The 57671-nt window shown below is 49.4% G+C and carries 52 protein-coding genes, 1 tRNA gene and 1 rRNA gene (1 of these 54 running past the window's edge); 36 read left to right on the plus strand and 18 right to left on the minus strand.

Annotation, left to right across the window (positions count from 1 at the left end):
* The 3 genes from DFP94_RS21715 to gyrA form a co-directional block, all read right to left on the minus strand.
* A 16S ribosomal RNA gene (locus DFP94_RS21715) occupies positions 1 to 299 on the minus strand; the annotation flags it as partial.
* Positions 300 to 558: 259 nt separating this feature from the next.
* Positions 559 to 1668, minus strand: coding sequence for an HD-GYP domain-containing protein (locus tag DFP94_RS21720; RefSeq protein ID WP_114498578.1), 1110 nt, complete (start codon positions 1666 to 1668; stop codon positions 559 to 561).
* Positions 1669 to 1851: 183 nt separating this feature from the next.
* Positions 1852 to 4395 (minus strand): DNA gyrase subunit A, encoded by a 2544-nt coding sequence (gene gyrA / locus DFP94_RS21725; protein WP_114498579.1) that lies wholly within the window; start codon positions 4393 to 4395, stop codon positions 1852 to 1854.
* A gap of 371 nt (positions 4396 to 4766) precedes the next feature.
* Here gyrA and DFP94_RS21730 point away from each other — a divergent pair, with 371 nt between their 5' ends.
* On the plus strand, positions 4767 to 5540 hold the full coding sequence (locus DFP94_RS21730; RefSeq protein ID WP_245955056.1) for a YheC/YheD family protein: 774 nt from the start codon (positions 4767 to 4769) through the stop codon (positions 5538 to 5540).
* A gap of 78 nt (positions 5541 to 5618) precedes the next feature.
* Here the strand turns inward: DFP94_RS21730 and gyrB are convergent, their stop codons facing one another.
* From gyrB to gnd, 10 genes are all read right to left on the minus strand, one after another.
* On the minus strand, positions 5619 to 7523 hold the full coding sequence (gene gyrB, locus DFP94_RS21735; protein ID WP_181873258.1) for a DNA topoisomerase (ATP-hydrolyzing) subunit B: 1905 nt from the start codon (positions 7521 to 7523) through the stop codon (positions 5619 to 5621).
* A 43-nt stretch (positions 7524 to 7566) separates the two neighbouring features.
* Positions 7567 to 7815 (minus strand): extracellular matrix regulator RemB, encoded by a 249-nt coding sequence (gene remB, locus DFP94_RS21740; protein ID WP_114498582.1) that lies wholly within the window; start codon positions 7813 to 7815, stop codon positions 7567 to 7569.
* Positions 7816 to 7830: 15 nt separating this feature from the next.
* Positions 7831 to 8943, minus strand: a complete 1113-nt coding sequence (gene recF / locus DFP94_RS21745) for a DNA replication/repair protein RecF (protein ID WP_114498583.1) — start codon at positions 8941 to 8943, stop codon at positions 7831 to 7833.
* Positions 8944 to 8995: 52 nt separating this feature from the next.
* On the minus strand, positions 8996 to 9217 hold the full coding sequence (gene yaaA / locus DFP94_RS21750; RefSeq protein ID WP_114498584.1) for a S4 domain-containing protein YaaA: 222 nt from the start codon (positions 9215 to 9217) through the stop codon (positions 8996 to 8998).
* A 13-nt stretch (positions 9218 to 9230) separates the two neighbouring features.
* The gene (dnaN, locus tag DFP94_RS21755) at positions 9231 to 10373 is read right to left on the minus strand and encodes a DNA polymerase III subunit beta (RefSeq protein ID WP_114498585.1); all 1143 of its coding nucleotides are present in this window, start codon (positions 10371 to 10373) and stop codon (positions 9231 to 9233) included.
* Positions 10374 to 10751: 378 nt separating this feature from the next.
* Entirely contained in the window at positions 10752 to 12098 is a 1347-nt protein-coding gene (dnaA, locus tag DFP94_RS21760) for a chromosomal replication initiator protein DnaA (RefSeq protein ID WP_114498586.1), read from the minus strand.
* Between the two features lie 487 nt (positions 12099 to 12585).
* Positions 12586 to 14133 (minus strand): gluconokinase, encoded by a 1548-nt coding sequence (gene gntK / locus DFP94_RS21765; RefSeq protein WP_114498587.1) that lies wholly within the window; start codon positions 14131 to 14133, stop codon positions 12586 to 12588.
* A gap of 36 nt (positions 14134 to 14169) precedes the next feature.
* Positions 14170 to 15528: a GntP family permease gene (locus DFP94_RS21770; protein ID WP_114498588.1), complete on the minus strand. Its 1359-nt coding sequence runs from the start codon at positions 15526 to 15528 to the stop codon at positions 14170 to 14172.
* A gap of 114 nt (positions 15529 to 15642) precedes the next feature.
* Positions 15643 to 16332: a GntR family transcriptional regulator gene (locus tag DFP94_RS21775; RefSeq protein ID WP_114498589.1), complete on the minus strand. Its 690-nt coding sequence runs from the start codon at positions 16330 to 16332 to the stop codon at positions 15643 to 15645.
* Positions 16333 to 16352: 20 nt separating this feature from the next.
* Positions 16353 to 17252: a phosphogluconate dehydrogenase (NAD(+)-dependent, decarboxylating) gene (gene gnd, locus DFP94_RS21780; RefSeq protein ID WP_114498590.1), complete on the minus strand. Its 900-nt coding sequence runs from the start codon at positions 17250 to 17252 to the stop codon at positions 16353 to 16355.
* Between the two features lie 360 nt (positions 17253 to 17612).
* On the opposite strand from gnd, the gene rpmH reads away from it, so the two are divergent.
* The 12 genes from rpmH (at position 17613) to DFP94_RS21840 (ending at position 29712) form a co-directional block, all read left to right on the plus strand.
* Complete coding sequence (gene rpmH / locus DFP94_RS21785) at positions 17613 to 17747, plus strand: 50S ribosomal protein L34 (protein ID WP_044481584.1); 135 nt, start codon at positions 17613 to 17615, stop codon at positions 17745 to 17747.
* A 216-nt stretch (positions 17748 to 17963) separates the two neighbouring features.
* Entirely contained in the window at positions 17964 to 18314 is a 351-nt protein-coding gene (rnpA, locus tag DFP94_RS21790; protein WP_114498591.1) for a ribonuclease P protein component, read from the plus strand.
* Positions 18315 to 18389: 75 nt separating this feature from the next.
* Complete coding sequence (locus DFP94_RS21795) at positions 18390 to 19277, plus strand: YidC/Oxa1 family membrane protein insertase (RefSeq protein WP_181873259.1); 888 nt, start codon at positions 18390 to 18392, stop codon at positions 19275 to 19277.
* Positions 19274 to 19996 (plus strand): RNA-binding cell elongation regulator Jag/EloR, encoded by a 723-nt coding sequence (gene jag / locus DFP94_RS21800; protein WP_114498592.1) that lies wholly within the window; start codon positions 19274 to 19276, stop codon positions 19994 to 19996. Before DFP94_RS21795 ends, jag begins: the two co-directional genes overlap by 4 nt.
* A 734-nt stretch (positions 19997 to 20730) precedes the next feature.
* The gene (gene mnmE / locus DFP94_RS21805; RefSeq protein WP_114498593.1) at positions 20731 to 22110 is read left to right on the plus strand and encodes a tRNA uridine-5-carboxymethylaminomethyl(34) synthesis GTPase MnmE; all 1380 of its coding nucleotides are present in this window, start codon (positions 20731 to 20733) and stop codon (positions 22108 to 22110) included.
* Between the two features lie 189 nt (positions 22111 to 22299).
* A complete protein-coding gene (gene mnmG, locus DFP94_RS21810; RefSeq protein ID WP_114498594.1) occupies positions 22300 to 24186 on the plus strand; it encodes a tRNA uridine-5-carboxymethylaminomethyl(34) synthesis enzyme MnmG in 1887 nt (628 codons plus the stop codon).
* 6 nt (positions 24187 to 24192) lie between these two features.
* A complete protein-coding gene (gene rsmG, locus DFP94_RS21815) occupies positions 24193 to 24915 on the plus strand; it encodes a 16S rRNA (guanine(527)-N(7))-methyltransferase RsmG (protein WP_114498595.1) in 723 nt (240 codons plus the stop codon).
* A 406-nt stretch (positions 24916 to 25321) separates the two neighbouring features.
* Complete coding sequence (noc, locus tag DFP94_RS21820; RefSeq protein ID WP_114498596.1) at positions 25322 to 26140, plus strand: nucleoid occlusion protein; 819 nt, start codon at positions 25322 to 25324, stop codon at positions 26138 to 26140.
* 172 nt (positions 26141 to 26312) lie between these two features.
* On the plus strand, positions 26313 to 27074 hold the full coding sequence (locus tag DFP94_RS21825; protein ID WP_114498597.1) for a ParA family protein: 762 nt from the start codon (positions 26313 to 26315) through the stop codon (positions 27072 to 27074).
* Complete coding sequence (locus DFP94_RS21830) at positions 27067 to 27906, plus strand: ParB/RepB/Spo0J family partition protein (protein WP_114498598.1); 840 nt, start codon at positions 27067 to 27069, stop codon at positions 27904 to 27906. Before DFP94_RS21825 ends, DFP94_RS21830 begins: the two co-directional genes overlap by 8 nt.
* Before the next feature lie 131 nt (positions 27907 to 28037).
* Complete coding sequence (locus DFP94_RS21835; protein WP_114498599.1) at positions 28038 to 29192, plus strand: aminotransferase class V-fold PLP-dependent enzyme; 1155 nt, start codon at positions 28038 to 28040, stop codon at positions 29190 to 29192.
* A 19-nt stretch (positions 29193 to 29211) separates the two neighbouring features.
* Positions 29212 to 29712 carry a DUF4446 family protein gene (locus DFP94_RS21840; protein WP_114498600.1) on the plus strand — a complete coding sequence of 167 codons (501 nt, stop codon included), beginning with the start codon at positions 29212 to 29214 and terminating at the stop codon, positions 29710 to 29712.
* On the opposite strand, the gene yyaC is transcribed toward DFP94_RS21840, so the two are convergent.
* Entirely contained in the window at positions 29684 to 30298 is a 615-nt protein-coding gene (yyaC, locus tag DFP94_RS21845) for a spore protease YyaC (protein WP_114498601.1), read from the minus strand. The genes DFP94_RS21840 and yyaC overlap by 29 nt on opposite strands.
* A gap of 134 nt (positions 30299 to 30432) precedes the next feature.
* Between yyaC and DFP94_RS21850 the strand changes: the two genes are divergently transcribed.
* The 4 genes from DFP94_RS21850 to DFP94_RS21865 all read left to right on the plus strand — a co-directional run bounded on the left by DFP94_RS21850 (position 30433) and on the right by DFP94_RS21865 (position 32083).
* Positions 30433 to 30699 (plus strand): putative Se/S carrier protein, encoded by a 267-nt coding sequence (locus tag DFP94_RS21850; RefSeq protein ID WP_114498602.1) that lies wholly within the window; start codon positions 30433 to 30435, stop codon positions 30697 to 30699.
* A complete protein-coding gene (locus DFP94_RS21855) occupies positions 30696 to 31601 on the plus strand; it encodes a mechanosensitive ion channel family protein (protein ID WP_114498603.1) in 906 nt (301 codons plus the stop codon). Before DFP94_RS21850 ends, DFP94_RS21855 begins: the two co-directional genes overlap by 4 nt.
* A 17-nt stretch (positions 31602 to 31618) precedes the next feature.
* Positions 31619 to 31855: a DUF951 domain-containing protein gene (locus DFP94_RS21860; RefSeq protein WP_114498604.1), complete on the plus strand. Its 237-nt coding sequence runs from the start codon at positions 31619 to 31621 to the stop codon at positions 31853 to 31855.
* Between the two features lie 137 nt (positions 31856 to 31992).
* Positions 31993 to 32083: transfer RNA gene (locus DFP94_RS21865), tRNA-Ser, on the plus strand.
* 375 nt (positions 32084 to 32458) lie between these two features.
* Here DFP94_RS21865 and DFP94_RS21870 read toward each other — a convergent pair.
* Positions 32459 to 32656, minus strand: a complete 198-nt coding sequence (locus DFP94_RS21870; protein ID WP_114498605.1) for a YjzC family protein — start codon at positions 32654 to 32656, stop codon at positions 32459 to 32461.
* Between the two features lie 128 nt (positions 32657 to 32784).
* On the opposite strand from DFP94_RS21870, the gene DFP94_RS21875 reads away from it, so the two are divergent.
* From DFP94_RS21875 to DFP94_RS21920, 10 genes are all read left to right on the plus strand, one after another.
* A complete protein-coding gene (locus DFP94_RS21875) occupies positions 32785 to 34296 on the plus strand; it encodes an RCC1 domain-containing protein (RefSeq protein ID WP_114498606.1) in 1512 nt (503 codons plus the stop codon).
* A 143-nt stretch (positions 34297 to 34439) separates the two neighbouring features.
* A complete protein-coding gene (gene rpsF / locus DFP94_RS21880; RefSeq protein WP_114498607.1) occupies positions 34440 to 34724 on the plus strand; it encodes a 30S ribosomal protein S6 in 285 nt (94 codons plus the stop codon).
* 44 nt (positions 34725 to 34768) lie between these two features.
* Complete coding sequence (gene ssb / locus DFP94_RS21885) at positions 34769 to 35257, plus strand: single-stranded DNA-binding protein (RefSeq protein WP_114498608.1); 489 nt, start codon at positions 34769 to 34771, stop codon at positions 35255 to 35257.
* A gap of 21 nt (positions 35258 to 35278) precedes the next feature.
* Positions 35279 to 35548, plus strand: a complete 270-nt coding sequence (rpsR, locus tag DFP94_RS21890; protein WP_114498609.1) for a 30S ribosomal protein S18 — start codon at positions 35279 to 35281, stop codon at positions 35546 to 35548.
* A gap of 709 nt (positions 35549 to 36257) precedes the next feature.
* A complete protein-coding gene (locus DFP94_RS21895) occupies positions 36258 to 37997 on the plus strand; it encodes an ABC transporter substrate-binding protein (protein ID WP_114498610.1) in 1740 nt (579 codons plus the stop codon).
* Between the two features lie 117 nt (positions 37998 to 38114).
* Entirely contained in the window at positions 38115 to 39086 is a 972-nt protein-coding gene (locus DFP94_RS21900; protein ID WP_114498611.1) for an ABC transporter permease, read from the plus strand.
* Between the two features lie 5 nt (positions 39087 to 39091).
* The gene (locus DFP94_RS21905; protein ID WP_425459275.1) at positions 39092 to 40102 is read left to right on the plus strand and encodes an ABC transporter permease; all 1011 of its coding nucleotides are present in this window, start codon (positions 39092 to 39094) and stop codon (positions 40100 to 40102) included.
* Complete coding sequence (locus DFP94_RS21910) at positions 40069 to 41097, plus strand: ABC transporter ATP-binding protein (RefSeq protein ID WP_114498613.1); 1029 nt, start codon at positions 40069 to 40071, stop codon at positions 41095 to 41097. The genes DFP94_RS21905 and DFP94_RS21910 overlap by 34 nt, the downstream gene beginning before the upstream one ends.
* A complete protein-coding gene (locus tag DFP94_RS21915) occupies positions 41094 to 42128 on the plus strand; it encodes an ABC transporter ATP-binding protein (RefSeq protein ID WP_114498614.1) in 1035 nt (344 codons plus the stop codon). The genes DFP94_RS21910 and DFP94_RS21915 overlap by 4 nt, the downstream gene beginning before the upstream one ends.
* A 275-nt stretch (positions 42129 to 42403) precedes the next feature.
* A complete protein-coding gene (locus DFP94_RS21920; RefSeq protein ID WP_114498615.1) occupies positions 42404 to 43495 on the plus strand; it encodes an LCP family protein in 1092 nt (363 codons plus the stop codon).
* A 43-nt stretch (positions 43496 to 43538) separates the two neighbouring features.
* On the opposite strand, the gene DFP94_RS26340 is transcribed toward DFP94_RS21920, so the two are convergent.
* Positions 43539 to 43664 carry a hypothetical protein gene (locus tag DFP94_RS26340; RefSeq protein ID WP_281269522.1) on the minus strand — a complete coding sequence of 42 codons (126 nt, stop codon included), beginning with the start codon at positions 43662 to 43664 and terminating at the stop codon, positions 43539 to 43541.
* Positions 43665 to 43720: 56 nt separating this feature from the next.
* On the opposite strand from DFP94_RS26340, the gene DFP94_RS21925 reads away from it, so the two are divergent.
* From DFP94_RS21925 to DFP94_RS21965, 9 genes are all read left to right on the plus strand, one after another.
* Positions 43721 to 44149 (plus strand): CBS domain-containing protein, encoded by a 429-nt coding sequence (locus tag DFP94_RS21925; RefSeq protein ID WP_114498616.1) that lies wholly within the window; start codon positions 43721 to 43723, stop codon positions 44147 to 44149.
* A 138-nt stretch (positions 44150 to 44287) separates the two neighbouring features.
* Positions 44288 to 44590, plus strand: a complete 303-nt coding sequence (locus DFP94_RS21930; RefSeq protein WP_181873260.1) for a MazG-like family protein — start codon at positions 44288 to 44290, stop codon at positions 44588 to 44590.
* Between the two features lie 6 nt (positions 44591 to 44596).
* Positions 44597 to 45517: a DUF2232 domain-containing protein gene (locus DFP94_RS21935; RefSeq protein WP_114498618.1), complete on the plus strand. Its 921-nt coding sequence runs from the start codon at positions 44597 to 44599 to the stop codon at positions 45515 to 45517.
* 11 nt (positions 45518 to 45528) lie between these two features.
* Positions 45529 to 47508, plus strand: a complete 1980-nt coding sequence (locus tag DFP94_RS21940; protein ID WP_114498619.1) for a DHH family phosphoesterase — start codon at positions 45529 to 45531, stop codon at positions 47506 to 47508.
* Entirely contained in the window at positions 47505 to 47948 is a 444-nt protein-coding gene (rplI, locus tag DFP94_RS21945; RefSeq protein ID WP_114498620.1) for a 50S ribosomal protein L9, read from the plus strand. Before DFP94_RS21940 ends, rplI begins: the two co-directional genes overlap by 4 nt.
* Before the next feature lies 1 nt (position 47949).
* The gene (dnaB, locus tag DFP94_RS21950) at positions 47950 to 49311 is read left to right on the plus strand and encodes a replicative DNA helicase (RefSeq protein WP_114498621.1); all 1362 of its coding nucleotides are present in this window, start codon (positions 47950 to 47952) and stop codon (positions 49309 to 49311) included.
* A gap of 311 nt (positions 49312 to 49622) precedes the next feature.
* Entirely contained in the window at positions 49623 to 50909 is a 1287-nt protein-coding gene (locus DFP94_RS21955; RefSeq protein WP_114498622.1) for an adenylosuccinate synthase, read from the plus strand.
* Positions 50910 to 51133: 224 nt separating this feature from the next.
* Complete coding sequence (locus tag DFP94_RS21960) at positions 51134 to 51931, plus strand: hypothetical protein (RefSeq protein ID WP_114498623.1); 798 nt, start codon at positions 51134 to 51136, stop codon at positions 51929 to 51931.
* Positions 51932 to 52170: 239 nt separating this feature from the next.
* Positions 52171 to 53742: a M23 family metallopeptidase gene (locus DFP94_RS21965; RefSeq protein ID WP_114498624.1), complete on the plus strand. Its 1572-nt coding sequence runs from the start codon at positions 52171 to 52173 to the stop codon at positions 53740 to 53742.
* A 66-nt stretch (positions 53743 to 53808) separates the two neighbouring features.
* Here DFP94_RS21965 and DFP94_RS21970 read toward each other — a convergent pair whose 3' ends face one another.
* Entirely contained in the window at positions 53809 to 54864 is a 1056-nt protein-coding gene (locus tag DFP94_RS21970) for an efflux RND transporter periplasmic adaptor subunit (protein ID WP_114498625.1), read from the minus strand.
* On the minus strand, positions 54857 to 57671 hold the 3' portion of the coding sequence (locus DFP94_RS21975) for an efflux RND transporter permease subunit (protein ID WP_114498626.1). It continues 299 nt past the right edge of the window; only the last 2815 of its 3114 coding nucleotides appear in the window; its start codon lies beyond the right edge, outside the window; the stop codon is at positions 54857 to 54859. Before DFP94_RS21975 ends, DFP94_RS21970 begins: the two co-directional genes overlap by 8 nt.

The raw sequence follows: 57671 nt of genomic DNA on the forward strand, positions 1-57671 counted from the left end.
CTACGCATCGTCGCCTTGGTGAGCCGTTACCCCACCAACTAGCTAATGCGCCGCAGGCCCATCCGTAAGTGACAGATTGCTCCGTCTTTCATTATTTCTCCATGCGAAGAAATAAATTATCCGGTATTAGCTACCGTTTCCGGTAGTTATCCCAGTCTTACAGGCAGGTTGCCTACGTGTTACTCACCCGTCCGCCGCTAACTATCCGGAGAGCAAGCTCTCCATCAAGTCCGCTCGACTTGCATGTATTAGGCACGCCGCCAGCGTTCGTCCTGAGCCAGGATCAAACTCTCCAATAAAGTGTTTGACTTGCTCATTTAGAAAAACTGACGAGAAAATTAATTCTCATTTTAATACTCACTCGTTGTTCAGTTTTCAAAGATCAACTTCGTTTTTTGTTGTTATCGTTTTTTCAGCGGCAACTCTTATAATATATCACTTACTGCGGAAACTCGCAAGTATTTTTTTCAAAAACTTTTTTATCAAGATTCAAAATCCCGATCTGCCTTCCGCAGCAGCGAATATTAATATACCTCATAACCAACCTAAAAAGCAACCCTAAGAAAGAACTTCCTCAATATACAGATGTCTTGCCTGCACGAGATTGACGATTTCTCCCTGTACAGAGACCATTGGCCGCGTTGGATGCTGACGGTCGGAAAAGACGATTTCTCCCACGCTATCATTACTAAGGCGCACCCGCATGCCATTGTGAAACTGAGTCACTTTTTCCACAAACATCTGGACGATCCCTGGATCAAGCTTGCCGAAGGCTTCCGATTTGATTTGCTCCAGAACCAGATAAGGGGACTGTGCCTTACGGTATCTCCGGTTTAACGTCATTGCATGAAAAATATCGGCAACTGCCACGATTTTAGCATAGGTATGAATTTTGTCTCCGCTTAGGCGGAATGGGTAGCCCGTTCCGTCCATTTTTTCATGATGCTGCAGTGCCGTAAGTCTCACGCCCTCATTAATGGCTGAAGTTTTACGGAGTTGCTGATAACCGTAAGTGGTATGCATCCGCATTTCTTCCGACTCATCATCTGTCAAATGACCCGGTTTGTAGAGAATTCCCGGATCTATTTTTGTATTGCCTATATCGTGAAGCAAGCCCGCAAACGCTACCTGCATCCAGTCTTTTTGCGGCAGGCCGCACCACTTTGCAATCTGATAGGAAGTTAGTGAAGATAAAATGGCATTGTGGAACAAATAATCATATTCATTCATATTACGTGGAACGAAAGTGAGTATATTAAAGTGTTTCAACTGCTTGATCAATGCCTCTAATTGGTGACGTAGTTCATAGATCGGAAGTTCGGAAGCCAGAACGGATTGAAATGCGCTTTTCGTCAAATGCAGCATCCGATCATATTCTTTGTAAAGAGGGCCGGATGGTGATTGTTCGCTTTCATATTGAATAATACCCGCAGCCGCATTAACGCCTCGTCCTGACTTTCCGGACTCGAGAGCATCCACGAATTCCTCCTGTCCTTTGGCTTGCGCCTCCTCGATTTCTACCTGCTGGACCATAAATGCGCGTAATATATCCAAATCTCTGGGCAGAAGCACTTTTCCTTTATGCAGCAAAAGGCTGCCCAAGGGAGTATGTACATGATTCACAATTTTTAATCCGGGTTTAAGTTCCAATACAGGGACACTAGCCATATTCACTTTCGCTCCTCAATCTTCCAATGTTTAGGGTAGGTGCCCTATCTAGTGAAATAGTACTACATAATGTCATTATATTACGAGACTCCCTGCCCAACAATCCTTTTTGCAACCTATAATATATTGAATTTTTAAAAAAACCGGACCTCCTAAAAGGAAGCCCGGTTTAATCGTCTGTACTTATTCTTCTGAATCCTCAAGTCCTTGTTCTGGTGCCTCTTGCGCATCCGTATCACTGTCCTCGGAGGAGGCTTGTACAACCTCTCCGTCTCCATCCAGAGATTCTTCGTCCGGTTCTTCCTCCGTCTTATCTGAGCGGCAAACCGTAGCTACAGAATCATCTTCGCGGATATTAATCAATTTTACGCCCTGCGTGTTCCGGCCCATGGTCGAAATACCCTCCATGCTCGTCCGGATCAGGGTACCGCTAGAGGTAATAATCATGAGATCCTCTTCGTCTTTAACGACTTTCAGACCGACAACAGGACCATTCTTTTCCGTCACATTGATCGTCTTAATCCCTTTACCGCCCCGGCTTTGGATCCGGTATTCCGAGGCCGGTGTCCGCTTGCCGTAACCGTTGGTCGTAACAATGAGAATATCCTGTTCAGGTACAATAACATCCATACTGATCAATTGATCCTCTTCGCCCAGCGTAATGCCCTTGACCCCGGTAGCCGCTCTACCCATGGAGCGTACATCGCTCTCAGGGAAGCGGATGGACATGCCTTGAGCCGTACCCATAATCATCTCTTGATGGCCATCCGTGAGTTTGACATCAATCAGAATATCATCCTCGCGCAGGTTTACGGCGATCAGCCCGCCTTTGCGGATATTGATATAGTCTTCGATCGGCGTTTTCTTCACGACTCCTGAACGAGTAGCGAAGAACAGATATTTATCTTCATCGAAACGCTCGACAGGAATGACTGCATTAACGGTTTCCCCTTGCTCGATCTGAATCAGATTGATAATCGGGGTTCCCCGCGCCGTCCGGCCAAGCTCCGGAATCTCATACGCTTTCAGGCGGTAGGCTTTACCACGGTCGGTAAAGAACATCAGATAGTGGTGCGAGTTCGTTACGAACAGATGCTCCACAAAATCATTGTCCTTGGTATCCATCCCGATAACGCCCCGGCCCCCGCGTTTTTGACTGCGGTAAGTGGTCAAAGGCAAGCGCTTGATGTATCCGGTATGAGTGATCGTAATAACGACCTCTTCCTGCGGAATCAAGTCTTCGTCCAGAATGGCTTCTTCCCCGACCATAATTTCGGTCCGACGCTCATCGGAGAAGCGGTCGCGGATCTCTTGAAGTTCCTCGCTGATGATTTGCAGAACGAGTGCTTCATTAGCCAAAATCTCACGGTATTCCGCGATCTTTTGCATCAGCTCCTGATACTCGTTCTCAATCTTCTCACGTTCCAAACCGGTCAGACGTTGCAGACGCATATCCAGAATCGCCTGGGCTTGCTCTTGGCTGAGCCCGAAGCGCTCCATCAGCCCGGTCCGGGCGCTGTCCGTGGTTTGCGATCCGCGAATAAGCGCGATTACTTCATCCAGATGATCGAGGGCAATACGCAACCCTTCCAGGATGTGAGCACGGGCTTCCGCTTTTTTCAGCTCAAATTCCGTCCGGCGACGAATAACCTCAACCTGGTGCTGCAAATAATGATGAAGAACTTCCTTGATCGTCAAAATCTTCGGCTCATTATTGACGATTGCCAACATATTGATACCGAACGTGCTTTGCAGCGCCGTATGCTTGAACAAATTATTCAGCACGATGTTCGGGTTCACGTCACGGCGCAGTTCGATCACTACGCGCATACCGTTCCGGTCGGATTCGTCGCGCAAATCCGTAATGCCGTCGATTCTTTTCTCGCGGACCAGTTCGGCGATCTTCTCCACCAAACGCGCTTTGTTAACCTGATAAGGGAGCTCGTCCACAATAATCCGGGCTTTGTTATTATTCTCCTCGATCGTCGTTTTTGCGCGCATCGTAATGGAGCCGCGCCCTGTCGTATAAGCTTGACGTATTCCCGAACGTCCGATGATATAACCCGCCGTAGGGAAGTCCGGGCCCTTGATATATTCCATCAAATCCAGCGAATCCAGATCAGGATTGGCAATCAACGCCTGAACCCCGTCGATGACTTCGCCTAAATTATGCGGAGGAATATTGGTCGCCATTCCGACGGCGATCCCCGAAACCCCGTTGACCAGCAAGTTAGGATAACGTGCCGGAAGTACGACCGGTTCCTTCTCTTCCCCGTCGTAGTTCGGCATAAAATCTACCGTCTCTTTATTGATATCGCGCAGCATCTCCATTGCCATCTTGGAAAGGCGTGCTTCCGTATAACGCATCGCCGCGGCAAAATCGCCGTCAATCGACCCGAAATTACCATGACCGTCGACAAGCATATAACGCATGGAAAAATCCTGTGCCATCCGCACCATCGTTTCATAAACCGCGGAATCACCATGAGGGTGATACTTACCGATGACTTCGCCGACAATTCTCGCCGATTTCTTAAACGGCTTATCAGGATGCATGCCAAGCTCGTTCATAGCGTACAAAATACGCCGATGCACCGGCTTCAGTCCATCCCTTACGTCCGGCAAAGCACGGCTGACAATAATGCTCATGGCATAATCCATAAAGGATTCGCGCATTTCCACATTAATGTCCCGGTCTATAATTTGCGAAAATTTTTCTTCCGCCATGCTGGACCTCCTTCAATAATCTATCCAAGTGCCTATGTAAACGGGATAGAATTCTGAAAAATCAAGTTGAATCCCCGAAAAACCGCTATGATTCATTATATTACTTTCACAAATCATGCACAATTAAACCTGTGGGTTCCGGTCCCTATTTACAGCAGGCACAAAATAAAATGGGGATGTGTCCATTCCCATTGCATCCACTCTTCATACACTACAAATATAGGCATTTTGAGAGGTTGTTCCAAAAAACATTCAAAAAACTAATAAAATCCCCATATCTTATAATTATACCATTGTTTATCTCTTCTGTCCTATGTTTTTCATACCTGAAGCCATAGCAGCCCGGGGTGATGGAAAGGAAGGATTCTCAGTTGGCGATTCAGCGCATTGCGAGCAAATGGGAAAAAACGATCATTCTAAGACAAAAGGAGTTGATCCGTGCCTACATTCCAGAAACGCGGAAATATACGTTCGAGCATCTAAAAGAGATGATTGATATTCACGGACTGGTCTACGTCAAGCCGGACCGGGGAACCTACGGTAATGGGGTCATGAGCATTGAGCCTTGGTGCGATGAATTGGAGCCGGAAAGCCCTGTTCAATATAAGCTCCGTTTCGGAATTCAAAGTGAGCTGTATCCTGCGTTAGAAGAGCTGCACGCGGCCGTGTCCGAGAGGATCGACAAGAAATTTTATCTGATCCAAAAAGGAATTACTCTACTGACCTTTCGCCGCCGCAAGTTTGATATTCGTGCGCTTGTACAAAAGACACCGCAAAAAACTTGGGAAACGACCGGCTTTATCGGGCGTGTGGCCGCGCAGCAAAAAATTATTACCAACTATCACGGCGGCGGCTCTGTCATGCCGATTGAAGAACTTCTAAGCCCGTATCTTGAGGCTAAAGAATATTTACAGTTGTATAAAGAAATGAAACAGGTAGGCATCCTTGCAGCGGCCCAATTAACCCGAAAGTTTCCCAATCTTAAGGAAATCGGCCTGGATATCGCCATAGACGAGCAGTTTAAAATCTGGATTTTGGAAGTGAACACCCTTCCCGCGCTTTTTCCCTTTAAGAAACTGCAAAACAAAGATATCTATAAAAAAATCCACCGTTACGCGGTCGCCTACGGCAGATTAAAAAAATAGACGGAGAAGGCCGTTTCATTCACGAATCAAAAAAACCCCGCCATTCGGATTCGGCGAGGTTTTTGTCTAGTCTTTGATCTAGATGTCCAGATTTTTTACGGTTCTGGCATGTTCATGAATAAAGTCGCGCCGCGGCTCAACATTATCCCCCATCAACGTATCGAAAATCGCATCCGCCTGAATGGCGTCGGAAATCGATACCTGCTGCATGGTCCGGCTTTCAGGATCCATCGTAGTCTCCCATAGCTGATCGGGATTCATTTCTCCGAGACCTTTATACCGCTGTACGTTAAATTTGGCATTTTCTCCGAATTCGGCGATAATTTCGTCGCGTTCTTTCTCGGAACCGGCGTAACGAACCACCTTATTCCGCTCCACTTTAAAGAGTGGCGGTTGTGCGATGTAGATGTATCCAACTTCGATAATCTTCCTCATGTAGCGGAAGAAGAACGTCAGCAGCAAAGTACGGATATGCGCACCGTCGACGTCGGCATCGGTCATAATAATAACCTTGTGATAACGGGCTTTGGAAATGTCGAACTCTTCTCCGATCCCGGTACCAAGCGCGGTAACGATCGCCCGGATTTCCGCGTTGCCGAGAATTCGGTCCAAACGCGCTTTTTCCACGTTCAGGATTTTCCCCCGCAGCGGCAAAATCGCCTGGAAGTGACGATCCCGGCCCTGTTTGGCCGATCCGCCTGCGGAGTCGCCTTCGACGATGTACAGCTCACTGATGGATGCATCCTTCGAGGAGCAATCCGCCAGCTTGCCTGGCAATGCGCTGACTTCCAGCGCGCTCTTACGCCGAGTCAACTCGCGTGCTTTACGCGCCGCTTCCCGCGCACGGGAGGCTTGCAGCCCTTTTTCCAATACCCGCCGGGCTACCGAAGGATTTTCCTCCATGAATTCCTGGAGCTTCTCCGCGAATAAGGACTCCACGATCCCGCGCACTTCACTGTTGCCTAGCTTCGTCTTCGTCTGTCCTTCAAATTGCGGCTCGGGAATTTTGACGGAAATGATCGCGGTCAAGCCTTCGCGCACATCATCACCGGTTAGGTTAGAGTCGTTTTCTTTAATCATGCCGTTCTTGCGTGCATAATCGTTGATGATCCGCGTCAATGCGCTCTTAAAGCCGGACTCATGGGAGCCGCCTTCATGCGTATTTATGTTATTCGCAAACGAAAAAATATTTTCCGTATAGCTGTCGTTATATTGCAGCGCAATTTCAACCTGAATCATTTCACGTGAGCCTTCCACATAGATCGGCGTTTCATGAAGAACTTCCTTGTTCTGATTCAGAAATTTGACGTATTCCATAATGCCGCCCTCGTAATGAAACGAGTCGGAAGCGCCTGTCCGTTCATCGGTCAACGATATATTAATCCCCTTGTTCAAAAACGCCAATTCGCGAATCCGGGTCAACAGGATATTGTAATCAAAAACGGTCGTCTCCGTAAAAATTTCCGGATCCGGATGAAAGGTCGTCTTTGTTCCGGTGATGTCGGAATCGCCTACTTGCTTAACATCATATTGCGGAGCCCCGCGATGGTACTCTTGCTGATAGGTATGGCCATCCCGATTAACTTGAACGACGACTTTTTCGGAGAGTGCATTCACAACCGATACGCCTACTCCGTGCAAACCGCCGGACACTTTATATCCGCCACCGCCGAATTTCCCCCCGGCATGAAGCACGGTCATAACTACTTCCAGGGTCGATTTTTTTAGTTTCGTATTTTCACCGACCGGAATTCCCCGTCCGTTATCGATAACGGTAACGCTGTTATCTTCATGGACGAAGACATCGATTTTGTTCGCATAGCCGGCCAAAGCTTCGTCAATACTGTTGTCGACGACTTCCCAGACCAAATGGTGCAGACCCCGGGCACTGGTGGAACCGATGTACATCCCGGGGCGTTTGCGAACCGCCTCTAGACCTTCCAGTACCTGTATCTGACTCTCATCATACGATTGCTCGTTCATAGACAATGCCTTCACCTACTTCTATAGATTCTATGACAATGGATTACACCATAGATTGAATGTTTGTCTTCTTCTTCAGCGTGGCGGAGGAAATCGGCGAATAGTACACCGTATTCTTGGTCACTACAATCGATTTCGGCTCTTCTTCTCCGATCCGCATCACTTGCTTTTCTTTAATAGCGTGACTTACGAATTGTTTGGAAATTTTGGACGATTTCTCAATCGAAATATCGAAGATCGCCACAAGTTCCGAAGAGAGAATCACCTTTTCCCCGCCCAAATGAACGTACATCGCCTTCCCCCGTTTCTACTTCTGGACTCGTCCCTCTTGAACATGAAAAATGCTGGCGTCCTGAAGACGGCTGGCATTAATACTTTCAATCCCCGTAGCCGTGATGAACGTCTGCACTTTGCTTTGAAACGTCTCGATCAATTGAGTCTGGCGGTACGGATCCAACTCGGACAATACGTCATCAAGGAGCAGAATGGGATATTCCCCAATCTCCTCGTGGATCAGCTCGATTTCCGCCAGTTTAAGTGATAACGCCGTTGTCCGCTGCTGGCCCTGGGAACCGAAACTTTGCGCTTCATTCCCGTTGATATGAAAAGCCAAATCATCGCGATGAGGGCCCGAAAGGGTCATCCCGCGGCGGATTTCCTGATCTTTCGTTTGTGATAACTTTATCATAAATTGCTCCAATAAGACAGCTTCATCTTCTTCGTCGGCCTCGCCGAAGGACGGAAGATAGGATAATTTCAGGTTTTCGCCGCCTCCGGTGATACCTTCATGGATCTGCTGGGCCCATTTTTGCAGTTTTCTTATAAATTGTTTCCTTTTCTTGATGATTTTAACACCGTGCTCTACGAGTTGCGCATTCCAGACCTCCAGCATCGTCCCGCTGTCCTTGCTTGAGCCCCAAGCCTGTTTGAGCAGGTTGTTGCGCTGAATCAGCACCTTTTGATACTGCTGAAGGTGAAAAAGGTAACTGGGCTGCACCTGGCCGATTTCCATATCCAGAAAACGCCGCCGGACTCCCGGGGTGCCTTTGACGATCTCCAGATCCTCAGGCGCGAACATAACGGCATTCAGCCCCCCGACAAAATCGCTCAACTTCCGCTGCTCCAGCCCGTTCAGCTTCGCCCGTTTCCCTTGGTGGGAAAAACGCAGCTCAAGACCGACCGACCCGTACTTTCGCTCCACCTCTGCGGCCACCGTGGCATGATCGCTGCCGAATGAAATCAATTCCTTATCTTTCGACGTACGGTGAGACTTCGTAAGCGCAAGCACCAGTAGTGCTTCGAGCAAATTCGTCTTGCCTTGGGCGTTGCGCCCGATCATCAAATTAACGCTCCCGAAGGAATCCAGCGACAGTGTCTCGTAATTCCGGTAGTTCATGAGTGATAATGATTTAACAAACACGTTATCCCAGGCCCTCCTCGGTTCCCCCCGTCGTCCAGGTTCAGGGAGCCCTTTACTCCTCGCCGCGCACTACTTGAAATGAACCGCAATCGGCCACTTCAATCAAGTCTCCGGGATACAGCTTCCGCCCCCGGCGTTCTTCCGGCTCCTGATTGACCTTTACGGCTCCCTCTTGCAGCAGAGCTTTGGCCATGCCTCCCGTAGAAACGCAATCAGCCAGCTTTAAAAATTGGTCCAGCTTGATATATTCACTGGAAATTGTAACGATTTTCATAGAACTACCTCGCTTAGTTAGTTGTTCTGTAAGGCAGAATCAGGTAGAGGCTTTGCGTGTCGTCGATCGGTTTTATGATAATCGGGCTCATTGCTCCGGTAAAACCGATATGCAGTTGTTCGCTCTCCACCACTTTTAATACATCGAGCATATATTTTGAGTTGAACGAAATCCGCAGCGGATCGCCCGTATACTGAGCCAGTTCCAGCTGCTCGGTTACTTTCCCCAGATCGGACGAGCTGGATGAAATTTCGATCGTTCCGTCTTCCATGGTTTGCAAACGCACAATATTCGTCTTTTCCTCACGGGAGAGCAAATAAGCGCGGTCAATCGATTCGCTTAATTTTTTCGTGTCCAAAACAAGTTCTGTTTTGTAGCTTGTCGGAATAATCTTGGAAGTATCCGGATAAGTTCCGTCCAAAATCCGGGAATAGAACAGCACCCGATCAATTTTAAACAGCACCTGATTATCCGCAACGACGATATCCACACGGGTGTTTTGGTCAGGAATGATTTTGCTCAGCTCGTTCAGCGTTTTGCCGGAAATGACTATATTGCTGAAGCGTACGTCTTCGGCATCGTCAAGCTCAGCTATACGGCTTGCCAGACGATGGCGGTCGGTGGCGACAAATTTGAATTGATTGTCGTTCAAGTTCCACAATACCCCGGTCAAGATAGGCGAGCTTTCGTTGGAGGAAATGGAGAATGCTGTTTGTTTTATCATATTTTTCAGTAAATCGCCGGGAATGGAGATGACCTGGTTCTCTTCAATGCTTGGAAGCACAGGAAATTCTTCCGGATCCAACCCGACCATCTGAATATCGGTAGAGCCGGAACGGATTTGTGTCTTGAACCCGTCCAATACTTCCATTTCGATTTCGTTGGAAGGGAGCTTTTTGATAATTTCCACAAAGAATTTCGCCGGAAGCACAACGCTACCAGGGCGTTCTACTTGCACGATTTGTTTATTTTGATCCTCAGCAGGAATAAACGCTTGAATGGAAATGTCGGTATCGCTGGCGGCCAGCGTCATCCCCTGAAAATTAACCTCCAGCTTAATCCCCGTCAAAATAGGGATGGTAGTCCGGCTGGAAATGGCTTTAGCCACATACTGGATGGATTCGTTCAAATCATGCTTTAAAACGCGGATTTTCATAAATTCAACTCCTAAAAATTTTATGAGGCATAGCCTCTATGCTTGTTTATAAAGCTTAGCTTCTTAATATCTCTTTCCCAAATAATCTTACTTCGAAAAATGTCATAATTCATCTCAAACTGCATAAACTTGATTTTAGCAACCAAATGCATTCGGGTGTTCCTCGTACCCTATCTATTGTAACCGCAAATGAACCGTTAAGCATGCCCTGAATTTCGATTTTTTTCCAAGGCGGCATAGCCGTTATTTAGGATGATGTATATCTTTAAAATATATAGAAGAAGTAGTAGGGGCCCTGAATATGTGGATAACGCACTGTAATATATGAAATGAAGCCTATCCACATGTGAATATCATGTGCATAGGCTTATAGCTTATTCAGGATGAGTTTTTAATTTTCTCAGAAATATTGTTGATAACTTTATAGAGATCTTGGTCTACCTTGAGTAGCTGGGTTATTTTTTCGTGAGCGTGAATGACTGTCGTATGATCACGGCCTCCGAAGGCATCTCCGATCTTGGGCAGCGAGAAATCGGTCAGTTCCCGCGATAAATACATGGCGATTTGGCGGGGAAAGGCGATGGCCTTCGTGCGTTTGCGCGCTTTGAAATCTTCCAGCCTCAGATTATAGTACTCTCCGACCTTTTGCTGAATGTCCTGAATGGTGATCATCTTAGGACGGCTGGAAGGAATGATGTCCTTCAGCGCTTCGGCGGCCAGATGCGTCGTAATATCCTGGTTAATGAGGGAAGAGTAAGCGACGACACGGATAAGGGCGCCCTCAAGCTCCCGGATGTTAGTATCGATTTGATTGGCGATATACATCATCGCTTCATTCGGGATGTCCAGGTTCTCCGCTTTGGCCTTCTTACGGAGGATGGCGATCCGGGTCTCCAGATCCGGCGGCTGAATGTCCGTGATCAAGCCCCACTCAAACCTCGACCTGAGCCGTTCCTCCAGCGTCGGTATTTCTTTCGGCGGCCGGTCACTGGAAATAATGATTTGTTTGCGCTCTTCATGAAGCGCGTTGAACGTATGGAAAAATTCTTCCTGGGTCGACTCCTTGCCGGCGATAAACTGGATATCGTCGATCAGCAGGATGTCGATGTTCCGGTATTTGTTGCGGAAGCTTTCCGCCCGGTTATCCCGGATCGAATTGATGAATTCGTTCGTGAATTTCTCGGAAGAAATATAGACGACCTTGCTGCTGGGGCTATGTTCCAGGATGTAATGGCCGATGGCGTGCATCAAGTGCGTTTTGCCGAGACCGACGCCTCCGTACAGGAATAACGGATTATAGGCCCGGGCCGGCGCTTCAGCTACAGCGAGTGAGGCCGCGTGAGCAAATCGGTTGCCTGAGCCGATAACGAACGTATCGAATGTATATTTCGGGTTAAGCATATTGGAAACGCTTTCCTCTGCTTGGACAGGTGCAGGGGGCTCCTTATATACCTGAGTCTGTTCAGGCGCGGAGGATTCCTCAATCACGAAGGAAACGTCGACATGCTTGCCAAGATACTCATACACGGTGGTGGCGACCAATTTCGTATAACGGCTTTCCAGCCATTCCACGGCAAACGTGGTCGGAGCGGAAATGACGATCGAACGATCGTTTAACGAGACGATTTTGGTTGCTTTAAACCAGGTATCGAAGCTGGGTTTGCTGAGTTTGGTGTTGATGATGGATAAAATATGCTGCCATATATCGGAGGTATGGCTATCCACAGCGGTCACTCCTTTTAAATCTTCCAATTGTGGCATGAGCCATGCAGAAAGGGGTCGAAAAAACATAAATAATGGGGAAATTTATCCCCATAGGTCAGAAAAGTGGAATCATTATAAACATGAATAAATTCGAATTGTTCACAATGTTATCCACAGGCTGTTAATAATTTTGATGTTAAATTTAGATATTCACAACAAAAGCAATATAATCATAGCAAAAGAAGCCTTGTTTTTCAATGCACTGCTTGATTTTATCCACAAATTCAATAACTTGTGTATAATTTTAACTCACACCACTACATATTGTTTATAATATGTTTAAAATTCGACAGGATCTGAGATTTTCATAAAAAATTATGCACAGGATGTTCTATATCCAAAAGTTGGTTTGCGGAGATTTATGAATTTCGAAAAAGAGAAGGCTGCCTAAGTTAAGCAACTATATTGCTTATAGGCAGCCTTCTTCATATAGAAGATTTATATGCGATTACTCCGCGGGCAAATTCCGCTGGAATTTGGCAATCGCTTCATAGTCTTCCTCCAGCTTGCGGGAGATGCGAATATAAATGGGGAGGAGTTCTTTATAAATGGCAGCGTGCTCTTTGATGGGGGTATGTTCAAACGTGCCGCCGACCATGCTTGAAACCACGTCAAAGGAGTCGATTTTGCCGAGCGCATATAATCCGAGCACTACGGCGCCGAGACAGGAACTTTCGAAACTTTCGGGAATCACGACCTCTTGATCGAAAATGTCCGCGAGCATCTGCCGCCAAAGCGGAGAACGCGCGAATCCGCCTGTGGCCTGAATTTTTTGAGGTCGGCCGATCTGTTCCTCCATGGCAAGCAGTACGGTATATAAGTTATAAATGACGCCTTCTAGCACGGAGCGGATCATGTGCTCTTTCTGATGATGCAGGGTCAAGCCGAAAAAGGAGCCGCGGGCGTTCGGATTCCACAACGGAGCCCGCTCTCCGGTCAAATAAGGGTGAAATAAGAGTCCGTCCGAACCGGGGCGTACCCTTTCACCAATTTTGGTCAAAACGTCGTAGGGGCTAATCCCGAGACGTTTGGCGGTTTCAACTTCGGAAGCAGCGAATTCATCGCGGACCCACCGGAAAATAACACCGCCATTGTTGACAGGACCGCCGATGACCCAATGCTTCTCCGTCAGCGCGTAGCAGAAGATACGGCCTTTCGGGTCGGTTTTCGGCCGGTCGACCACGGTGCGGATCGCTCCGCTCGTTCCGATCGTGACCGCCACGACCCCCGGATCAATGGCGTTGACGCCAAGATTGGAAAGTACGCCGTCGCTGGCGCCGATGACGAACGGGATGGAGTCATGAAGCCCCATTTGGTCCGCATATCTGCCGGCTAGTCCCTTCATAATATGCGTTGTCGGCACAAGGGTGGATAACTGGTCCGGTGTAATGCCGGCGATCTTCAATGCTTCTTCGTCCCAGTCTAGGCGCTCCAGGTTCATCAGGCCGGTACAAGAAGCGATGGAATGATCCACGACGTATTCTCCGAACAGCTTGGCAAAGACGTATTCTTTAATAGAAATAAACATGTTCGCGTTATTAAAAATTTCCGGCTTATCATGGCGCAGCCAGAGCAGCTTGGACAGGGGGGACATCGGGTGGATTGGGGTGCCGGTGCGCAAATAAATTTCATGGCCGCCCAGCTCGGATTTTAATTTTTCCGACCATTCCACACTTCGATTGTCCGCCCAGGTGAGACACCGCATCAAAGGCTTCCCGTCCCGATCGATAGGGATGACGCTATGCATTGCCGTACTGAAGGAGACGAGCATGATTTGGTCCGGAGCAACCTTGCTCTGATCCATCACGTGGCGGACGGCAGTTAACATTGCGACGAAAATCTCCTCCGGATCCTGCTCCGCTACATCAGCCGTAGGGGTATATAACGGATAACCCTCGTTTGCCGTCGCAACAATATTGCCGTTCTCTTCAAATAACACGGCCTTGGTACTGGTCGTTCCTATATCAATTCCGATCATATACGAAATTTGTTCCATCAGATTAACCTTCTCTCCCTGAAAATTTCTGTTTGATTAAAAGACACTGATGAGAAGTATCAGCGCCAAGCCTACGACGGAAAGGATCGTTTCCATCACCGTCCAGGACTTCAACGTTTGCGGGACCGTCATATTGAAAAATTCTTTGACCATCCAGAACCCGGCATCGTTCACGTGAGACAACACAATGGAACCTGCCCCGGTAGCCAGTACGACGAGTTCTACGTTGGCGCCGGGAGTGAGGGCCAGGACGGGCGCTACGATGCCGGCGGCGGTCGTCATGGCGACGGTAGCCGAACCGGTGGCGACCCGAATCAAGGCGGCTACAAACCAGGCAAACAGGATGACGTTAACATGGGCGCCAGTAGCGATTTCCGCAATCGCGCCGCCTACGCCGCTGTTAATCAAGACTTGTTTGAAGGCGCCGCCCGCGCCGATGATCAGGACGATGGTGGCAATCGGCGCGAGACATTCGCTCGTAAAGCGGGAAATTTCATGTTTCGTAAACCCTCTCGAGAAACCGAGGGAGAAGAAAGAGAAGACGACGGCAATGAGTAGGGCCATAATTTCATGGCCGATAAATTCACAGAACAGCGTAATGCTGCTGGTAGCCTGCGGATCGATAATGTCGGCGATCGAGCCGATCAGCATCAAAATGACCGGCAGCAAGATCGTAAACAGCGTAATCCCGAATCCCGGCAGTTTTCGCGTACCTTTTACCGCGAATTGCTCCGCAAGTTCGGCCGGCGGTTCCAGGACGATGCGTTTACCGATGTATTTGCCAAAGATGGGGCCGGCGATGATGGCAACAATAATTCCTACTATAAGAGAATATAAAATCGTTCGTCCCAGATTTGCCCCATAGGCCTCAATGGCGATCATCGGAGCCGGATGCGGCGGAACAAGACCGTGCACCGTGGACAAACCGGCCAAAATCGGAATGCCGATTTGAAGAAGCGACATTTTTGTTTTTCTCGCTACGGTAAAGACAATCGGAATGAGCAGAATCACCCCGACTTCAAAAAAGACGGGAATACCGACGATAAAGCCGACGATCATCATGGCCCAATGGACCCTTTTTTCTCCAAAACGGTCGACAAGCGTATTGGCAATCTGCTCCGCGCCGCCGGATTCGGCCATCATCTTGCCGAGCATGGTGCCCAGCCCGATGACGATCGCTATTGTGCCGAGGGTTCCTCCCAGTCCGCTAGTGATCGAGTTGACCACGTCCAGCGGCTGCATGCCGGCCAGTAGGCCAAGGAGCAATGCGGATATTAACAAGGTAACGAACGGATTCCATTTATATTTGGAGATCAGAACGATAAGAAAAACGATGGTCACCAGGGTCCAAAATAACAAGGTGGCGTTGTGGCTCATGTTGAATAACGTGCTCATGGTGCTCCTCCTTTTATTTACCCCGTGTAACAGGGCTGCAAGCGAAGATGTAGATTCCTTGGAACTACTTAACCCTAGTATGAAGCAAGGATTGAAAATTCATGAATGCGGTTGTCAATGAGCTTTAGGTGATTCCTTCATACTCGTATGCAACGTATTGCGGGAATCCGCGAAATATTCTTCAATTCTTGCCGAGATGACGGCGGGGTCTCTGGACTCCAGCCCTTTAAGCAGTTTGCGGTGCTTATCCACCACATACTTGATTTTGCCTTCTCCTTGAGAAAAAACATCCTCCGTAGTAATCAGCATGACGGTCATTACGATTTGACGGATGCTGGTCCATAAATGCAAAATGCGCGTGTGATTGGCGGAAGTGATAATTAACTCGTGAAAAGACAGGTCTTGATAAGCAAATTCCACGACATCGCCGTACTTGGCGGCCAATTCCATTTTGTCGACGATTTGCTGCAGGCTAGACAGTAACGGAGCCGGATCCTTCTCGGCCAGACGCTGCCAGGCAAAGCTCTCTATGAGATAGCGAACGTCATATAATTCTTCAATCTCTTTCAATTGAAGACCGTTAACGACGGCACCCATCCGCTGCAAAGTAATGAGAGCTTCGCCGGATAGCGTTTTCAACGCTTCGCGAACCGGGGAACGGCTCGTTCCGAAATCCGCGGCAATGCGGTTCTCGGACAGAATTTCCCCCGGCTTAATGGTGCCGTTAATAATTTGAAGGCGCAGCTCGCAGGCGATGGATTCGCCCAAGGAACTGCCCTTCAGCCAGGAAGCAGGAAACTTCATAATATAGTTGATTCTCCTTCTTATTTTGCGGATTCGACCGCATGGCCGCCGAATTCGTTGCGCAAAGCGGCAACCACCTTGCCGTGGAACGTATCGGATTCGAGGGAGCGGTAGCGCATGAACAGGGACAATGCGATCACCGGGGCGCTCGCTTGCAGATCCAGTGCGGTTTCGACGGTCCATTTTCCTTCTCCGGAAGATTTCATGACGCCGCGGATGCCTTCCAGTTTAGGGTCTTTGGAGAAAGCATTCTCCGTCAGTTCCATCAGCCAGCCGCGAATTACGGAACCGTTGGACCAAACGCGGGCCACGTCTTCGAAGTTGTAATCGAACGGACTTTTATCCAGCAATTCAAAGCCTTCCGCGATCGCTTGCATCATGCCGTATTCAATCCCGTTATGCACCATTTTCAGAAAATGGCCGCTACCGTGTTTCCCTGCGTACAAATATCCGCGGTCGACAGCGATATCTTTAAAAATCGGCTCGATTCCGCGGAATACTTCTTCATTGCCTCCGATCATAAAGCAGCCGCCGTGATTGGCGCCTTCAACGCCTCCGGAAGTACCGACATCAAAGAAATGAATGTCGTGGCCGGAACACTTTTCGGCGAGGGCAAGCGAGTCCTTATAGTGCGAATTACCGCCGTCAATGACGATGTCGCCTGGGGCAAGCAACGAAAGCAGCGTATCTACTACCGATTGAACCGCCGGACCGGCAGGAACCATGACCCAAACAATGCGCGGTGTCTCCAGGGAGTGGACAAGCTGCTCCAGACTGGAGGCAGGAATGGCCCCTTCTTTCGCTGCACTCTGAACGGCTTCGCTGTTCATATCAAAGGCTACCACTTCATGGCGATGTTGAAGCAAATTGTGCACGAGGTTGTAACCCATTTTACCTAGTCCGATCATGCCTAATTTCATAAAAAATACACCCTTTCATAAACAAGTATACTTGTATACAACTTACACCTTTCATATTACCTTGTTGTCCGGTCACTGTAAACCTTATTGAAAGCGATTTCCAATTAAAAACAAAAGAAAATCGACAGATTCAATTTACTTTTCCACATGTGTATAACTTTTATGCGGGAGCGAAATACCAAACGGGCTGTGGAAAATTTTTTTGAAATTTTATACACAATGAGGGAGAAGTTGAAAAAAGAAATGCCGGGCTCGGTTGACTTTTCAGAGGGGTTATGGTTAAATGTAAAAAGGCATTTTCTGTGGATATGAAAATGGTAAATATACAGTGATCGATTCCTGTTAAGGGGGTGCAATAAATTGAAACCGACTTTTAAACCAAATGTGAGCAAACGTAGTAAGGTTCATGGTTTCCGTAAAAGAATGAGCACGAAAAACGGCCGCAAGGTTCTGGCTGCTCGTCGTCAAAAAGGTAGAAAAGTATTGAGTGCTTAATGACTGTATGAAGACCACTACGGTGGTCTTTTTTTACATTATATTAAGATACGCTATAGATGATATTTCGCGGTCCCCACAAAGTATAAGGAAGAAACACGGGTGTACAAGCCCGACTTTGTGGGGTTATTTTGTATCGTTTATGCCTTTTGGGATTGGTCTATAATTACAATAGTACTTTTACCCTTCAGGAGCTCAAATCGAGGAGAAAAGCTCGTGCATAGAAAGCTTAGATTAAGAAACCGCGCGGACTTCACCCGGGTTTACCGCTACGGGAAGTCTTTCGCTAACCGTCAACTTGTTGTTTATTATTCGGCCAAACCTGAGATTGAGCGTTTCCGTCTCGGTGTTTCCGCCAGCAAAAAGATCGGCAACGCCGTCGTCCGCAACCGGATGCGACGGATGCTGAAGGAAATTGTACGTCTGCATGAAGTTGAGATAAGGGATCATCTGGATTTGATTCTGATCGTTCGTAACGGAGCCGTTGGAATGGAGTATAAGGAATTGGAGAAAAGTGTGCTCCACGTGTTGCGCAAAGCCTCGCTGCTCAAGCCTTCCGGACGGTAAGCATGCTGGTTTCTTTGTCCATATAATTATGGTATGATTTACAATGATGGATAGGTTTAAGAGAGGGGTTTTGAAGTGTCGCGTATTACGAATAACAAAAGAAAATGGCTTCTCCTCATCCTCGCAATCGGCCTGATGACTTTGCTGGCCGGGTGCGGTACGCAAAGCGCCAATTTTTCAAGCACCACCGAGGACATGGCGAAGAGCGGTTCCTGGTGGACGGCGAACGTCGTTTATTATTTCTCGCTTGCTTTGGATACGTTTGCGGACTGGTTTGGCGGAGCATACGGCCTGGCCATTCTCGTCATGGTGCTGATCGTTCGGACGTTGATTTTACCGCTTACCTTGAAGCAGGTCAAGAGTTCGAAAGCAATGCAAGCGATTCAGCCGGAGATTCAGAAGATCAAAGAGATGTACAAGGACAACCCGGAGAAACAACAGCAAGAGACAATGAAGCTGTTCCAGGAAAACAAGGTAAATCCGATGGCCGGCTGTTTCCCGTTAATTATTCAGATGCCGGTGTTCATCGCTCTATATAACTCGATTTATCATAACTCGGCGATCCGGGACCATTCCTTCTTATGGTTGCAACTCGGTGAACCGGATAAATGGTACATCTTGCCGATAGTCGCTGCATTGACGACGTTCATTCAAACGAAGATGATGTCGAACATGAACCCGAGCAGCATGCAGGGTCCGATGCAGTTTATGATGTTTGTCTATCCGATTTTAATTTTTGTCATGGCCATGAATTTTGCCGCCGCGCTTCCATTGTACTGGATTTTCAGTAACCTTTACACGATTGCGCAAAACTACTTTATTTACCGTAAAAAAGATCCCGTCCTTGTTACTAATAACAATGCAACAAGCTCAGGCTCCTCCGGAAAATCGAAAAAGGGCGGTTCGAATCTAAAAGCCGGGCATCCCGGTAAAGGTGCCAAGGAGGCCAAAAAATCGAAATGAAGAGCATAGTGACGTCAGGAAAAACCGTTGAAGAAGCTGTAAAACAAGGATTGGCCAAGCTCGGCACCACCGAGGATCAAGTCGCCGTGAATGTGTTGGAGCAGCCATCAAAAGGATTCCTGGGGCTGATTGGGGTGAAGGAGGCCAAAGTCGAATTGACTTTGTTATCCGAAACCAAGCCATCCGCTCCGCCGCAAGGAATCTCTTCGGAAGAACGTCCGCCTGTGATCCGGGAGGAGAACGGGGGGAATGTTCATGACGGACAGGATCCTTACGAAGTGGCGGCGTCATTTATCAGGGACGTCGGTGAGAATATGGGCCTCCAAGTAGACGTGGAGATTGTCCATCAGAAAGACAACACCGTCCTCAACATTTCAGGCAATGATCTTGGCGTACTGATCGGCCGTCGCGGACAAACCCTCGACTCGCTGCAGTACTTGGCGAATATCATCGCTAACCGTTATTCCGAGAACTTTATCCGCATCGTTCTGGATGCGGAAAATTTCCGGGAACGGCGGAGAAAAACGCTGGAAGATTTGGCTATAAGATTAGCGGGACGGGTCGTTCGTACCCGTAAGGAAGTTACTCTTGAACCGATGTCGCCGCAGGAGCGCAAAGTGATTCATTCCAAACTTCAGGATCATCCGGAAGTCAAGACCTACAGTAAAGGCGAAGAGCCTAACCGGAGGGTCATTATTTCACTGAAGCAGAGCAAATGATGCATGAAGACGCAATGACGTTTTGCCCCGGCAAAAGTCATTGCTTTTCTTTTATTGTCTCAACCCTCCCAAACCCTCCCTTACCGTAAGGGAGGGCCCCCCGAGGGCCTGCTGCCCTAGGGGATCACCCGCAAACTGCGGGAACGTGGGAGAATAAGAGGCGCTCCTTTGCCGCTGTCCCCTTCGGGGATCGCTTTTGTTGGGTGCGTGGCACGCTTTTCCCCCTTCGGGTACGTCTTACTTTTGGCGCTCCCGGGCTACCTGGCTTGGTGGAGGCACTGCTGCTTTCGAACGCCCCCGGGCTTGCTTTGGCGAAAAGAGTCGCTTGTCGCCCCTTTGGGGCACGCTATACGTATGCGCGCCTGCAGGGGAGCGGAGAGAAACGCCTGAGGTTTTTGACATCTGCTTTGATTAAGGAGGCGCTGTTCCCTTCGGGAATGCGCTGGACGGTGGCGCAATGATGTTTGGTGTCATTTTGGGATGAGCTGAATGCTGGCGCAAAGAGGGCGTAGTCCCCTTCGAGGATGCGCTAGGTTCTGCACATGGTGAATCGTTAGCGTAGCAAGGCCGTTTGAATTCGGAGAAGCGTTAGCGTTCGCCTTTGCAGTCGGATTATGACCACTTTAGATTTTATAAGATCAAATAATCCGGCTGCAACAGCGATCGGAGAATCAAACGGGTTGCGGAGCGGCCGATGATTCACCAATAACTTTATATATTCGAGGTGACAATATATGCTTAGCGATACGATCGCCGCGATTTCAACCGCGGTAGGGGAGAGCGGGATCGCCGTCATCCGTGTCAGCGGACCTGAGGCGATTGCCGAAGTGGGGCGGCTGTTCCGCTCTAAGACTGCTTTGCCTGAGGCGGGGAGCCATACGGTACATTACGGCTTTATCATCGACCCGCAGACGGGCGAGAAATTGGAAGAAGTTCTGGTCTCGTTATTCCGGGCACCCCGGTCGTTTACCACCGAGGATGTGGTGGAAATCAGTACCCACGGGGGCATCATTTCAGTGAAGCGCGTGATGGATTTACTGCTGCAGCAGCGGGATATCCGCCTGGCGGAGCCTGGGGAGTTCACGAAGCGCGCTTTTTTGAACGGGCGGATCGACTTGTCCCAAGCTGAAGCGGTCATCGATTTGATCCGGTCGAAGTCGGACCGGGCGTTCTCGGTGGCACTAAAGCAAGTGGAAGGCGAGTTGTCGCGCAGAATCAACGTGCTGCGCCATACGCTGGTAGAAACGCTGGCCCATATCGAGGTAAATATCGACTATCCGGAGCATGATGTGGAGTCGATGACCACCGAATTCATCAAGACCAAATGCGCCGAGGTGACGGAGGGAATCAATGGTTTGCTCAAAACGGCGAACCAGGGGAAGATCCTTCGCGAAGGGATTACGACAGCCATCGTAGGACGGCCTAATGTCGGCAAATCCTCGTTGCTGAATGCGCTGGCTCGTGAAAATAAAGCGATCGTTACGGATATTCCGGGGACGACTCGCGATGTCATCGAGGAATATGTAACGATTAACAATATTCCTTTGAAGCTGCTGGATACGGCCGGGATCCGAGAGACGATGGACGTCGTCGAACAGATCGGGGTGGAACGTTCCAAAGCGGCCGTATTGGAAGCGGATTTGATTTTATTGGTCTTGAATAGCGCAGAGCCGCTACATGAGGATGAACTGAAATTAATGGAGCAGTTGAGTAGCCGTCCTACCTTGGTGCTTTTGAATAAGATCGATCTCCCTCAGCAATTGGATAGAGCTAAGGTAAGTCATTATTTCCCGGAAAATGCCGTCGTTGAGCTGTCCGCGAAAACCCAAGAGGGCCTAGATCATCTGGAAGAGGCCATCTCCCAATTATTTTTTGGCGGGAAGCTGGAATCCGGAGATTTAACGTATGTCAGTAATGTGCGGCATATTGCCTTGCTTAAGAAGGCAAAGCAGTCTTTGGCGGAGGCATATGAGGCTGCGGATAGCGGAATTCCGATTGATATCATGCAAATCGATGTAGGGCTGGCCTGGGAGCAGTTAGGGGAAGTTATCGGAGATTCGGCGCCGGATGCGCTGATCGATCAAATTTTCTCCCAGTTCTGCTTGGGAAAATAAAATTGCGGTTGAGAGCCTCACGGTCCGGAGATCATGGTATTATGAGGGGGACCAACTTTGGTTTAAATTTGAATTACACGTGTGCGGACACTACACATAGAGTTCACCACTTTAATTGGCAATTACACCTATACGGGTTTGAGAAAAACTCAGGTGGGATCGCCTAATCATTTTTAGGAGGGAAATCAGATGGGTTATGATGCCGGAAACTATGACGTTATCGTCGTCGGCGCAGGCCATGCGGGTTGTGAATCGGCGCTTGCTGCGGCCCGGATGGGCTGCAGCACGCTGATGATTACGATCAACCTGGATATGGTTGCCTTTATGCCGTGCAATCCGTCGATCGGCGGTCCGGCAAAAGGGCATGTTGTGCGTGAAGTGGATGCCCTGGGCGGCGAAATGGGCCGCAATATCGATAAAACGTTCATCCAAATGCGGATGCTGAATACCGGAAAAGGACCGGCTGTGCATGCGTTACGAGCGCAAGCGGATAAATTTTCCTACCAGCATACGATGAAGGAAACGATGGAGAAGGAAGCAAACTTGACGATGCGTCAGGGTCTGGTGGAGGAATTGATCGTCGAAGACGGAAAATGCGTCGGCGTCATTACTCAGACGGGGGCGGAATACCGGGGTAATGCGATCGTGCTGACAACCGGTACTTATTTGCGCGGGAAGATCATCATGGGTGAACTGATGTATGAAAGCGGCCCGAACAACCAGCAGCCTGCGGTGAAGCTGTCCCAAAATCTGAAGGGTCTGGGCTTTGACCTGGTCCGCTTTAAGACGGGGACGCCTCCTCGGGTGCACAAGGATAGCATTGATTTTTCTCAGACGGAAATTCAACCCGGAGACGAGAAGCCGAAGTTTTTCTCCTATGAGACAAAAAGCTCCGACAACGAACAATTGCCTTGCTGGCTGACCTATACTTCTACTGAAACTCATGACATTATTCATAAGAATTTGCATCGGGCACCTATGTTCTCCGGGGTTATTGAGGGAACCGGACCGCGGTACTGTCCTTCTATCGAGGACAAAATCGTGCGTTTTGCCGACAAGCCCAAGCATCAGATTTTCCTTGAACCCGAAGGTAAGAACACGGCAGAGTACTATGTTCAAGGGTTCTCAACCAGTATGCCGGAAGATGTCCAATTGCAAATGCTGCGCTCCATCCCGGGCCTGCAAAATGCCGAAATGATGCGGAACGGCTATGCGATCGAATATGATGCGGTCGTACCGACCCAACTGTGGCCTTCGCTGGAAACAAAACGTCTTCCGGGCCTGTTTACGGCCGGCCAAATAAACGGAACTTCCGGTTATGAGGAAGCGGCGGGTCAAGGGATTATGGCAGGAATCAATGCGGCCCGCAAAGTTCAGGGGAAAGAACCGGTCATTCTCGACCGTTCCCAGGGCTACATTGGCGTTCTGATCGACGATTTGGTGACCAAAGGGACAAATGAACCTTATCGGTTGCTGACTTCCCGTGCGGAATACCGCTTGCTGCTGCGTCACGACAATGCCGATTTGCGGTTGACGCCAATCGGGCATGAGATCGGGCTTATTCCCCACGAGCGGTATGAGTCTTTCCTTGATAAAAAGGAGAAAGTGGAGGCCGAAATTCAGCGCCTTCGGGAAACCAAAGTCCGTCCGACCGAGGTCAATACCATGCTGGAATCGATCGGTTCGGCACCGATTCAGGATGGAAGCAACCTGTTGACCATATTACGGCGTCCTGAAGTGACTTATGCACATGTGGGTAACTTGTATCCTTCCGAAATTGAATTGGATGACGAAATGAAGGAGCAGGTCGAAATTCAGATTAAATACGCCGGATATATCGAAAAGCAGTTGCTGCATGTTGAACGTTTACAAAAAATGGAAAAGAAAAAAATTCCCGATAATATTAAGTATGATGATATTCAGGGGTTGGCGATTGAAGCTCGCCAAAAGCTCGCGAAAATCCGTCCGATTTCCATCGGCCAAGCTTCTCGGATTTCTGGTGTAACTCCTGCCGATATTTCCATATTACTGGTATATCTTGAACATTATAATCGGGTAACTGCGGCGGGAGGGTAATAGATCTTGGATAATATACAATCTCAATTTCATGCCCTGCTGAGTCAGCGGGGAATTGAATTGACTCCTGTGCAATTGGAACAGTTTGAAATATATTACCGGGAACTGGTAGAGTGGAACGAAAAAATGAATTTAACCGGTATTACGGAGCGGGATCAGGTGTACATCAAGCATTTCTATGATTCCGTAACGCTTTCCTTCTATATAAATATCGGGGAGGTCCAAAGCCTGGCCGATATTGGTTCGGGTGCAGGGTTTCCCGGTATTCCGCTTAAAATATGTTTCCCGCATTTAAAGCTGACGATTGTGGACTCTTTGAATAAACGAATCCATTTCTTGCAGAATGTGGTGGACAAGTTGGGGTTGAGTCAAGTGAACTTGCTTCACGGACGGGCGGAGGATCTGGCACGAAAAGAGAACTTAAGGGATTCCTTTGATCTGGTAACGGCTCGTGCGGTTGCTCGAATGTCCGTACTGAATGAATTTTGTCTTCCTTTCACCAAACCAGGCGGAACTTTTGCTGCAATGAAAGGCAGCGATCCTGGAGAAGAGGTTCGTGAGGCTTCCAAAAGCTTGACTGAACTTAAAGGGAAAAATCTTCAAAGTCATCATTTTTCGCTGCCGATGGAAAATTCGGATCGACATATTATACTGGTGAAAAAGATCGGGCCGACTCCGAAAAAATATCCGCGTAAAGCGGGTACACCACTAAAGTCCCCTATTCTGTAACAGTCCAATTACAAATATGTTCCTTAACAAATTGTTCCACGTGAAACAACTTTGTTTAGGAGCTTTTTTTATCTATTATTCCTCAGTACATATTCATAAAATTCATATTTAAGAGAATAGGATTATGGAGAAAAAAGTGGTAGAATAGAGATATCGCTAATTAAATGTCGGGGCAATCGCTTCAACGATGGCTTATCCTAATATTTACTAGCCTAAAGGTGAGAGTATATCTTTTTGCACAACCGCTGTCTGGAGATTTTTTTGCTTTGTGATAACGGTTTATACATAGGGAGTCTTGCCTTAAGCGGGGTTTTTGCAGCCCGAGTGTAATCACATTTTGTTTGGAAGAAAATGTGTTTATAAGGTATGCCCTATGTCACTATGAATTTAGGTGGTAATCTGCGGAATGAAAGAACAATTTTCTAAATTGTTTGGTTTAACCGAACGATCGAACGGTGATGAAGTAAAGCAAATCCCGGTAGGGGACATAGTCGGCAGCCCTTATCAGCCCCGTACCATTTTTGATGATGAAAAAATCGATGAGTTATGCCAAACGATTCGGACTCATGGCATCATTCAGCCGATTGTAGTCCGCTTCCGGAATGAAAAGTATGAGATCATTGCCGGGGAACGTCGTTGGCGGGCAGTCAAAAAATTGGGTATGGAAACCATTCCGGCTATTTTACGGGATTTTAACGATTCCCAGGCTGCTTCAATTGCTTTAATCGAAAACTTGCAGCGTGAAGGCCTTACTGCGATCGAGGAGGCGTTGGCTTATCAGAACCTCATCGACTTGCATCAGTTGACTCAAGAAAGTCTGGCTCAAAGATTGGGCAAGAGCCAATCTACGATTGCAAACAAGATCAGACTTCTGCATTTACCTGAGACTGTAAAAGTGGCGCTCATGGAACGTAAAATTACGGAGCGACATGCCAGGGCGTTGCTTTCTCTCGATTCCGAGGAACTTCAATTTAAAGTGTTGGAAGAAGTCATTTCCAAGGAATTGAATGTTAAACAGACGGAAGCGAGAATTGCCTTCTATAAAGAAGTAGCTAAAAATAAAAAGGCATCCAAACGGATCTCTTTCACCAAAGATGTCAGACTTGCCTTAAACACCATTCGTCAATCGATAGACATGGTTTCGGGTTCCGGCCTTGCGATCAAGACTGCGGAAAAAGATCATGAAGATCATTACGAAATCGTTATTAAAATTCCAAAAAGATAAAGAGGTTTCCTGCCACTGACCCTATCCGGAACAGTTAAGGTCAGTTTCTTTTTGGGTGCTTCATGATAAGTCGCCAGGAACGTTGTGGTCTTTTTGTAGCATCAACTTGGTGGACGCTTGCATAATTAAAAATCTACAAGAAGATTCTTCTATTATATTGAGGTGAAATGGATTGTCTAAAATAATTGCCATAGCTAACCAAAAAGGAGGCGTCGGCAAAACGACGACTTCCGTTAATTTGGGAGCTGGACTTGCATCTATCGGTAAGAAAGTGCTCCTTATCGACATTGATCCGCAAGGGAACACCACCAGCGGGGTAGGAATTAATAAGGCTGATGTAGCCAATTGCATTTATGACGTTTTGATCAATGAAGTTGATCCGAAAGAGGCGATTGCACCAACGGATATTGAAGGCTTGGACATTATTCCGGCCACCATCCAACTGGCAGGCGCTGAAATCGAATTGGTTCCAACCATCTCGCGGGAAGTCCGTTTAAAGAAATCTTTACATCAAGTTAAACACATGTATGATTATGTTTTAATAGATTGCCCGCCATCGCTTGGGATCTTGACGATTAACTCCCTGACGGCTGCGGATTCTGTACTTATTCCGATTCAGTGTGAATATTATGCGCTTGAAGGGTTGAGCCAATTGCTTAATACGGTTCGTCTTGTTCAGAAACATCTCAATACTTCTTTGCAAATCGAAGGGGTATTGTTGACCATGTTTGATGCCCGTACAAATCTGGGGATTCAGGTCATTGAAGAAGTGAAAAAGTACTTCCAGCAAAAAGTATATAAAACCGTTATTCCTCGGAATGTCAGACTTAGCGAAGCACCGTCCCACGGTCAGTCGATCATTACCTATGATCCAAAATCGAAGGGCGCTGAAGTGTATTTAGAGTTGGCAAAGGAAGTGGTTTCCTATGAATAAACGTTTGGGAAAGGGCTTGGATGCTTTGATTCCATCGCTTTCTGTTCAAGACGACGATAAGGTCATTGAAATTCCTCTGAAGCAGCTTCGTGCCAATCCTTACCAGCCGAGAAAAACATTTGACGAAGATGCCATTCGTGAACTGGCGGAATCGATTCGTCAGCACGGAGTCATTCAGCCGATTATTGTACGCAGTGTTTTAAAGGGATATGAAATCATCGCAGGGGAGCGCCGTTTCCGTGCCTCGCAGTTTTGCGGCAATTCCACCATCCCTGCAGTTGTGAGATCATTTTCCGATCAACAAGTTATGGAAATTGCCCTCATTGAAAACTTGCAACGGGAGAATTTGAATGCGATGGAAATCGCTGTAGCTTATCAAGGATTGATGGATCAGTTTCAATTAACCCAAGAGGAGCTCTCCCTGAAAGTGGGCAAATCAAGATCGCATATTGCTAACTTCTTGAGATTGTTATCGCTCCCTGAAGAAGTCAAAGAATATGTTTCACGTGGAACATTATCCATGGGTCATGCAAGGGCTTTGGTCGGTCTTAAAGATGCTGGAAAGATTAAGCAATTGGCAAAGCAGTGTATTGATCATGAATGGAGCGTCCGGGATTTAGAAGATGCAGTTCAACAACTGGATCGGAATAAGCAGGACAAAGTGAAGCCTGTAAATAAAAAGCGTGATCCCTATATGGACGAAGTAGAAGAAAACTTGCGTGAACGATACAAAACTACGGTCAAGATTAAGGCGAATAAAGAAAAAGGCAAGATCGAAATTAATTTTTATAGTAAACAGGATTTGCAACGATTGCTCGATTTGTTGAATTGACAATGACATGTGACATACTCAGCTTTCCTGTAGTCAATGAAGGGCTAGCGCCCTTTATTAGGGAGAAGAGTATGTCATTGTAATCTAGATGGAGAAATCAGGTTGTCGGTAGGAGAAAGAGGGTAATCAATATGAAACAGCAGTCAGCGATCTATTTGGATCACGCCGCAACTTCGTGGCCCAAGCCAGCGAGTGTGGGAGAGGCTATGTTGGAAATACTAAATGGACCTTCAGCCAACTCCGGACGAGGGAGCTATGGAATGGCATTACAAGCCGGGAGGAAAATATTTCAAACCCGTATGCTGCTTGCTCGCCTTTTTCATATTGAAAATCCTAACGATATTGTCTTTACTTCGAACACTACGGAAGCGCTCAATTTAGCAATCAAAGGCATCCTGAAACCTGGTGATCATGTGATAGCTACCATGGTGGAGCACAATTCCGTTAGACGCCCGCTAGAGTACTTGAAGAGAACTCGGGGGATTACCGTCGAGTATCTCGCTTTGAATCAACAGGGAGAAGTAGATCTGGAGAAAATGAAACGAAGCTTCACTCCAAAAACAAAATTGGCCGTGTGCGCCCATAGTTCAAATTTGCTTGGAAGCCTACTTCCCATTGATGAAATAAGCCGGATTGCGCATGAACATGAAGCATTATTGCTAGTTGATGCAGCACAAAGTGCAGGAGGATATCCTATCGATATCCAATCGATGGGGATTGATCTCCTGGCCTTTCCCGGTCATAAGGGATTGTTGGGTCCACAAGGAACTGGCGGTCTATACATTCATCCTAACGTGGATTTGGAACCGCTGCACCATGGTGGCACCGGCAGTCAGTCCGAAGCCTTGGAAATGCCGCAGGTGCGGCCTGACCGCTATGAAGCCGGAACCTTAAATGCAGTAGGCATAGCTGGGTTGGGAGCCGGAATCAAACATGTAATGGAACTGGGTGTAGAACGGATTTATAACCATGAGTGGCTGTTGACGCAACAACTAATGGCTCATTTGGGAGAAATGCCAGGCATATCGTTGTTGGGCCCTGAACTTGGGAATCCAAGAACCGGAATAGTTGCGTTTACAGTCCATAATTTTGATGCATCGGATGTCGCTTTTCAGTTGGATCGTAAATTTGGAATTGCCGTGAGAGCGGGGTACCACTGCACCCCTCTGGGACATATAACGGCTGGAACAACAGCGGGTGGAGCCGTGCGTGCTAGCGTGGGATTTACGACGACGACGAAGGACATCGAGGCACTCGTTTCCGCCATACAATTCATCATAAAGTGAAACATAGGGGAGAGCAGGCATGCAGGAGTGGAATGAACTCATCTTGGATCAGTTGGTCTGGATTATAGGTGGATTGGCGGTTCTAGTTTTTTGGCTGCTAATTTGGAATTTTGTTCAAGGCGGAAGATTGAGAAAATTACGCAAAAAATACGAATTGATGATGGCTGGAACCGGTGTTGATGATTTGGAAGGCTTGCTGATTGATCTGAAAAATGGACAAGGAAAAATAGAAGATATCCAGTCCGAGCAGCAGCAGCAGATTGCAAAAATCAAAGCCTTGTTGCCTAAGCAAAAGGCGAAGGTTGGAATCAAACGGTATAACGCTTTTGGTGAACGCGGGAATGAACTGAGCTTCTCCGTTGCCTTCGTGGATGATCAGAAGGATGGGGTCGTCATAACCGGGTTATACAGCCGGGACGGATCTTATGTTTATGCCAAATCTCTGATCAGAGGAGAGTCAACGCATGCACTTTCACCGGAAGAGATCGAAGCTATTTCTCTCGCCGGACTAGGGGAATAAAGCCTTTATTCCACTCTTTGATCGCTGTGTGAATGCTGCTGGAAATTATTTCCGACAATCGCATAACGAGACTGAGCCGAGTGTTTTGCAGTACGAAGTATTCCATAAAGCCGCCGACATTGACGATTCCCGTAACATGGATATCGCCGACCGGCGGTAGTTCTTTATTTACGCCTGCACCTGGACGAAGAGGTCCCTGCACGACCTGAATGGAACCTACGCTTGTGGTTTGGCCAAGGCAGGCATCGATTCCTATAATGAAGGGATTCGTGAAAGAGTTATTGATTTTTTCAAGCGTATCTTTTAAATTCATGGCATGAACCGGTTCTTCGAGTGTCCCGTAAAGGTGGAAATGGCCGAAATGATTCAGCTTGGAAAGCGCCGTTCCGACAAGCGGACCGAGGCAGTCACCGGTGGAACGATCGGTACCGATGCATACAATTACTATATCCTGGCCGGGAGATACCTTGGCAAAATGCAGGAGCAAGCGGTGAATGATGGCAGAATCAATGCCGGGCTCGGTATGTGGAATTTTTAAGTAGGGGATATCTTGCTGTCCCGGTACTGTGGGCTGTATCTGCGACATATAATCTTCCTTTCCTGATTATAGAACGATTATTTAGGGTCGACGGGTTAAATTTTGAAATATTATTAGTTAGTATATGGAAATTAATGAAGTTATATACTCGGACTAAAGTCGCATAGAGGGGGGAGATGGGGATGGACGATTGGCTGGTCATGGCCTTTGATTCGACGCAGCAGGCGCTGAGAGCTGAAATGCTGCTGGAGTATGCGGAAGTGGAGATTGATTTATGCCCGACTCCCAAGGAAATTACGGCAGGCTGCGCCTTATCCATTCAATTTCCGCAAGAATCTCTTGGGCAAGTAAGAGAGATTGTTATCCGCGAAACCGTGGAAATACGGGGGATCTTTTCCCGAGTGGACGGAGCCTACGATAACATCGGTTTGGAGGAGGAGACGAGATGAGAGGCTGGCTGATTGAGCAGAGTACTGAGAATGCTATCGAAGCTGCGATTACCTGGAAAGATAAGATGTGGGACTGGTTTACAAATATGGAAATGTGGGAACGTGTAATGTTCTCCGGGCTTCGGATTATTCTTATTTTTTTGTTGACGCGATTATTTGTAAAAATTGTCTTCCGAATCATTGACCGGTCCTTGGAGCGTCGGGAAAAGGGGCGTCTGCAGGTGAATCCCCGCAGATTCATCACGGTAGGGGAGTTGCTGAAAAATGTAACCTCGATTACGAGTAATTTTATTATGATCATGCTAATTTTGGGTGAGATCGGGGTTGAGTTAGGTCCGTTATTGGCTGGGGCCGGCGTACTCGGACTGGCGATCGGGTTTGGCGCACAAAGTTTAGTGAAAGATGTGATTACCGGCTTTTTTATTATTTTGGAGGATCAATTTGCGGTGGGCGACGTGATACAGACCGGTACCCTAAAAGGAACCGTTGAAATTATCGGCCTTCGTTCCACACGGCTTGTCAGTTGGACAGGCGAAGTGCATATCATACCGAATGGAATGATTACCAATGTGACCAATTTTTCGCTTGGCAATGCCTTAGCGGTCGTGGACCTGCCGTTCAGCAATACAAGAAAGCTGGAGGATACGCTGGAATTGTTAAAAAGGGCCATGTTGGAGTTGAAGGAAAGCAGCGAGGAAATTGGTCAGGTTCCGAGTGTGATGGGCGTACAATCGCTTACAGCAAGCGAGTACGTAATCCGTATCGCCGTGGAGTGTCTGCCGGGCGTCAGGGCGAACGTGGAGCGTCAGATCCAATTATACGCTAAAGAGGCCCTCGAGGAGGAAGAAGAACTCAGACTGGCTGCGGAAGCCGGAAAACAGCAGGGTCAGCAACCGGGTTAATTAAAGGAGGGGAAGAGATGGAGCGGAAATCATTTCAATTGGGCGATATCGTATTAATGAAAAAAAACCATCCTTGCGGGAGCAATGAGATGGAAATTATCCGAATGGGGATGGATATCCGGATTAAATGCGTTGGTTGCAAACACAGCGTACTCGTTCCTCGAGCTAAGTTTGAAAAAAATATGCGCAAGGTTTTGCGATCCTCGACTCAGGATCCAAACCAAGCCGGCGGAACGGAAGACCCGCTTAATTAATTGGTCTAGCCGACGGAGCGGGGCTGCTGACTTCAGTTCAATCTGAAAAAAAGCACCGCTTCCGGCCGCCTTATTGCTATTAAGGTTAGGTATTGCAATCAGTAAAAAATCATGTTACAATCATTCTTGCTTGCTGTGGAGAGGTACCCAAGAGGCCCAAGGGGGTTGACTCGAAATCAATTAGGCGTCGCAAGGCGTGCGTGGGTTCGAATCCCACCCTCTCCGCCACTAATACTAATGATTAAACCTTCTGCGTGAATAACGCGGGAGGTTTTTTTGTGCTTATGGGAAAATAAACTGAATCAGAAAAGGACCCTTGCGGGTCCTCATTCTGGTCGACGGCTTGCTTAATTTGGAATTCTTTTCTCACAACCCCAGAAACGGTCGATGTGTGCGTAGGCAGCCCGGCTTAAAGAAGAGGGGTCTTCACTAACCCGAGATCTTGGCTTCTTAAAGAAAGTGAATAAGACTCCTGAAAAATGTTGCTCGCTGATACCTCCAACGGAACCACACCTCTCTTTGGCAACGCCGTCTAATTGTATTATGTGCAGGTTCGCAAGTTCTATGCACGGTTTCGATATTTAATTTTCGAGAGCGTAAATATTAGTGTACTCGGGCTTTTTCGGCTTTTTTCCATTTCCGGTTCTTTTTCGAGGTATCCGGGAAAGTGTCGCCTCGCTCCAGGGTCACGCGCTGGGGATCTTGGATTTGGGTATGGAAGCTGCGCGCTTCGCCAACCTCCACATAAATACCGGGATTAGGCGCCTTGTCTCCCGGTTCGAACTCGGTTTGTTCGCCCATCTTTCTATTCCTCCTTTCCGTCCCCAAAGAGGGGAATCAAGCATATTGTTTGTAACGTGGACTTAATCATGTACCGGCTCGAACCGATAATTATTTACAGACATAAAGAATGGGGAGGATGATTGAACATGGGAAAGCGCATGAGGGGATTAGTCGTTATGGTCGTCATGGCGCTCGTTATTCCATTTTTGCCTATATCGGTTCAGCCGGTTCAGGCCATTGGAGAAAGGATTGACATTTTCACACAACGAAATGGAGATAACTCCATCTTGGTTGAGGGATTGGCTGAAGCTTCGACCGTGAATATCGAATTAAGGGACGAGGACGAGAAAACTTTTTATTCCGCTACGGTACAGGTAAATAATGAAGGTTATTATCAATTAATTACGCCTTCCTTTAAAGAAGAGGTGTTCAAGGAATCCAGGTTCTCCAAATACAACTATGGCGTAGGGGTTTACGTGAGCGTGCCGGGAGGCGCACAAGCGGCCACTTCCTTGCAGGATTTCCGGGATCGTTACGAATCGCCAAGTCCCTACGAAAAGTATCGCGAGGGCTACCAAGAGCAGAAACCGGTGAAGTTTGAACAATATGGCGTCGGATCGCAAGCGCCTATCGCCAAAGAACCAACGCAGCTAAAAGCCGTAGCTTCACCCGTCTCTGTTGCCGCAAGCGAAACTCACACCTTGGCGCTTGGAAAGGATGGCAAGCTATATGGCTGGGGCAAAAACACGAGTCGCGAAATCAATGAAAGCGAAATGCCGGTGCTTCCGCCGACGCTGATTACAACCGACAAAACGATTAAAAAGATCGAGGCGGGGGAGAAGTTTTCCTTATATATTACAACGGACGGAGAGTTATATGGTTGGGGCGATTTGAATTATTTGGGCGTCAAAACGATTATAGGAAAACCGACCAAAATCACATTGATCAGCGAGCCGATTACCGATATGAACGCATTTAACCGCGGAGTCGCACTCTTGACCAAATCGGGGAATGTTTATCAATTGGGAGGGGTTGGCTGGGCCAATGATGAGGCTCGCGAATTCGTCCATAATCATTACAGACAGATATTGATAAAGGATGCGGTTTCGGTATCTATGAGTAATATGAAAGGTTATGCGTTGAAAAAGGATGGAACGCTATGGACCTGGAACAATTCGATCGTGGAAGGGCAGACAACCCAAGCCGAACAAATCGCCGGGTTCAAGGACATCCAAAAGTTCGATGCCGCGAATACGAATGATGAATATATCATTGCGGTAGACAGCAAGGGCGAATTGTGGGGATATGGAGACAATTCGGCGAGACAGCTTGGACAAAAGGTTCCTTCCAAATTGGACAAGCCAACGAATATTACGAATATGGCGCTTAGATACAACAAGCAAACGGGCTGGAGCGCGGCTGGCAAGAAGCTGAAGTACACAGAAGTTTCTTTGAACGTGAACGGCGTTTTGCTTCTGACCGAGAACCACGAAATGTTGACCTATAATACATATCCGCGTCTGGGTGACTTGAATAAAAGCGTAAGTTATATCGAAAATACGAGTCGGAACATTTATTGGATCAGCGGCGGCAAATTGTGGGTGTGGGGGTATGGTAACGAATACGGTCAACAAGGAATCGGAGTCAAAACGAAGTAGATAATTGAAGCGCATAGCAGTATTTTTTGGGTTCTTGCGCAGCGGCTTTCGATTTGATATACTACTATGGTGCGAGTTTAGACTCGTTCCTTGCTCCCAAGGCTAACAAATTGGGGGCCATAGTCCACAAGGAGGTGAACCAGATGCGCAAATATGAAGTGATGTACATTATTCGTCCTGACGTTGAACAAGAAGCTGTTCAAGCTACAGTCGAAAAATTCCAAGGCATCATCCAAAACGGCGGTGAAATTACAAAGCATGACGTAATGGGCAAACGCCGGCTTGCGTATGAGATTAACAAGATCCGTGACGGAGTTTACGTACTCGTGAACTTCACAGCTACTCCAGAAGTAGTTGCTGAGCTCGAGCGGATTCTGAAGATTTCCGACGAGGTTATCCGTTATCTCATTACAAAAGACGTTGCCTAATCTTCAAGTTTTGTAAAACACGAAGCCCGAAGGAGGGGATTTGATTGTTGAACCGTGTCATTCTGATCGGACGTCTTACCAAGGATCCGGAGCTGCGTTATACGCCATCCGGTGTAGCGGTCACTCAGTTCACGATTGCCGTGGACAGACCCTTTACCTCGCAAGGCGGAGAACGCGAAGCGGATTTCATCCCGGTCGTAACCTGGAGACAGCTCGCCGAGACATGCGCAAACTACTTGCGCAAAGGTCGTTTGACGGCTGTGGAAGGACGTATCCAAGTACGGAATTACGAGAATAACGAAGGTAAGCGGGTATACGTTACCGAAGTCATTGCCGATAATGTCCGTTTCTTGGAGTCGAACCGCGAAGGCGGAGCAGGTGGCGGAGGTCAGCGTGAGGAAGCAGCTCCATTTGGAGGCGGCGGCGGTGGCAATACCGGACGCAGCAGCAATTTACCGCGCGGCAATCAAAATGATCCTTTCTCCGATGACGGGAAACCGATCGATATTTCGGATGACGATTTGCCATTTTAATAACGGAAAGGACTGAAAAGCATGAGCTTCAAACAAAGAGAAGGCGGAGACGACAAAAGACCGGCTCGCCGCGGCGGCCGCAACAAACGTCGTAAAGTGTGCTACTTCACTGTGAACAAAATTACTCACATTGATTATAAAGATATTGAGCTGTTGAAGAAATTCATCAGCGAACGCGGCAAAATTTTGCCACGTCGTGTAACGGGTACAAGCGCGAAATACCAACGTCTGTTGACTGTAGCTATCAAACGCTCCCGTCAAATCGCATTGCTTCCGTATACTACGGAGTAATCGTCAGAGACAAACAGAGACAGCCTGATCCATTTGGATCGGGCTGTTTTTTGCATTTTCGGGACAAAAGTACTGTGCACCAGGGTTATACAGAATGGGGAAGGTCATGAAAAATATGGGTACATGACGAATTGTGTCATGTTGAAAGGAGGTATAAAATACCTTAAAAAGATATTGACGTAAGGTTAATTAACATGTATTATTTACAATAATTAAGTTGGATATTTTCCCCAGATTGCAAGGGGTTCGACTCACTTCTCTTATTAACCACTGGTTTATATTTTGGCGCTTTGACGCTTTATCTCATTAACATAAGTTATACACTGTGGTTAATCTTCTTTCATTTTCCTCATAAGTTCACATATATGATTAGGTTAAACAGTAATTTCCAATATACTTCTGAGTTTGCCACATCCTCAATATCACTTCTAAGATTCTAATATTTAATGTAGGTCGCACTATTTTCAGCGCTATATTTTACTGTGCCGCTTCTAGCTTTTAAGAGGTTTATTTTATTGGAAACTACGCCTAAGGTTGCGTCCGATTTCGTGTAGGAGATCGCTGTACCGACCCATGGCGACAGTTATATAAAGAAGCAATGGCCCGTATTTACAAGGGGGGATTGAGGAGAGGGACAGGGTTATTTTCTACCGGCAAGACGGCTTTACTGTAAATAGTATCTACATAATCTGAAGGAGGAGTCTTGGTAATGAAGGAAAAAAAGATGAATTGGTGGTCTGTTCTGCTTATAGTATCTTTGATTGGAATTTTATTTACGGGCTGCAGCACGAATAACAACGCAGCCACTCCTGCTCCGGCGGAGAATAACAAAACCAACGAGCAAAAAACAAATACAGAGGCCCCTCCAGCGGCTGATGAGCCGGTTGACGGTGGAACGATTACGCTTAGTACATTCTCTGATATCGTAAGTCTTAATCCTATTTTTATTAACGATACTTCTTCTGGCGACGTGGCTCAATTCCTGTTTGCAAAACTGTATGATTTGAACCGTGAAGGGAATGTAACTGCGGAACCGTGGTCGCTTGCTGCTGAAGCTCCGCAAGTATCTGAAGACGGCAAAACATACACTGTTAGATTGAAAGATTCGGCGAAATGGAGCGACGGTAAACCGGTAACGGCGGATGATATTATCTTTACGATTGATACGGTCCGTAATCCGGATGTGGGTGCTCCTGGCATAAGCCTTATGGATAAAGTGGATAAAATTGAAAAAGTGGACGACAAAACCGTAAATATTACATTGAAACAAGTGTACGCTCCGTTCCAATACTCGTTGGTAACCGAATTGGTTCCAGCCCATGTATTGAAAGATGTTCCTGTAAAAGAACTTCAAGCAAATGCTTATGGTACCGATCCGGCGAAGACGGTAACAAGCGGACCATGGAAATGGACGGCTTGGAAGGCCGGCGAAAGTCATACCATGGATGCGGACCCGAACTATTGGGGCGAAGTGAAGCCGCATATCGCGCAAATCTTCTATAAAATTTATGCGGATCAAAACACCGAGGTTCAAGCACTGTTGAAAGGCGATACCGACCATATTAGCGCCATTCCGGTAACCCAAGTTGAAGCGGTTAAAGCTAATGACCAAATCGATATTATTCAAAAGCCGGGCGCGCAATATGAATATCTCAATTTTAACTTTGATCCGAAGAACTTCCCGGACAATTACGGCTTGTTTGAAGGACAGAAGACAAGACAGGCAATTGCTCACGCATTGAACCGTCAAGGCATGGTCGATAACATTCTTAAGGGTGTCGGCGCTCTGATGAACGCACCATTCCTGCCGGATACATGGGCGGATCCAAAAGAAGCAGCCGTAAACTATGATTACAATGTTGAAACAGCTAAGAAGCTCTTGGCTGAGGACGGATGGGTTGCCGGTAAAGACGGCATTCTCGAAAAAGACGGCCACCGCTTCTCGTTCGAACTTCAATATAATGCGGGGAACAGCCGCCGTGAACAAGTAGCGGCCGTTATTCAACAGAACCTTAAAGATGTTGGTATTGAAGCAACACCGAAGGGTATCGATTTTGCAGCCTGGATCGATCAAAACGTTACTCCGGGTAAATATCAGGCGTTGCTGTTAGCCTGGTCGCTGAATACGCCGGATCCCGACTCGGAGAGCGTATTCTCCTCGAAGTACTTCCCGCCGACTGGACAAAACAGCGGTTGGTATAAGAACGAAAAGCTGGACCAACTGTGGATAGACGGATATTCGACCGTAGATCAAAATGAACGGAAAGAAATTTACAAGGAAGTGGCCAAAGAAATTTCCACTGACCTGCCATACGTATTCCTCTATCAATATGGTCAGGCTATCGGCACAGGACCTAGAGTTCACTGGGCTGAAGAAGACCGGCCGGAACCATCGATCGGTTACGGACAATACTTCCATGCGATTAAATGGTGGGTAACCGATAAGTAACGGATAAGGAAATAGAATCACCGGAGGGGAAAGAGAAATGTCTCTTTCTCCTTCTCCTTTAGGAGAAATGTTCATACGGAGATTCTATACCTTGCAAATTATTAGGGGGAAAGAACGATGACAGAATATCTGGTCCGTCGCTTGTTACAATCGGTGTTGGTCATTTTTTTAATTACGGTCGCCACGTTTCTTCTGATTCATGCTGCTCCCGGCGGCCCCACGCAAGTGATGCTCTCCCCGGGTTTATCGCCTGAAGCGATGGCTCAACAAAAAGCAAATATGGGCCTGGATAAACCTTTGCCAGTGCAATATGCAAAATGGGTGGGCAACCTGCTCCAGGGAGATTTGGGCTATACTTTTAAAAATCACATCCCGGTAGGCGATTTGTTGTGGCCGCGGATGATGAATACGCTGATATTAATGGGGGTTGCTTGGTTTGTCTCGCTGGTAATCGCCATTCCTTGGGGGATTTACAACAGTACAAGGGAATATGGATTGTCCGACCAGACCTCATCCTTTATTTCATATCTAGGGTTTGCCATGCCGAGCTTTTGGTTCGGGATACTGCTTCAGCAGTGGCTGTCGTTAGGGCTGGACTGGTTCCCGCTTTCGGACATGCACTCCAGAGGCAAAGAGGGTGACATCGGCGACCTGTTCATGCACCTTGTATTGCCGGTTTCGGTGCTTGCCTTAGGTTTTCTTGCTTCCTATATGAAATACGCGCGCGCCAGTATGCTGGAAGTGCTGGATCAGGACTATATCCGGACCGCCCGTGCTAAAGGGGTCAAAGAACGGAAGGTGGTCTTCCGGCATGCGCTCCGTAATGCGTTGATTCCGATCATTACCGTAATCGGGCTTGATTTGCCGATTCTGGTTGCGGGAGCTGCCCTGACGGAGAATGTTTTTAACTGGCCGGGCATGGGAAGGTTTTACGTGGAGAATGCCCTGGCCCGTGAATATTCCGTGCTGATGGCGATTACGATCGTTACGGCTGTGATTGTTATTATCGGTAACCTGTTAGCGGATATTTTGTATGCCGTGGTCGATCCTCGAGTCAAACTCGGTGGAAAAGGGGGAAAAGCGGCATGAGTGAAATGAAAGTGGAAGTTCATGCAGTCACTGGAAATGATCCTTTGCTTTCCGTCCCAACCGGACTACCCCCGGAACCTCGTGATCCATCGACGGAAAAACTCTCCAAGCGGCCTCCGGGTCCGTGGAGAATGCTTTGGAGTAAATTTTCCCGAAATCCTTATGCGATGACCGGGCTTGTGGTACTGACCTTTTTTGTAGTAATGGCCTTACTGGCCCCTTGGATTGCGAAATACGATCCTTCCCGGATCGATATGATGTTTCCGAATTTAAAGCCTGGTACGGATGGACACTTACTGGGCACAGATGAGTTGGGCCGCGATATTTTTACGAGACTGCTCTATAGTGCGCGTATATCTCTCTTGATCGGGTTTTCCGTAGCGCTGACATCGGTTATTATCGGCTCTATTGTAGGAGCTATATCCGGTTATTTCGGCGGGTGGATCGATACGATATTTATGAGATTTGTTGACGTCATGAACTCGGTACCGACTCTGTTCCTGAATATTCTCGTACTTGCGATTTTCAGCTCGGAAATTAAATATATGATTATGATTTTGGCACTTACGAGTTGGATGAGCATTGCGCGTCTGGTACGGGGAACCTTCCTGCAGCTTCGGGAAATGCAATACGTCGAGGCCGCACGGGCCATCGGGGTGTCGAGCTGGGGCATCATCTTCCGCCACTTGCTTCGCAATGCGAGCTTTCCGATTATCGTAAACGCCACCTTGATGGTAGGCAGTGCCATTTTGAGTGAATCGGCATTATCCTGGCTTGGTCTCGGCATTCAAGCTCCCGCGACAAGCTGGGGGGTTATGTTGAGTAATGCGCAGGAATTTATGCTGGTTGATAAATTGCAGGCCGTATATCCAGGCCTATGTATTCTGTTAGTCGTGCTCGCAGTCAACTTTATCGGCGACGGGATCAGAGATGCGCTTGATCCTCGGCAAAGTATGAGCAAAACCCGGAGGAGGCTAAAACAATGGCGGAAAAATTACTCGAAATCCGGAAACTGACGGTTGGATTTGTAACCGATAAAGGACTGGTTAAAGCCACCGATGAAATTTCGCTGTCCATTGGCCAGGGGCAGACCGTATGCCTTGTCGGCGAATCCGGCAGTGGAAAGAGCGTCACCTCGCTCGCCGTGATGCGGCTGATCGACTATGCGGGCGGAGTGATCGCGGATGGGAGCATACAGTATCACGGGCAGGATTTGACCGTGAAAAGTCAGGAAGAAATGCGACATATCCGGGGTAACCGGATCGCCATGATCTTTCAGGACCCGATGTCATCGCTGAATCCGGTGTTTACGGTCGGAGAGCAAATTGCTGAAAGTTTACGCCTGCATCAAGATATGAGCGGCGACAAAGCCTGGAATGCAGCGGTCGACATGCTGCGTATGGTCGGGATTCCGGCACCGGAAATTCGTGCCAAACAGTATCCGCATGAACTTTCCGGCGGGATGTGTCAGCGTGTCGTTATTGCGATCGCCCTGGCGTGTAAACCCGAGCTGCTGATTGCCGACGAACCGACAACGGCGCTCGACGTTACGGTACAGGCGCAGATTTTGGATTTGCTTCGTAAGCTACAGTCCGAGCTTGGGATGTCTATTTTGCTGATCACCCATGATATGGGGGTTGCGGCGGAAATGGCGGACCGCGTAGCGGTGATGTACGCGGGAGCGATTGTAGAGGAAGGACCCGTGGAGGAAATTTTCAGCCATCCGAGCCATCCCTATACGATTGGATTGCTGCAATCGATTCCAGGATTCGAAGGAGAGCGGGGCAGAGAACTGTATACGATACAGGGAACGATTCCGCCGATTGGTCAGTTGCCGACAGGCTGCCGCTTTAATCCGCGGTGTCCGCACGCAATGGATATTTGCCGCGAAAAGGAACCTTTCGACTTTTTGGTAGGGGAAGATCATCGGGCCGCCTGCTGGCTGTTTGAAGATCGGCCGGTGGCGCTTGTGGATGGTAGATGCGGCAGAGATGAGGTGAAGCGCGCATGAGTACGGAAACCGAAGTGAAAAATCCATCGGCTGCCGGTGTAGCGGCGGCTGAAGAGATATTAATCGATGTCCGGAATCTGAAGAAATATTTTCCGATTCACAAAGGGCTGCTGAGTCGGGTAGTCGGCCAGGTTAAAGCGGTGGATGATGTGTCCTTGACGATCAAAAAGGGCGAGACCTTCGGACTCGTCGGGGAATCCGGCTGCGGCAAATCTACGCTGGGGCGGGTCATTCTGCGGCTTCAAGGCGCGACCGAAGGCGAAGTGTTGTTTAACGGTCGGGATATTCATGAGATGAGCGGGAAGGACCTCAGGGAACTGCGCGAGGAGATGCAGATTATTTTCCAGGATCCGTTCGGGTCGCTGAACCCGCGTTTTCTGGTAAAAGACATTATCGGGGAGCCGCTGCGCGTTCACCGGAATATGTCAGGGAAAGAAATTGATGAACGGGTCGTAGAATTGATGGAAATGGTAGGCTTGGATGCTTCCCGCCGCAACCGGTATCCGCATGAATTTTCCGGCGGACAGCGGCAGCGGATCGGCATTGCACGGGCCATTGCGTTGCATCCACAATTCATTGTGGCGGATGAAGCGGTGTCCGCACTGGACGTATCCGTTCAATCGCAGGTCATCAATCTGCTGATGAAGCTGCAAAAAGAATTGGGTCTCACCTTTTTGTTCATCGCTCACGGTCTTAATGTAGTCCGGCATATTTCCGACCGGGTCGGCGTCATGTATCTGGGCAAGATGGTGGAAGTGGGGGAAACGGAGACGCTGTTTGCCGCCCCTTTGCATCCATATACAGCCGCATTGCTGTCAGCCATTCCGAAGCCGACGCCGGGCCGCCGTCAGGAGCGGATCGTTCTTCAGGGCGATGTGCCGTCACCGGCCAATCCGCCTTCGGGATGCCGCTTTCATACGCGCTGTCCGTTGGCGCAAGCGAAATGCTCCCAAGTGGAGCCGTTGCTGGAGGAAATCATGCCAGGCAGACAGGCGGCTTGTCATTTTCCGCTGGTCAAAGGCGATTCCTGAGTAGCGCCGACTTCAAGAAAACGGAAGTCCGAAATTATAAAAAACCCGTCTCCTCTTTAAAATGGGGGGCGGGCTTTTTTGCCTAATCCGCGGTATTATCTTGTGCACATTTTAGTCATAAATGGGGGATTTTTCGGTGCGTGCCATTAAACGGAGGCGGTAACTTTGTTGTACCGAAATTCGTCTATATGGTATAGTACGAAACGGTAGGGTATTTATTCAATGAGTAGAGTCGTACATTTTTAATAAGAAATAATCAACACAGATGGAGGCATATGATGAAACAAAGAGATAAAAGGGTAAAGAAGAAAGGGAGCCGGGGAAAAAAGCTCGCGATCGTGCTGACGATCCTGGTGATCCTCGGGGCGGGAGGCTACGCGTTCCGCAAACCGTTAGCTGTGATGGCGTTTGACTTATTCCTTTCCGGCCAGGTGGAGAAGAAGCTGGAGAAATCTTATTCACCGCTGGAGGGAGAGCAGCCGAAGCCGGTAGTCAAGGAGCAGAAGATGGAGCCGTTCAGCGCTCTTTTGCTCGGGGTCGACCAGCGGGCGAATGAACCGGCCCGTTCGGATACGATGATTTATGCGATCATTCGTCCGGAGGAATCCAAAGTGCTGCTCGTCTCGATCCCGCGGGATACGTACACGGAAATCGTCGGCAAGGATAAGGAAGACAAGATTAACCATGCTTATGCGTTCGGCGGCGAGAAAATGGCTAAGGATACCGTCGAAAACTTACTCGGCAGTCCGGTCGATTACTATGCGGCCATCAACTTCGAGGGGTTGCGGAAAGTAGTTGACGCGCTTGGCGGTATTGAACTGCCGATCACGAAAGATATCGTAAACAAGCAGAAGGACCATGAGAAGTTCACGATCAAGGCGGGTAAACCGCTATATGATGGTCAAGAAGCATTGAACTTCGTCCGGTACCGCGAGGATAGCGATTTTAACCGGACCAAACGGCACCAGGTATTTTTGAACGCCATTGTGGACCGGATGCTGAAGCTGGATCAAGTATCGAAGATTCCGGATCTGATGGATATGCTGGGCGAGAATTTCAAAACCGACATGATGCCGAGTTATATTATCGATCTCTCGAAGAAAGTGTTGCTGGGAGACGCCCCATCCATTAAAGGGTTTACCATTATGGGGGAAGGCTTCCGCAAGAATGGCGTATACTATGATGCGGCCGATGAAGAAGATCTTGAATTTGCCAAACAATTGATCGCCAGTTGGAACGATCCAGATACGGACCCGGACCAGTTGTTGATGCCGGATGCGCGTGAGAAAGCCGCTGAAGAAGCGGAGATAGAGGGTAGCAAGGAATCTGCGGAAAGAAAACCTGCGGAAACGGTCCAGGCCAAATAATTATCAGCTATTATTCCATAATTCACTGACAACGACCTAGCAATCATACATTCCGCAAATCCTTCGGCAGTCCGGTATACCGGCTGCCGATTTCGCGCCATTTGACGGAACAGGAGACATCCTGAAACGTACAAACAAGTGTAGAGGAACGGATAACAAAACGAAACATGGATTTTTCTGATCTCCGACAGGAAGGTTAATAGGGTAGAGGAGGAACTTATTCTCATGAATATCGCGTTTTTTTTACTGCCGAAAAATGATGTCGTTACGGTAACGCTGGATTCGACTTTGCGGCAGACGCTTGAACGGATGGAATTCCACAGGTACTCGGCGGTGCCGATTCTCGGCCGGGACGGAGTATACGTCGGGACGGTCACAGAGGGCGACCTGCTGTGGTATATGAAGAATTCGGAAGGCAAGATTACTTTTGAGACCGCTTCAAAATTCCACTTGCGGGATGTTCCCCTCAAGATGGAAATCAAGCCGGTATCCATCGATGCCGATATGGAAGACCTGATCAATTTGGCGAAAATGCAAAACTTCGTGCCGGTGGTGGATGATATGGGGCGTTTTATCGGTATCGTTCGCCGCAGCCAGATTATTGAGTATTGCGAAAAATTCGTGACCCGTGACGCCTCGTTACCGAAACCTTAAGAGGACTCCGTATAAACAATAAATCCGGACGGAACCCCCGCTGTAAAAACTTGCTGCTCCCGTTTGCGTCCCTTGGTGAGCTTGCTTTATGCTATAATGTAGAATAAAGCTTTTCGGGGAGGGTGGAAGCTGTCGGCCATGCAAAGGGAAATGGATGTAGCCAAACGAGCTAAAGTGATCGAGTGGCTAAAAACCGAAGTTGTCGATCACGTATCCCGTTTATTCAAAGCATTGTGGGAAGGCAGCACGACACGGATAACGGACAGTCTTGCCAGCCTGATCGTCAGCAGTTACATACTGGGACGCAGACTGGGTGTTTCCTATCGGGAGTTGGATGAAGCCATCTTGGAGAAGTTGAAAAAGCACAAACAAGAAGGGCACCAACTAGAGGATTGGTATCAGGATATATCTACATTGGAAGAACATATGCGTAAGAGGTGAACCCATTTGAAGTTGCGCTGGACATCGGTGGCTTGGAGCGTCGTTTATCTGCTGCTCCTGTTGTCACTCGCTACTCCGCTTACCGTCGTCACGGCTTTTTTTCTGATTGTGCCTGGCGTCCTGTTGTACACTACTTTATCGGCCAAAGCGTTTCTGCTTCATACTGTGCCGGTCTGGATTATCTGTTCACTGATCTTTGGGCCAGCGATACTGCTTCAAGCAGCCTATTTCTTGATCCCCGGGATCGTGATGGGACATCTCTATAAGAAGAGGGCGTCCGCGATCCGGACTATTCTGACGGGAGCCGGTACGATTATGGCTCTATTTTTGCTGATTTTGCTTATCAGCACGGCGTTTTTTGATTTCAATCTGGCTGTGGCCATTGAAGATATGCTCAATACGGCGATGGCTCCGCTCCAAAACGTGGCGGGTAGCCCTCTTGCCAGCGGGGTGGTCTGGTCACCGGAGATAAGTCAGCAAGTATCAAGCCTGACGGTGCGCCTTATTCCGTTCACGATGATCGTCTGCTCGCTGGTCATTACGGCCATAGCGCATGCGATTGCCCGTCCTACCCTGGGCAGCATGGGGCATATCGTACCCAAGCTTCCGCCGGTCCGGGACTGGCGGCTGCCAAGATCGCTGATCTGGTATTACCTGATCGCCCTGCTGGTTCAAATGTTTGGCGGGGAAGCGGTCCACCAAGGGTTTATGGGGACGATCCTGCTGAATTTGACGCCGCTCCTACAATTCCTATTCATGATTCAATCGGCAAGTCTGTTCTTCTTTGCAGCTTATCACCGAAAATGGAATCCGGCGATTCCGGTTCTCCTTGTGGTGGCGATGGTATTTATTCCGCCGCTTCGTATCGTCGGAATATTGGACATTGCGTTTCCGCTGCGTGAGATGCTTACAAGACCAAGACGATAGGGTGGGAAAGCATGCCTAGTTTACTGCAAAAGCGTTGGCACGGCTATCAGACGGTTTGGATGTTCATGCTTCAATTGCTGCTTGTTATATTCGTATCTTACTATAATTGGATTCTCGGCTTGATCGGGTTGTGCCTGGTTTGCGTGCTGGCCTTCCTGATGCTGCAGGCGGAGCGGCGTTTCCGCAGGGATCTGATCAAGTATGTTACGGATTTGACGTACCGGATTAAGCGGGTGGAGGGGGAAGCCGTAGGGCGTCTGCCCTTCGGGATCCTGCTATACAGTGACGACCGGGTAGTGGAATGGCATAACGGTTTTGTGGGCGGCATGTTCGGCCGAGATACGGTCGTAGGCTCTTCATTAGCCGAACTTCTGCCTCCGTTGCCGCAGCCGGTCAAGGACAAAAAGGATAGTAGTGCACGATCCATGGTCGAAGTTGTGGCGAATGAGCGGTACTACGAGCTTACGATCGATCATGACGAGCGGTTGATCTACATTCACGATATGACCGAACTGGCGATGCTGCGCGACCGTTACGAAAATGAACGGCCAGCGCTCGGCATCGTGATGCTGGACAATCTGGACGAGGCTGCGCAGGGCATGGATGACCAGCAGCGGACCGCGCTGATCGCCCGGGTGGCGTCGGCGATCACGGAATGGGCCAAGCAGCACCGCATCTATTTGCGGCGCTTGTCGTCCGAGCGGTATCTGATGATGCTGAATCAGAGATCGCTGACCGAACTGGAGCAAAGCCGGTTCGTGATCCTGGACGAGGTCCGCGAGATGACCGCGGACCTGAAGGTGCCGATGACGCTCAGCATCGGCATGGCGTTCGGTACCGAGCGCTTCAGCGAGCTGGGCGAACTCGCCCAGTCGAGTCTGGACATGGCGCTCGGGCGCGGGGGCGACCAGGCCGCGGTGAAGGCCGGTCAGCGGCTGTCGTTCTACGGCGGCAAGACGGGCGCCGTAGAGAAGCGGACGCGCGTCCGCGCTCGCGTGATCGCGCATGCGTTGCGCGATTTGATGCAGGAGAGCGACCGCGTTATCATCATGGGCCATCGCATGCCCGACCTTGATGTCATCGGCGCCTCCATCGGGGTGATGAAGGCGGCCGATATGTACTCGGTCGAGGCGCACATCGTGCTCGACGGCTCGAATCCGGGAATCGAGCGTCTGATGGAGCGCGTCGATAAAGAAGAGGCGCTGGCGCGCCGCTTCATCTCGCCGGAGCAGGCGCTCGGCATGATGACTCCGCACACGCTGCTGGTCGTCGTCGACACCCATAAGGCGTCGATTACGATGGAGCCGCGTCTGGTGGACGCCGCACGGCGGGTCGTGGTGGTAGATCACCACCGCCGCGGCGAGGAGTTTATCAACGACGCGGTGCTGGTTTATCTGGAGCCGTACGCCTCCTCGGCGTGCGAGCTCGTAACCGAGCTTCTGCAGTATATTCACGAGAAGGTCGAACTTAGTCCGCTGGAAGCAACAACGCTGTTGGCGGGGATTACGATCGATACGAAGCATTTTGCGTTGCATACCGGGTCGCGGACGTTTGAAGCGGCCGCTTTCCTCCGCCGGATGGGGGCGGATACGGCCATGGTGCAGCGGCTACTGAAGGAAGATCTGCAGGAATACATCGCCAAGGCGGATATCATCAAGCATGCCCGGATGATTCACGGGCATATCGCGCTTGCGGTGACGGAGGAGAATCGTAAAATTCCGCAGCTTTTGATCGCCCAGGTGGCGGATACGCTGCTGAATATGACGAACGTGCTTGCTTCGTTTGTTATCAGCGAACGGCCCGACGGCCTGATCGGCATCAGCGCCCGGTCTTTAGGCAGCATGAACGTGCAGGTGGTTATGGAACGGCTTGGCGGCGGGGGGCACTTGATGAACGCCGCGGTACAACTGGAAGGCACTCAGGCGGAGGCAGAGCAACGACTGCTGGCCGTACTGGATGAAATAGAGAAGGAAGAGGGGTTATTCGAATGAAGGTAATCTTTTTGAAAGACGTGAAGGGTCAAGGGAAAAAAGGGGAAATTAAGGAAGTATCGGAAGGCTACGCACAGAACTTCTTAATGCCGCGCGGACTGGTTCGTCCAGCCACCGACGGTAACGTAAAAACGCTGGAGAATCAAACGGCGGCTGAAGTGAAGCGTAAGGAGAAGGAAAAGGAAGAAGCTCAGGCGCTAGGCAAGAAGCTGGAAGAAATGACGGTTACGTTGAAGGCGAAAGCCGGGGAAGGCGGCCGTCTGTTCGGGGCAATTACGAGCAAGCAGGTGGCTGAAGCGCTGGAGAAAGCCGGCGTGAAGATCGACAAACGCAAAATTGAAATGCACGATCCGATCCGTACGCTGGGCGTAACCCAGGTTCCGGTGAAGCTCCATCCTGAAGTGAAATCGACGTTTAAAGTTCAGGTTACGGAGGAGTAACATGAGCGGCGATCCATATTACGATCGGATCCCCCCGCAAAATCTGGAGGCGGAGCAGGCAGTACTCGGTGCGATATTGCTTCAGTCCGAGGCGCTCATTACGGCGATGGAACGGGTCCATACCGATGATTTCTATGACAAGCCTCATCAGTTAATTTATGAAGCGATGGTCCAACTCGGTGAAGAGGGGCAACCGATCGACCTGGTTACCCTGACTTCACGATTGCAGGACCGCGGCGAGCTGGAGGATACCGGCGGAGTCAGCTATTTGGCGAAATTGGCGCATGCGGTGCCTACGGCGGCCAACGTAGATTATTACGCGCGCATTATTGAAGAGAAATCGATGCTGCGCCGTTTGATCCGGACCGCGACGCAAATCGTCAGCGACGGCTACACCGGCGGCGAGGATGTCTCCGGGATGCTAAGCGATGCGGAGCGGCGCATTCTCGAAATTTCGAACCGTCGCTCCGGCAGCGGATTTATCGCGATTCGCGACGTGGTGATGGAAGTGTTCGAACGCGTCGAGATGCTCCACCAGAATCGCGGGAGTACGACTGGAATTCCCTCCGGCTTCGTGGATCTTGATAAGATGACGGCGGGTTTTCAGCGGAACGATCTTATTATCGTGGCAGCCCGTCCATCCGTAGGTAAAACCGCCTTCGCGCTCAATATTGCGCAGAACGTGGCGGTTCGCGCCAAGGAAACGGTCGCAATCTTTAGTCTGGAAATGTCCGCAGCCCAGTTGGTGCAGCGGATGATCTGCGCCGAGGCGAATCTCGACGCAGGCATCATGCGGACGGGCGACTTCAAGAGCGACGACGACTGGGCCAAGCTGACGATGGGCATTTCGGCTTTGTCGGAGGCGGAAATCTACATCGATGATACGCCGGGCGTGACCGTGGCCGATATTCGGGCGAAATGTCGGCGGCTGAAAAAGGAGAGAGGGCTAGGCATGATCCTCATCGACTACTTGCAGCTGATTCACGGCCGCGGTAAGGCGGGCGAGAACCGGCAGCAGGAAGTGTCCGAAATCTCCCGGACGCTGAAGCAGATCGCGCGGGAACTGGAAGTGCCGGTAATCGCGTTGTCCCAGCTCAGCCGGGGTGTGGAGCAGCGGCAGGACAAGCGTCCGATGATGTCGGACCTTCGGGAATCCGGTTCGATCGAGCAGGATGCCGATATCGTGGCGTTTCTTTATCGGGACGACTATTATAACCAGGAGACGGAGAAGAAGAACATCATCGAGATCATTATCGCCAAACAGCGGAATGGCCCGGTTGGCACCGTCGAGTTGGTCTTCCTCAAAAACTTCAATAAATTTGCGAATTACGAGCGGGCGCATAGCGACGCGTTTGCCGGGTAATACTGACTTTGGCGAATGCTGCACGTAATCCATGCCTGTAATTCCTAGCAATCATTCATTATTTCCGAACAATCATACGGGCAACTGTATGATTGTTCGTTTTTTAATTTGACTTTAAAAATGGAGACTGGTAAACTGATATTGCTGCTTTCCAGCAGTAAATTGACGTGTTGTGTAAGTCTGGTCTGTTTTTTTAAGAAGGCCTGAAGCAAAGTCGGAGGTTAATACATGCTGATCCGGTGCGACATTCGGGTTTTCAGTCATGAAATTGTTCAAATACAGGTGCGAGGGCACCGGGCGGGGGAATGTACATGTCAACGGTAGTCGTTGTAGGAACCCAATGGGGAGACGAAGGTAAAGGTAAAATCACGGATTATCTGGCGGAGAGCGCAGATGTGGTGGCCCGTTATCAAGGTGGCAACAATGCCGGTCACACCATCCTCATCGATGGCAAGAAGTACAAACTCAGCCTGATCCCGTCGGGCGTGTTTTATTCGGATAAGAAATGCGTAATCGGCAACGGCATGGTCGTGAATCCGGCCGCGCTGATTGAAGAGATTAACTATATTCACGAAAATGGCTTCAATACGAAAAACCTGGTCATCAGCGACCGCGCTCATGTCATTATGCCTTACCATATGGTGCTCGACGCGCTGGAAGAAGACCGTAAAGGGCCGAACAAAATCGGAACGACCCGTAAAGGGATCGGCCCGGCTTATATGGATAAAGCGGCACGCAGCGGCATCCGGATTGCGGATTTGATGGATGCGGAGGAGTTCGAGCTGAAGCTTCGCCATTTGATGAACGAGAAAAATCACGTGATCCAGCAAGTGTACGGTTCGGAACCGCTGGATGTGGAAGAGATTCTGAAGCAATATCTGGAATATGCGGAAGTTCTTCGCCCTTACGTAACGGATACTTCGGTTGTGCTTAACGATGCGATCGATGCGAAGGAAAAGGTGCTGTTCGAAGGCGCTCAAGGCGTTATGCTGGACATCGACCAAGGGACGTATCCGTTCGTGACGTCCTCCAACCCTTCGGCCGGCGGCGTCTGCATCGGGTCCGGCGTCGGACCGTCGAAGATCGATCAGGTGATCGGGGTGGCGAAGTCCTACACGACCCGCGTCGGCGACGGACCTTTCCCGACCGAACTGAAGGATGAGATCGGCGATTTCATCCGTGAAACCGGCCATGAATACGGCACGGTAACCGGACGTCCGCGCCGCGTCGGCTGGTTCGACAGCGTTGTGGTGCGCCATGCTCGTCGCGTTAGCGGACTGACCGGCCTTTCGCTGAACTCGCTGGACGTATTGACCGGACTGGAGACGGTTAAAATTTGCACCGGCTACAAGTACAAGGGCGAAGTAATTACGCATTATCCGGCCAGCCTGAAAATGCTCGCCGAGTGCGAAGCGATGTACGAGGAGCTTCCGGGCTGGTCCGAAGATATCAGCGCCGCGAAGACACTGGAGGATCTGCCGGAAACGACCCGCAACTATGTGAAGCGCGTGTCCGAGCTGACGGGTATTCCGATCGCGATTTTCTCCGTTGGCCGCAACCGAAGCCAAACGAATCAAGTGCTGCCGATTTACGAGTAAGATTAGAAAATGAAAGCCGTTCAGAGCTGGTAATTTGCTCTGTAACGGCTTTTTTTATGAATTATAGCTGTGGCGGGAACCAGATGTTTCGCAGGTCGACCCAGTCTACTATTTTTACGAACCTATTTCTATTTCAAAAGATTACTTTCCGCTTCTGTCGTCCATACTGGAATTTAGGAGAGCAGGTATGCCGGTCTGACCGGCAGGCAGAAGGAGGATGTAAAATGCGATGGTTAGTGAGACTAGCAAAGCTGGCTATAACGGTAGTTACCGTTTGTATGTTGACGGTTATGACCACGGGTTACGTGGTGAATACGTATATACAATCGCTGCTGGGCAGTTACAATCTGCCGCTGGCGGGTGAAGCCCCTACTTTAGGCGGGATGATGAAGGGCATGTTGGGGATCGGGGGAAGCAAGGAGAAGGACAAGAATAGTAAGGAAGCGGATGGAAAAGACAAGGATACCCGGTTTACGGATACGGGAAAGGAGAGCGATGAAACCGGAAGCCTAGGCGGGCTCGGCGGATCGGATAGCAAAGGGGAAAATACGAGCGGGGAATTGGGAGTTGCCAACGGAATTAATAGCAATGCCGGTAATAATAGTACAGGCGGCACGGGATCGGCTACGGACAGCAGTAAGACCGATAAAAGTGGCGGTACCGGCGGTTCTGGAGGCAGTACGGACGGGGAGGCTCCTCCGGAAGACGCTCTATCGGTTATGGGAGGCATTTCCGGGGGCTCGGGATCAGCGGGCGGCAGTCAGGATGCGCTCGGGCAGGATGAGCAGATTATAGTGACTCCGGATGAAATGGTGGCCAAGAAAGACGGACTTTCAAACAAGGAAAAGGAGGAAGTGTTCGCTATGCTGATGGCGAAGCTGCCGCAAGAGGAGATGCAGAAGATGACGGAGGCGATGGAAGGGGGGCTTACGGAAGCGGAGATGATCGAAATCGAACAAATTATTTCCAAATATTTGGACAAAGCGGAGTATACCAAAATGATGCAGATCCTGAATGGCTGAAAAATAACCCCTAACAACTTCATAATAAAGCGGTGCCATTCACAGGATTGTAAATATATACCTTATACCGATAATGTTGATAAAACGCCCGAATCCCTTGACAGAAAAGGGGTTTGAGCGTTTTTTGCGTTGGTTGAAATCCATTGATGGACTATGTTAAAGTAAACAATAGCGGCAAATGGTTAAAATTTTGAAACTTTTTTTTGGCGTATTGAGTCGAATGGGAGATGGAGATCAGCATGAGAGGTTTCAGGGGGATACGTTGGCAGCTGTGGCGCAAGGGCCAAGACCCGGCGCAGATGAATCACGGCCGCCCGGAAAACAATCTGGAGATGTCCGAACAAGATACAACACCGGCGGAAAGCAATACCGGCCGGCGCTCGAAGCCGCGCATCATCGCGGCAAGCGCGATTGCAGCCTTGCTGGTTGCGGGCGGGATCTATTTGGCGGGACAGCAGTATGTGGAGGCCAACACGGTGTCCTATTATCGGGTTTACGTCGCAGGCAAAGAAATTGGCACGATCGCTGACGAGGAACAATTGCAGGCTCTTTTTGAACAAAAGGAGCAGGAATATAACGAAAAATACCCGCAAGTAGAGATGGCGGTACATACCGAAGGGATCACGACGGTACCGGACAAAGCGTATAAGGCGGAGATTCAAAGCGAGAAAACGTTGGAAACGCTGGATGGTATGCTTACGGGTTACGCTAAGGGCGTGGAGTTGAAGGTTGACGGCAAGACTATCGGGATCGTCAAGGATCGGGCGACGGCGGATGCGGTGCTTGAGAAGATCAAGGGCAAGTACGCTTCGGAGGACAAGGCGGTCATGGCCACGACCCGGCTGGCTTCCAAGGTGAAGAAGACCGGCGGGGCCCGGCAAGCGGCAGCCACCGGCAGCAGCGGAACAGGCGGTGTGATCCTGGAATCGGTCGGTATCGAAGAGGACGTGTCCACGGCTTCCGTCGAAACGGATCCGAATAAGGTGATGGACGTAAATAAAGCGGTTGCCCGCATATTGGCAGGCGACGAAGCCAGGGTGACGTATGCGGTTCGGGAAGGAGATACGATTTCCTCCATAGCTGCCCGTTTCGGCGTTACCCAGAAGGAGCTGTTCGGCAACAATCCGGGAATCAAAGAGCTTACGCTTCAGATCGGAACCGAGCTGAAAATCAACACGGTGAAGCCGTCATTGACGGTGAAAACGGTGGAGAAGTTTTCCGAACAAATCGAGATTGAGCCGCAGGTCATCGTTCGGAAAAGCGAAGATCTAAAGGCTGGGCAGACCAAAGTCATTTCACTGGGCGCCAGCGGCTTGAAGACGATGAATTACCGGCTCACGAAAGAGAACGGCGAGGTCATCGCCGAGGAGTGGCTCGGGCAGGAGGTTATCACGGAATCCAAGCCCAAGATCGTGGTACGCGGCACGAAGGTGGTAGGCGAAGGGAGCGGGGAGTTTGCCTGGCCGGTCTCGGGCGCAACCTTAAGCAGCAGCTACGGCGAGCGGTGGGGCAGAACGCATAAAGGCATCGACCTCGTTTCTTCCGACCGGAGCATTCTCGCCGCGGATGAGGGTGTCGTTACGTTTACGGGCACCAAGTCCGGGTACGGCAACTGCATTATCATCGACCATAAGAACGGTTATGAGACCTTGTACGGGCATTTGAGCAAGATCAGCGTAGAAGAGGGGCAGGTTGTCCAGAAGGGCTCGGAGATCGGGATTATGGGCAATACGGGACGCTCCACCGGGACGCATCTGCACTTCGAGATCCACAAGGACGGCAGTATACAAAATCCGATGAAATACTTGTAATAAACTCATACCTATAAAAACAATAAAAAAGACTTGGCGATGAGCCAAGTCTTTTTAGCATGCTTGTTATTTTGCGGGAACCGTATCGATTTCTTGCTTGTCCTTGAGCTGATGCTGCCCAGAGACGATGATCTGTTCGCCCTGCTTGAGTCCTTGCGTAACCTCCTGATACATTCCGTTCAACCGGCCCAGCTCAACCTGGCGCTTCTCGGCCTTGCCGGCGGCGTTCACATAAACGAAGGTGCCGCTTTCTTCCCGAATAATCGCTGTGGTTGGAATGGTGAGCACTTTTTGCTCGGCTTCTTCGGTGATCCGGAGCTGAACCTTGGCCCCCGGCTTCCAAACCAGCTTCGCATTATCCGTCTGCAATTCTAAAGCATACGTTCTTTGCTGGGTATCCATAATGTCGGCAAAATAAACGATTTTGGCCTTTTGCAGCGTATCAGGCTGGCTGGCGGAGTAGAAGGACAGTTCCATTTTGCCTTTAACCAGCTCCGCGTATTCTTCCGTGATGTTCGCTTTGATCTTCACCGGATTGATCTGCTGGATCACTCCAACGTTTCCAGGAGAGATTGTCATGCCGCTCTTGACGGAGAAATCGGTCAGAATTCCGCTGATCGGGGCTTCCACTTTATAGTTCTCCAGCATCCGATTCGCTTCCTGAATGCCGATTTGAGCGAGCTGGATTTGATCCTTCAATGGCTGTAACGCATCCGGATCGTCCGGATTGTTGAACAGCCCGCTCTTTAAGCTTTGCTGTGCCGTCCGCAGCGAGATTTCGGCTTTCTGTTTTTGAAGAAGAACATCGGTGGTATCCAGTTCAAACAGGAGCTCTCCTTTTTTAACTTGGTCCCCGCGCTGCTTCAACACCCTTTTCACATCTCCGCTAGCTTTCGCGACGACTTCCCGCTGATCCGAGGCGACGATTTCAGCCACGACCTCCTGCGGATCGCCGATCGTCCGCAAATCCGCCGTATCCACTTTCACGGATGGTTTCTGCGTCACATTGGTTTGGACGAGCGGTTTCTGTTCCTCCGCTTTGGTACAGCCGGCCGCCGTTATAGCGACCATGGCCAGCATTGCACTGCCCAGCATAAGTTTATGCCATGTTCTGCTATTCATCGATTACAACTCCTTTCTTGTTGCCCTTGGCCGGTTTGCCTTCCCGGTGGCGGAACAGTCCGCTCATCCGGTTTTTGAACGATTCGATCAATTCATAAACGATAGGTACGACCACGAGGGTCAAAATCGTAGAGGTGACCAAGCCGCCGATGACGACCACGGCCATCCCTTTGGAAATAATCGTGCCTCCGTCGGTGAGTCCAAGCGCGAGCGGCAGCATGGCGATCGCCGTTACGACCGCAGTCATAATGATCGGACGCAGGCGGATCATCCCCGCCTCAATCAGCGCATGGCGGACGGTGTAGCCTTCCTGGCGCAGCTGTTGCGTTCGATCGATCAGCAGAATCGCGTTGGTTACGACGATCCCGATCAGCATCATGAAGCCGATAAGGGAGGTGATACTTAGCGATTCTCCTGTCACGAACAGGCCAATCAGTCCCCCGATGACCGCTAGCGGCAGCGAGAACAAGATTGCGAACGGTGCGCTGGTGTTGCCGAAGGAGACGACCATGATCAGATATACGATAAAGACTGCGGCAGCCATGGCGACAAACAACTGCGAGAAGCTTTTCCCGATTTCTTCGCTGACGCCGCCGATTTCGCGGTTCACGCCGTCTGGAAGCTCGACTTCGTCGAGGGCGAGTCCGACCTGGGCGCTAATGCCGCCCTTGTTTTGGCTGTCGATTTTGGCAGTGATCGTAATGACCTGCTCCTGATCCTCGCGCTGAATGCCGGAAGCCGCGTTGATGATGTTCAGCTCGGCGATCTCTTTTAAATAGACGACCGAACCGCTTGCCGTCTGGAACGGAATATTCCCGAGTTTGGACAAGCTGTTCATATCGGTTTTATCCAATTCCAACGTGGTAGTATACGTCGTATTGTCCAGCTTCAAATCGCCGATCTCTTCCTTCATCAGCCAACTGGCGACCGTTTGCTGAGTGGCGGAGACGCTAAGTCCGTACTGTTGGGCTTTGCTCTGATCGACTTCGATCTGCAGCTCTTTCTTGGCATCGCTCAGTGAATCCTTCACCTCGCGCAGCTCCGGGAACTCCTTGAGCTTCTCTTTGAGGAGGGCCGAAGCTTCGGTCAGTTTGAGTAAGTCCTCACCTTTCACAGCATACTGGAAGTCCGCAGTTCCGGTCGAACCGCCCTCCATGGTACGGACATCCAACTCGGAACCGGGAGGGAGTTCCGCCAGAAGAAGTTCCTTGTATGTATCCCTCACCTGTTTGACGTCGCTGTCTTCGTTAACCTCCGTAAAAATCTGCGCTTTATAAGGCAATGGCTCGGTGGAACCCTCATCAAAACCTACCAGAGATTCGATAAAGGTGAACGTTCGGTTCCCTGCGGGATCCTTGGCATTCTTCAGAATATCCTCCATGTCCTTTACCTTGGCATCCATCGTTTCGAGAGAGGTTTCATACGGCATTTTGATGACGTAATAAAACTCCCGCGGCGCTTCGCCTTCAGGAATCAGCGTTACCGACAGGAAAGGAACCGTGCCGATGACGGATACAATGAAAAGAACGAAGGCCAAAAGCAAGGTTTTGATGCGGTGGCGCAGCGTCAGTTCCAAAGAACGCCGGTAAAAATTCACCAGGCGGCCTTCCCTGCCTTCTTCGTGATGCTTGATTTTATCCCCGCGCACGAGCAGCTTCGCCAGCATCGGTATGACCGTCAAAGCGACGAGCAGCGAGGCGAGCATCGCTGTAGCCAGCGTGATGGCAAACGGGCGGAACAATTGACCGGCCATCCCGCTGACCATGCCGAGCGGAGCGAATACACCGACGGTAGTCAACGTAGAGGACGTAATAGCGGCACTGACCTCCATCGTGGCTTTTTTGATGACGGACTCGCCGCGCTCTTGCGCTTTTTGCAAATGGGTGTAGATATTTTCGATGACGACGATACTGTCGTCCACCACGCGGCCGATCGCGATAAACATCCCGCCAAGCGTCAAAATGTTCAGGGAAATGTTCAGATAGTTCATGACGAGCAGCGTGATCAGAATTGAGAGTGGAATTGAAATCAAAACGATGAGCGTCATCCGTATGTTGCGCAGGAACAGCAAAATCATCAGCGCCGCTAGCAGGGCACCGGTTAAGCCTTCCTTGAGCATGCCGTTAATCGACTTGCTTACTTCATCGGACGTATCGTAGATGGTCTTGAATTGAATGTCGGAATTTTGTGCCTGCCATTCCTTCATTAGTTGTTCGGTTCTATTGGCGAAATCGACCGCGTTGGCATCGGATGCTTTATACAGCTGGATCCCGATCGCCGGCTTGTCGTCCAGGCGGGCTACATAACCCGATTCCGACACCGACTGGATCGTTCCCAGTTGCTTTAGACGTACGTTGATGCCTTGCGGCGTGGTCAGCTCCATGTTCTCCAGAGCGTAGACGCTGTCCGTTTCGCTTTTGATCCGGGCCATTAACTGATTGCCGTCGAGCTCGACGGCTCCCGCCGGGATGGAGCTGATATTCTGGCGCAGATTATTGGATACCAGCGGCGGCGTCAGCCCGTACGCGTTCAGCTTGTCGGCATCCAGCCGGATGCTGAGCGTCGTTTTGCGCGAGCCGATTTCATCCATATGGTCGTAGCCTGGAATCGACTGCAGTCCGGGTTTGATTTCATTCGCGAACCAATGGTCAAGCTCAGTTTGGCTCATGCCGTTTTCCGCGTAAATGGCAAAGTAATACGCCGGAATCGAAGAATAGCCGAAGGTCGCAACTTTCGGTGTGCTCGCCGAACTAGGCAACTCCACTTCCTGCAACAAGCTTTCGATATCCAGTTTTTTCTTCTCCGGA

Origin of the sequence: Fontibacillus phaseoli (assembly GCF_003337355.1) — a bacterium.
GTDB classification, from domain to species: domain Bacteria; phylum Bacillota; class Bacilli; order Paenibacillales; family Paenibacillaceae; genus Fontibacillus; species Fontibacillus phaseoli.

Coding starts and splice junctions, on each gene's coding strand:
- remB (WP_114498582.1), bottom strand. CDS start 7,815: ATGTACGTTCATTTGGGCGGGGAAAAGGTGATTCTCTCTTCGGAACTT.
- DFP94_RS21960 (WP_114498623.1), top strand. CDS start 51,134: ATGCGATGGTTAGTGAGACTAGCAAAGCTGGCTATAACGGTAGTTACC.
- mnmG (WP_114498594.1), top strand. CDS start 22,300: ATGGGTTATGATGCCGGAAACTATGACGTTATCGTCGTCGGCGCAGGC.
- DFP94_RS21915 (WP_114498614.1), top strand. CDS start 41,094: ATGAGTACGGAAACCGAAGTGAAAAATCCATCGGCTGCCGGTGTAGCG.
- DFP94_RS21910 (WP_114498613.1), top strand. CDS start 40,069: ATGGCGGAAAAATTACTCGAAATCCGGAAACTGACGGTTGGATTTGTA.
- DFP94_RS21895 (WP_114498610.1), top strand. CDS start 36,258: ATGAAGGAAAAAAAGATGAATTGGTGGTCTGTTCTGCTTATAGTATCT.
- DFP94_RS21925 (WP_114498616.1), top strand. CDS start 43,721: ATGAATATCGCGTTTTTTTTACTGCCGAAAAATGATGTCGTTACGGTA.
- DFP94_RS21835 (WP_114498599.1), top strand. CDS start 28,038: ATGAAACAGCAGTCAGCGATCTATTTGGATCACGCCGCAACTTCGTGG.
- DFP94_RS21920 (WP_114498615.1), top strand. CDS start 42,404: ATGATGAAACAAAGAGATAAAAGGGTAAAGAAGAAAGGGAGCCGGGGA.
- rpsR (WP_114498609.1), top strand. CDS start 35,279: ATGAGCTTCAAACAAAGAGAAGGCGGAGACGACAAAAGACCGGCTCGC.
- DFP94_RS21855 (WP_114498603.1), top strand. CDS start 30,696: ATGAGAGGCTGGCTGATTGAGCAGAGTACTGAGAATGCTATCGAAGCT.
- DFP94_RS21905 (WP_425459275.1), top strand. CDS start 39,092: ATGAAAGTGGAAGTTCATGCAGTCACTGGAAATGATCCTTTGCTTTCC.
- DFP94_RS21850 (WP_114498602.1), top strand. CDS start 30,433: ATGGACGATTGGCTGGTCATGGCCTTTGATTCGACGCAGCAGGCGCTG.
- jag (WP_114498592.1), top strand. CDS start 19,274: ATGAAGAGCATAGTGACGTCAGGAAAAACCGTTGAAGAAGCTGTAAAA.
- gyrB (WP_181873258.1), bottom strand. CDS start 7,523: ATGAACGAGCAATCGTATGATGAGAGTCAGATACAGGTACTGGAAGGT.
- yyaC (WP_114498601.1), bottom strand. CDS start 30,298: ATGTCGCAGATACAGCCCACAGTACCGGGACAGCAAGATATCCCCTAC.
- DFP94_RS21770 (WP_114498588.1), bottom strand. CDS start 15,528: ATGAGCACGTTATTCAACATGAGCCACAACGCCACCTTGTTATTTTGG.
- yaaA (WP_114498584.1), bottom strand. CDS start 9,217: ATGAAAATCGTTACAATTTCCAGTGAATATATCAAGCTGGACCAATTT.
- DFP94_RS21940 (WP_114498619.1), top strand. CDS start 45,529: ATGCCTAGTTTACTGCAAAAGCGTTGGCACGGCTATCAGACGGTTTGG.
- DFP94_RS26340 (WP_281269522.1), bottom strand. CDS start 43,664: ATGTTTCGTTTTGTTATCCGTTCCTCTACACTTGTTTGTACGTTTCAG.
- rplI (WP_114498620.1), top strand. CDS start 47,505: ATGAAGGTAATCTTTTTGAAAGACGTGAAGGGTCAAGGGAAAAAAGGG.
- noc (WP_114498596.1), top strand. CDS start 25,322: ATGAAAGAACAATTTTCTAAATTGTTTGGTTTAACCGAACGATCGAAC.
- DFP94_RS21840 (WP_114498600.1), top strand. CDS start 29,212: ATGCAGGAGTGGAATGAACTCATCTTGGATCAGTTGGTCTGGATTATA.
- DFP94_RS21970 (WP_114498625.1), bottom strand. CDS start 54,864: ATGAATAGCAGAACATGGCATAAACTTATGCTGGGCAGTGCAATGCTG.
- rpsF (WP_114498607.1), top strand. CDS start 34,440: ATGCGCAAATATGAAGTGATGTACATTATTCGTCCTGACGTTGAACAA.
- DFP94_RS21775 (WP_114498589.1), bottom strand. CDS start 16,332: ATGAAGTTTCCTGCTTCCTGGCTGAAGGGCAGTTCCTTGGGCGAATCC.
- DFP94_RS21900 (WP_114498611.1), top strand. CDS start 38,115: ATGACAGAATATCTGGTCCGTCGCTTGTTACAATCGGTGTTGGTCATT.
- mnmE (WP_114498593.1), top strand. CDS start 20,731: ATGCTTAGCGATACGATCGCCGCGATTTCAACCGCGGTAGGGGAGAGC.
- DFP94_RS21870 (WP_114498605.1), bottom strand. CDS start 32,656: ATGGGCGAACAAACCGAGTTCGAACCGGGAGACAAGGCGCCTAATCCC.
- dnaB (WP_114498621.1), top strand. CDS start 47,950: ATGAGCGGCGATCCATATTACGATCGGATCCCCCCGCAAAATCTGGAG.
- DFP94_RS21720 (WP_114498578.1), bottom strand. CDS start 1,668: ATGGCTAGTGTCCCTGTATTGGAACTTAAACCCGGATTAAAAATTGTG.
- gntK (WP_114498587.1), bottom strand. CDS start 14,133: ATGGAACAAATTTCGTATATGATCGGAATTGATATAGGAACGACCAGT.
- DFP94_RS21860 (WP_114498604.1), top strand. CDS start 31,619: ATGGAGCGGAAATCATTTCAATTGGGCGATATCGTATTAATGAAAAAA.
- gnd (WP_114498590.1), bottom strand. CDS start 17,252: ATGAAATTAGGCATGATCGGACTAGGTAAAATGGGTTACAACCTCGTG.
- gyrA (WP_114498579.1), bottom strand. CDS start 4,395: ATGGCGGAAGAAAAATTTTCGCAAATTATAGACCGGGACATTAATGTG.
- DFP94_RS21930 (WP_181873260.1), top strand. CDS start 44,288: ATGCAAAGGGAAATGGATGTAGCCAAACGAGCTAAAGTGATCGAGTGG.
- DFP94_RS21875 (WP_114498606.1), top strand. CDS start 32,785: ATGGGAAAGCGCATGAGGGGATTAGTCGTTATGGTCGTCATGGCGCTC.
- DFP94_RS21830 (WP_114498598.1), top strand. CDS start 27,067: ATGAATAAACGTTTGGGAAAGGGCTTGGATGCTTTGATTCCATCGCTT.
- DFP94_RS21965 (WP_114498624.1), top strand. CDS start 52,171: ATGAGAGGTTTCAGGGGGATACGTTGGCAGCTGTGGCGCAAGGGCCAA.
- DFP94_RS21955 (WP_114498622.1), top strand. CDS start 49,623: ATGTCAACGGTAGTCGTTGTAGGAACCCAATGGGGAGACGAAGGTAAA.
- dnaN (WP_114498585.1), bottom strand. CDS start 10,373: ATGAAAATCCGCGTTTTAAAGCATGATTTGAACGAATCCATCCAGTAT.